This is a genomic window from Pseudescherichia vulneris NBRC 102420, from assembly GCF_000759795.1.
Classification (GTDB): Bacteria; Pseudomonadota; Gammaproteobacteria; order Enterobacterales; family Enterobacteriaceae; genus Pseudescherichia; species Pseudescherichia vulneris.
Genome location: NZ_BBMZ01000002.1, coordinates 1 through 57671, shown reverse-complemented (window position 1 = coordinate 57671; position 57671 = coordinate 1). Strand labels below are relative to the sequence as shown.

General features: G+C 53.0%; 52 protein-coding genes, 4 tRNA genes, 1 other RNA gene and 5 pseudogenes (1 of these 62 running past the window's edge). 28 read left to right on the top strand and 34 right to left on the bottom strand.

From position 1 onward, the window contains the following. Together norW and norV are read right to left on the bottom strand one after the other, a co-directional pair. On the bottom strand, positions 1–50 hold the 5' end (the start) of the coding sequence (gene norW / locus EV102420_RS00440; protein WP_042387658.1) for an NADH:flavorubredoxin reductase NorW. The gene continues 1111 nt to the left of window position 1, outside the view; the window shows 50 of its 1161 coding nt (coding positions 1–50); the start codon lies at positions 48–50; its stop codon lies beyond the left edge, outside the window. Further along, positions 47–1489: an anaerobic nitric oxide reductase flavorubredoxin gene (gene norV / locus EV102420_RS00435; protein WP_042387655.1), complete on the bottom strand. Its 1443-nt coding sequence runs from the start codon at positions 1487–1489 to the stop codon at positions 47–49. Before norV ends, norW begins: the two co-directional genes overlap by 4 nt. A 189-nt stretch (positions 1490–1678) precedes the next feature. Between norV and norR the strand changes: the two genes are divergently transcribed. The 16 genes from norR (at position 1679) to EV102420_RS00355 (ending at position 15109) form a co-directional block, all read left to right on the top strand. After that, the gene (norR, locus tag EV102420_RS00430; RefSeq protein WP_042387652.1) at positions 1679–3196 is read left to right on the top strand and encodes a nitric oxide reductase transcriptional regulator NorR; all 1518 of its coding nucleotides are present in this window, start codon (positions 1679–1681) and stop codon (positions 3194–3196) included. 164 nt (positions 3197–3360) lie between these two features. After that, positions 3361–4443 carry a lytic murein transglycosylase B gene (gene mltB, locus EV102420_RS00425; protein ID WP_042387649.1) on the top strand — a complete coding sequence of 361 codons (1083 nt, stop codon included), beginning with the start codon at positions 3361–3363 and terminating at the stop codon, positions 4441–4443. A gap of 135 nt (positions 4444–4578) precedes the next feature. Continuing rightward, on the top strand, positions 4579–5076 hold the full coding sequence (gene pncC / locus EV102420_RS00420) for a nicotinamide-nucleotide amidase (RefSeq protein ID WP_042387646.1): 498 nt from the start codon (positions 4579–4581) through the stop codon (positions 5074–5076). Positions 5077–5165: 89 nt separating this feature from the next. Next, positions 5166–6230, top strand: a complete 1065-nt coding sequence (recA, locus tag EV102420_RS00415; protein ID WP_042387642.1) for a recombinase RecA — start codon at positions 5166–5168, stop codon at positions 6228–6230. 70 nt (positions 6231–6300) lie between these two features. Then, the gene (gene recX / locus EV102420_RS00410; protein ID WP_042387641.1) at positions 6301–6786 is read left to right on the top strand and encodes a recombination regulator RecX; all 486 of its coding nucleotides are present in this window, start codon (positions 6301–6303) and stop codon (positions 6784–6786) included. Between the two features lie 145 nt (positions 6787–6931). Beyond that, positions 6932–9559 (top strand): alanine--tRNA ligase, encoded by a 2628-nt coding sequence (gene alaS / locus EV102420_RS00405; RefSeq protein WP_042387638.1) that lies wholly within the window; start codon positions 6932–6934, stop codon positions 9557–9559. A 242-nt stretch (positions 9560–9801) separates the two neighbouring features. Continuing rightward, positions 9802–9987, top strand: coding sequence for a carbon storage regulator CsrA (gene csrA / locus EV102420_RS00400; RefSeq protein ID WP_000906486.1), 186 nt, complete (start codon positions 9802–9804; stop codon positions 9985–9987). A gap of 314 nt (positions 9988–10301) precedes the next feature. Beyond that, positions 10302–10394 (top strand) — tRNA-Ser (locus EV102420_RS00395). 3 nt (positions 10395–10397) lie between these two features. Next, positions 10398–10474: transfer RNA gene (locus tag EV102420_RS00390), tRNA-Arg, on the top strand. Between the two features lie 193 nt (positions 10475–10667). Beyond that, a tRNA-Arg gene (locus tag EV102420_RS00385) sits at positions 10668–10744 on the top strand. 34 nt (positions 10745–10778) lie between these two features. Continuing rightward, a tRNA-Arg gene (locus EV102420_RS00380) sits at positions 10779–10855 on the top strand. A 147-nt stretch (positions 10856–11002) separates the two neighbouring features. Continuing rightward, positions 11003–11569, top strand: a complete 567-nt coding sequence (yqaB, locus tag EV102420_RS00375; protein ID WP_042388573.1) for a fructose-1-phosphate/6-phosphogluconate phosphatase — start codon at positions 11003–11005, stop codon at positions 11567–11569. Next, a complete protein-coding gene (locus EV102420_RS00370) occupies positions 11566–11994 on the top strand; it encodes a YqaA family protein (protein WP_042387636.1) in 429 nt (142 codons plus the stop codon). Before yqaB ends, EV102420_RS00370 begins: the two co-directional genes overlap by 4 nt. Positions 11995–12072: 78 nt before the next feature. Further along, the gene (gene gshA / locus EV102420_RS00365) at positions 12073–13617 is read left to right on the top strand and encodes a glutamate--cysteine ligase (protein ID WP_042387633.1); all 1545 of its coding nucleotides are present in this window, start codon (positions 12073–12075) and stop codon (positions 13615–13617) included. 159 nt (positions 13618–13776) lie between these two features. Continuing rightward, a complete protein-coding gene (gene luxS, locus EV102420_RS00360) occupies positions 13777–14292 on the top strand; it encodes an S-ribosylhomocysteine lyase (protein WP_042387630.1) in 516 nt (171 codons plus the stop codon). Positions 14293–14350: 58 nt separating this feature from the next. After that, complete coding sequence (locus EV102420_RS00355) at positions 14351–15109, top strand: AraC family transcriptional regulator (RefSeq protein WP_042387625.1); 759 nt, start codon at positions 14351–14353, stop codon at positions 15107–15109. Here the strand turns inward: EV102420_RS00355 and leuA are convergent. The 13 genes from leuA to EV102420_RS00290 form a co-directional block, all read right to left on the bottom strand. Then, positions 15106–16755, bottom strand: a complete 1650-nt coding sequence (leuA, locus tag EV102420_RS00350) for a 2-isopropylmalate synthase (RefSeq protein ID WP_042387623.1) — start codon at positions 16753–16755, stop codon at positions 15106–15108. The two genes, EV102420_RS00355 and leuA, sit on opposite strands and share 4 nt — an antisense overlap. A 102-nt stretch (positions 16756–16857) precedes the next feature. Further along, positions 16858–18405: a multidrug efflux MFS transporter permease subunit EmrB gene (gene emrB / locus EV102420_RS00345; RefSeq protein WP_042387621.1), complete on the bottom strand. Its 1548-nt coding sequence runs from the start codon at positions 18403–18405 to the stop codon at positions 16858–16860. Positions 18406–18410: 5 nt separating this feature from the next. Continuing rightward, positions 18411–19586, bottom strand: a complete 1176-nt coding sequence (emrA, locus tag EV102420_RS00340) for a multidrug efflux MFS transporter periplasmic adaptor subunit EmrA (protein ID WP_042387618.1) — start codon at positions 19584–19586, stop codon at positions 18411–18413. A 122-nt stretch (positions 19587–19708) separates the two neighbouring features. Then, positions 19709–20239, bottom strand: coding sequence for a transcriptional repressor MprA (gene mprA / locus EV102420_RS00335; RefSeq protein ID WP_042387615.1), 531 nt, complete (start codon positions 20237–20239; stop codon positions 19709–19711). A gap of 161 nt (positions 20240–20400) precedes the next feature. After that, the gene (locus tag EV102420_RS00330) at positions 20401–21585 is read right to left on the bottom strand and encodes an MFS transporter (protein WP_042387613.1); all 1185 of its coding nucleotides are present in this window, start codon (positions 21583–21585) and stop codon (positions 20401–20403) included. Positions 21586–21711: 126 nt separating this feature from the next. Beyond that, positions 21712–22707 (bottom strand): glycine betaine/L-proline ABC transporter substrate-binding protein ProX, encoded by a 996-nt coding sequence (gene proX / locus EV102420_RS00325; RefSeq protein WP_042387610.1) that lies wholly within the window; start codon positions 22705–22707, stop codon positions 21712–21714. A gap of 65 nt (positions 22708–22772) precedes the next feature. Further along, the gene (proW, locus tag EV102420_RS00320) at positions 22773–23846 is read right to left on the bottom strand and encodes a glycine betaine/L-proline ABC transporter permease ProW (RefSeq protein WP_042387609.1); all 1074 of its coding nucleotides are present in this window, start codon (positions 23844–23846) and stop codon (positions 22773–22775) included. Next, positions 23839–25041, bottom strand: a complete 1203-nt coding sequence (gene proV / locus EV102420_RS00315; protein ID WP_042387607.1) for a glycine betaine/L-proline ABC transporter ATP-binding protein ProV — start codon at positions 25039–25041, stop codon at positions 23839–23841. Before proV ends, proW begins: the two co-directional genes overlap by 8 nt. Positions 25042–25394: 353 nt before the next feature. Next, positions 25395–26357 carry a class 1b ribonucleoside-diphosphate reductase subunit beta gene (gene nrdF, locus EV102420_RS00310; RefSeq protein ID WP_042387606.1) on the bottom strand — a complete coding sequence of 321 codons (963 nt, stop codon included), beginning with the start codon at positions 26355–26357 and terminating at the stop codon, positions 25395–25397. Between the two features lie 10 nt (positions 26358–26367). After that, positions 26368–28512 (bottom strand): class 1b ribonucleoside-diphosphate reductase subunit alpha, encoded by a 2145-nt coding sequence (gene nrdE / locus EV102420_RS00305; RefSeq protein WP_042387604.1) that lies wholly within the window; start codon positions 28510–28512, stop codon positions 26368–26370. Continuing rightward, positions 28485–28895 carry a class Ib ribonucleoside-diphosphate reductase assembly flavoprotein NrdI gene (gene nrdI / locus EV102420_RS00300; RefSeq protein WP_042387603.1) on the bottom strand — a complete coding sequence of 137 codons (411 nt, stop codon included), beginning with the start codon at positions 28893–28895 and terminating at the stop codon, positions 28485–28487. Before nrdI ends, nrdE begins: the two co-directional genes overlap by 28 nt. Continuing rightward, a complete protein-coding gene (nrdH, locus tag EV102420_RS00295) occupies positions 28892–29137 on the bottom strand; it encodes a glutaredoxin-like protein NrdH (RefSeq protein ID WP_042387601.1) in 246 nt (81 codons plus the stop codon). The genes nrdI and nrdH overlap by 4 nt, the downstream gene beginning before the upstream one ends. Positions 29138–29318: 181 nt before the next feature. After that, positions 29319–29753: a carboxymuconolactone decarboxylase family protein gene (locus EV102420_RS00290; RefSeq protein ID WP_042387599.1), complete on the bottom strand. Its 435-nt coding sequence runs from the start codon at positions 29751–29753 to the stop codon at positions 29319–29321. 88 nt (positions 29754–29841) lie between these two features. Here EV102420_RS00290 and pdxR point away from each other — a divergent pair, with 88 nt between their 5' ends. Continuing rightward, positions 29842–31173 carry a MocR-like pyridoxine biosynthesis transcription factor PdxR gene (pdxR, locus tag EV102420_RS00285; protein ID WP_042387597.1) on the top strand — a complete coding sequence of 444 codons (1332 nt, stop codon included), beginning with the start codon at positions 29842–29844 and terminating at the stop codon, positions 31171–31173. A gap of 49 nt (positions 31174–31222) precedes the next feature. Here the strand turns inward: pdxR and EV102420_RS00280 are convergent, their stop codons facing one another. Beyond that, positions 31223–31549 (bottom strand): DUF883 family protein, encoded by a 327-nt coding sequence (locus EV102420_RS00280; RefSeq protein ID WP_042387595.1) that lies wholly within the window; start codon positions 31547–31549, stop codon positions 31223–31225. A 161-nt stretch (positions 31550–31710) separates the two neighbouring features. On the opposite strand from EV102420_RS00280, the gene EV102420_RS00275 reads away from it, so the two are divergent. Beyond that, on the top strand, positions 31711–32055 hold the full coding sequence (locus EV102420_RS00275; RefSeq protein WP_042387593.1) for a DUF2002 family protein: 345 nt from the start codon (positions 31711–31713) through the stop codon (positions 32053–32055). Between the two features lie 12 nt (positions 32056–32067). Here EV102420_RS00275 and alaE read toward each other — a convergent pair whose 3' ends face one another. After that, the gene (gene alaE, locus EV102420_RS00270) at positions 32068–32517 is read right to left on the bottom strand and encodes an L-alanine exporter AlaE (protein ID WP_042387592.1); all 450 of its coding nucleotides are present in this window, start codon (positions 32515–32517) and stop codon (positions 32068–32070) included. A 294-nt stretch (positions 32518–32811) separates the two neighbouring features. Further along, complete coding sequence (locus EV102420_RS00265) at positions 32812–32991, bottom strand: GDFGVC terminal motif YodC-like protein (RefSeq protein ID WP_042387590.1); 180 nt, start codon at positions 32989–32991, stop codon at positions 32812–32814. Positions 32992–33230: 239 nt separating this feature from the next. On the opposite strand from EV102420_RS00265, the gene EV102420_RS20970 reads away from it, so the two are divergent. After that, positions 33231–33389: a YqaE/Pmp3 family membrane protein gene (locus tag EV102420_RS20970; RefSeq protein WP_042387589.1), complete on the top strand. Its 159-nt coding sequence runs from the start codon at positions 33231–33233 to the stop codon at positions 33387–33389. A 42-nt stretch (positions 33390–33431) separates the two neighbouring features. Here EV102420_RS20970 and EV102420_RS00255 read toward each other — a convergent pair whose 3' ends face one another. The 4 genes from EV102420_RS00255 to EV102420_RS22650 all read right to left on the bottom strand — a co-directional run bounded on the left by EV102420_RS00255 (position 33432) and on the right by EV102420_RS22650 (position 37211). After that, complete coding sequence (locus EV102420_RS00255; protein ID WP_042387588.1) at positions 33432–34844, bottom strand: DNA cytosine methyltransferase; 1413 nt, start codon at positions 34842–34844, stop codon at positions 33432–33434. Between the two features lie 110 nt (positions 34845–34954). Beyond that, entirely contained in the window at positions 34955–35599 is a 645-nt protein-coding gene (locus tag EV102420_RS00250) for a helix-turn-helix domain-containing protein (protein WP_042387585.1), read from the bottom strand. 482 nt (positions 35600–36081) lie between these two features. Continuing rightward, complete coding sequence (locus tag EV102420_RS00245; RefSeq protein WP_042387582.1) at positions 36082–36846, bottom strand: SDR family NAD(P)-dependent oxidoreductase; 765 nt, start codon at positions 36844–36846, stop codon at positions 36082–36084. Positions 36847–36956: 110 nt separating this feature from the next. Next, positions 36957–37211, bottom strand: coding sequence for an alpha/beta hydrolase (locus EV102420_RS22650; RefSeq protein WP_042387580.1), 255 nt, complete (start codon positions 37209–37211; stop codon positions 36957–36959). Between the two features lie 227 nt (positions 37212–37438). On the opposite strand from EV102420_RS22650, the gene EV102420_RS00235 reads away from it, so the two are divergent. Together EV102420_RS00235 and EV102420_RS00230 are read left to right on the top strand one after the other, a co-directional pair. Further along, on the top strand, positions 37439–38341 hold the full coding sequence (locus tag EV102420_RS00235) for a LysR family transcriptional regulator (protein WP_042387577.1): 903 nt from the start codon (positions 37439–37441) through the stop codon (positions 38339–38341). 33 nt (positions 38342–38374) lie between these two features. Beyond that, positions 38375–39274, top strand: coding sequence for a LysR family transcriptional regulator (locus EV102420_RS00230; RefSeq protein ID WP_042387574.1), 900 nt, complete (start codon positions 38375–38377; stop codon positions 39272–39274). 47 nt (positions 39275–39321) lie between these two features. Here the strand turns inward: EV102420_RS00230 and EV102420_RS00225 are convergent, their stop codons facing one another. The 6 genes and pseudogenes from EV102420_RS00225 to EV102420_RS00205 all read right to left on the bottom strand — a co-directional run bounded on the left by EV102420_RS00225 (position 39322) and on the right by EV102420_RS00205 (position 43717). Next, on the bottom strand, positions 39322–39708 hold the full coding sequence (locus EV102420_RS00225; RefSeq protein WP_042387572.1) for a DUF7079 family protein: 387 nt from the start codon (positions 39706–39708) through the stop codon (positions 39322–39324). Next, positions 39708–40466: a hypothetical protein gene (locus tag EV102420_RS00220; protein ID WP_042387568.1), complete on the bottom strand. Its 759-nt coding sequence runs from the start codon at positions 40464–40466 to the stop codon at positions 39708–39710. The genes EV102420_RS00225 and EV102420_RS00220 overlap by 1 nt, the downstream gene beginning before the upstream one ends. A 377-nt stretch (positions 40467–40843) precedes the next feature. Beyond that, a pseudogene (locus tag EV102420_RS20965) lies at positions 40844–41030 on the bottom strand (helix-turn-helix domain-containing protein). 14 nt (positions 41031–41044) lie between these two features. Beyond that, positions 41045–42129: pseudogene (locus tag EV102420_RS22670) on the bottom strand (integrase domain-containing protein); the annotation flags it as partial. Then, a pseudogene (locus EV102420_RS00210) lies at positions 42104–42763 on the bottom strand (DUF932 domain-containing protein); the annotation flags it as partial. The pseudogenes EV102420_RS22670 and EV102420_RS00210, both read right to left, overlap by 26 nt. A gap of 92 nt (positions 42764–42855) precedes the next feature. Further along, positions 42856–43717, bottom strand: a pseudogene (locus EV102420_RS00205) (GTPase family protein). A 330-nt stretch (positions 43718–44047) separates the two neighbouring features. Between EV102420_RS00205 and EV102420_RS00200 the strand changes: the two are divergent. The 5 genes from EV102420_RS00200 to EV102420_RS00180 are packed head-to-tail and all read left to right on the top strand — an operon-like array spanning position 44048 to position 50921. Next, the gene (locus EV102420_RS00200) at positions 44048–45424 is read left to right on the top strand and encodes a metallophosphoesterase (RefSeq protein ID WP_042388569.1); all 1377 of its coding nucleotides are present in this window, start codon (positions 44048–44050) and stop codon (positions 45422–45424) included. Continuing rightward, on the top strand, positions 45424–46449 hold the full coding sequence (locus EV102420_RS00195; RefSeq protein WP_042387565.1) for a GTPase-associated system all-helical protein GASH: 1026 nt from the start codon (positions 45424–45426) through the stop codon (positions 46447–46449). The genes EV102420_RS00200 and EV102420_RS00195 overlap by 1 nt, the downstream gene beginning before the upstream one ends. Beyond that, positions 46446–47465: a TRAFAC clade GTPase domain-containing protein gene (locus tag EV102420_RS00190; protein WP_042387563.1), complete on the top strand. Its 1020-nt coding sequence runs from the start codon at positions 46446–46448 to the stop codon at positions 47463–47465. Before EV102420_RS00195 ends, EV102420_RS00190 begins: the two co-directional genes overlap by 4 nt. Continuing rightward, positions 47462–48304: a TRAFAC clade GTPase domain-containing protein gene (locus EV102420_RS00185; protein WP_042387560.1), complete on the top strand. Its 843-nt coding sequence runs from the start codon at positions 47462–47464 to the stop codon at positions 48302–48304. The genes EV102420_RS00190 and EV102420_RS00185 overlap by 4 nt, the downstream gene beginning before the upstream one ends. A gap of 1 nt (position 48305) precedes the next feature. Further along, a complete protein-coding gene (locus EV102420_RS00180) occupies positions 48306–50921 on the top strand; it encodes a GAP1-N1 domain-containing protein (RefSeq protein WP_042387557.1) in 2616 nt (871 codons plus the stop codon). 391 nt (positions 50922–51312) lie between these two features. Here EV102420_RS00180 and EV102420_RS22230 read toward each other — a convergent pair whose 3' ends face one another. The 3 genes from EV102420_RS22230 to EV102420_RS22225 all read right to left on the bottom strand — a co-directional run bounded on the left by EV102420_RS22230 (position 51313) and on the right by EV102420_RS22225 (position 52937). Then, complete coding sequence (locus EV102420_RS22230) at positions 51313–51621, bottom strand: hypothetical protein (protein ID WP_131405983.1); 309 nt, start codon at positions 51619–51621, stop codon at positions 51313–51315. 119 nt (positions 51622–51740) lie between these two features. Beyond that, a complete protein-coding gene (locus EV102420_RS00175) occupies positions 51741–52055 on the bottom strand; it encodes a hypothetical protein (protein ID WP_042387553.1) in 315 nt (104 codons plus the stop codon). Between the two features lie 531 nt (positions 52056–52586). Continuing rightward, positions 52587–52937, bottom strand: a complete 351-nt coding sequence (locus EV102420_RS22225; RefSeq protein ID WP_131405982.1) for a hypothetical protein — start codon at positions 52935–52937, stop codon at positions 52587–52589. A gap of 100 nt (positions 52938–53037) precedes the next feature. On the opposite strand from EV102420_RS22225, the gene EV102420_RS20960 reads away from it, so the two are divergent. Beyond that, a complete protein-coding gene (locus EV102420_RS20960) occupies positions 53038–53268 on the top strand; it encodes a helix-turn-helix transcriptional regulator (protein WP_072015160.1) in 231 nt (76 codons plus the stop codon). Between the two features lie 161 nt (positions 53269–53429). On the opposite strand, the pseudogene EV102420_RS00165 reads toward EV102420_RS20960, so the two are convergent. The 3 genes and pseudogenes from EV102420_RS00165 to EV102420_RS22665 form a co-directional block, all read right to left on the bottom strand. Continuing rightward, a pseudogene (locus tag EV102420_RS00165) lies at positions 53430–54020 on the bottom strand (integrase arm-type DNA-binding domain-containing protein); the annotation flags it as partial. Positions 54021–54222: 202 nt separating this feature from the next. After that, positions 54223–54585, bottom strand: a transfer-messenger RNA (tmRNA) gene (ssrA, locus tag EV102420_RS20955). Positions 54586–55028: 443 nt separating this feature from the next. Further along, entirely contained in the window at positions 55029–55157 is a 129-nt protein-coding gene (locus EV102420_RS22665) for a hypothetical protein (protein ID WP_255211639.1), read from the bottom strand. A 3-nt stretch (positions 55158–55160) separates the two neighbouring features. Between EV102420_RS22665 and EV102420_RS00160 the strand changes: the two genes are divergently transcribed. Further along, a partial coding sequence (locus EV102420_RS00160; RefSeq protein ID WP_131405981.1) for a BapA prefix-like domain-containing protein occupies positions 55161–57671 on the top strand: 2511 nt, incomplete at its 3' end.

Here is a 57671-nt window from a genome sequence, read left to right as displayed (position 1 = left end):
AGCTGGCGGGCGGCAAAGCCCGAGCCAATAATCACGATGCCGTGGTTCATTTTACCTCCGTAGCCAGTTCATCAAAGACGTCTTTACCCAGGGAACATTCCGGGCAGAGGAAGTTGTCCGGCACATCGCACCATGGCGTCCCAGGGGCGACCTCCTGCATCGGCTCACCTTTAGCGGGATCGTAGATCCACTGGCAAACGCTGCACTGCATGCTCGGCCCCAGATCGGCGGCAGTTGCACAGGGGCTGGCCTCTGGCGCTGTTGCGGCCGCAGGTGCAGCGACAGGTAACGGAGTAAGTGCCCACTGACGTGCGATATCACGGCCATGCTGGCGGCAAATTTCAAGGGCATCAATATCCGGACGCCATTTCGCCTTCAGGCTCAGGGACATCTCAAAACCGGCATCCTGAAGACGGGTAGAGAGGCGGTCTACCGCGCCGCCGCTCCAGCCGTGGGAGCCAAAGGCGCTGGCGCGTTTATTACGGAAGCGCAGGCCGGTCATCTCTTCTACCAGACCGGCAATTTTTGGCATCATCACGTTGTTCATGGTGGAGGTGCCCACCAGCACGCCTTTGGAGCGGAAGACGTTAGTTAATACCTCGTTCTTATCGCTGCGCGCCACGTTGAAGATTTTGACCGCTACGTTGGGATCTACTTCGTTGATCCCCTGGGCAATGGCGTCTGCCATCATGCGGGTATTATTGGACATGGTGTCGTAGAAGATAGTGATGCGATCTTCCTGATAGTCTGCCGCCCATTTCAGATACAGCTCAACGATTTGGGTCGGGTTTTCACGCCAGACCACGCCGTGAGAGGTCGCAATCATATCCACCGGCAGGTTGAAGCCGAGGATCTCGGTGATTTTTGGCGTCACCAGACGGCTGAACGGGGTCAGGATGTTGGCGTAGTAGCGCTGGCACTGCTCAAACAGCTCGCCCTGATCCACTTCATCATTGAACAGGCGTTCATCGCAGTAGTGCTGGCCGAAGGCGTCATTGCTGAACAGCACCGCGTCGCCGGTCATGTAGGTCATCATGCTGTCCGGCCAGTGCAGCATCGGCGTTTCGACAAAGATCAGCTGCTTGCCGTTGCCGATATCTAACGTATCACCGGTCTTCACGGTGTGGAAGTTCCACTCCGGATGGTGATGGTGACCGTTGATGGAGTCGATGGCGTTGGTGGTGCAGTAGATCGGCGTATTCGGGATGTGGGACATCAGCTCGGTCAGCGCACCCGCGTGGTCCTCTTCGGCATGGTTAATGATGATATAGTCGATGGCGTTAAGGTCGATCTCGCTGCGCAGGTTCTGTACGAACTCGCGGCTGAATTTATGATCGACGGTATCGATCAGCACGTTTTTGCCTTCGCGAATGAGATAGCTGTTATAGCTGCTGCCGCGCAGCGTTTTATATTCGGTGCCATGGAAATCGCGTACTTCCCAGTCACGTTGACCAACCCAATGAATGTTATTTTTAACCAGAATAGACATAGCAACCTCAATTTCAATTCAGCATGTTTGACTCAGATGCTTTGCTTATATCAAGTTGCGTGCCAACTTTTTAAGCTATTGAAATTAAACGTTTTTTAATTAATATCACTCAAGATGGGTAGTCATTTTGACTATCATTATTGTTGTCAATATGACACTATGAATTGTCAAAATGACAGCGAGGTAACGATGAGTTTTTCAGTTGAGGTATTAGCGGGGATCGCCATTGAGTTACAAAGTGGCATCGGCCATCAGGATCGCTTTCAGCGGCTGATTGCCACCCTGCGTCAGGTCTTAGGCTGCGACGCCTCGGCGCTGCTGCGCTACAGCGCGCGGGAGTTTATTCCCTTAGCCATCGACGGCCTCGCGCCGGACGTGCTGGGGCGACGCTTTACCCTGGAGGGACATCCCCGGTTGGAAGCTATCGCCAGGGCAGGGGACGTGGTGCGTTTCCCGGCCGATAGCGATCTGCCCGATCCCTATGACGGGCTCATTCCGGGCCAGGAGGCGCTGAAAGTGCACGCCTGCATCGGCCTGCCGCTATTTGCTGGGCAGCACCTGATTGGCGCCCTTACGCTCGACGGCATGTCGCCGGATCGCTTCGATAACTTCAGCGATGAGGAGCTGCGGCTGATTGCCGCTCTGGCGGCAGGGGCGCTCAATAACGCCCTGCTGATTGAGCAGCTGGAGAGCCAGAATATGCTCCCGGGCGCGCCCGCGATCTTCGAGCCGGTGACCGCTACCCGGATGATCGGCCTGTCGCCGGGCATGACGCAGCTGAAAAAGGAGATCGACATTGTTGCCGCCTCGGATTTGAACGTGCTGATTAGCGGCGAGACGGGCACCGGCAAAGAGCTGGTGGCGAAAGCCATTCATGAAGGCTCTCCGCGTGCAGACCAGCCGCTGGTCTATCTTAACTGCGCGGCGCTACCGGAGAGCGTGGCGGAGAGCGAGCTGTTTGGTCACGTCAAAGGGGCGTTTACCGGGGCAATCAGCAACCGCAGCGGCAAGTTTGAGATGGCCGATAACGGCACGCTGTTCCTTGATGAAATTGGCGAGCTGTCGCTGGCGCTGCAGGCTAAGCTACTGCGCGTATTGCAGTACGGGGACATTCAGCGCGTCGGGGACGATCGTAGCCTGCGGGTTGACGTCCGGGTGCTGGCGGCCACCAACCGCGATCTGCGGGAGGAGGTGCTGGCCGGACGCTTTCGCGCCGATCTGTTCCATCGCCTGAGCGTCTTTCCGCTGGCGGTGCCGCCGCTGCGCGAGCGTGGTGAGGATGTCGTACTGCTGGCAGGCTACTTCTGCGAGCAGTGTCGGCAGCGCTTTGGCCTCGCGCAGGTGCTATTAAGCAGCGGAGCGCGTTCGCAGCTGCTACAGTATGGCTGGCCGGGCAACGTGCGCGAGCTGGAGCACGCCATCCATCGTGCCGTGGTGCTGGCGCGTGCCGCACGGGCAGGGGATGAGGTCACGCTGGAGGCGCAGCACTTTGCCTTTGCCGACGCGCCTCTGCCGCAGATAGCGGACGCCGCGCCCTCCGTGCCGGGCAGGAACCTGCGCGAGGCGACGGAGGATTTTCAGCGCCAGACTATCCGCCAGACGCTGGCGCAGCATAACCAGAGCTGGGCCGCCTGTGCCAGGGCGCTGGAGATGGACGTCGCCAACCTGCACCGGCTGGCGAAGCGGCTGGGCTTGAAAGCGTCGTAGGCACGGTAAGCGGAGCGCCACCGGGCGTTACCGTGCTGATGCGACAACGCCGGGCGGCACTGCGTTTGCCCGGCCTACGGTTCTGGCGAAGCGGCTGGGCTTGAAAGGCCAGCCAGATGATTTACCATGATTCTCTCAGGTCGATTTTGTATTAGGGACAACCCATGTTTAAGCGTCGTTATATCACTCTTCTTCCCGCGCTTGTTTTGCTCTCTGCCTGCAGCAGCAAACCCAAAACGCCTGAAGCGCCTCCGGCTACCACCGGTACGCCATCCGGCGGTTTCCTGCTTCAGCCGCAGCATGATGTCATTATGTCAGGCGGTGACTTTGCCAATAACCCGGCGGCAGAGCAGTTCATTAATAAAATGGTCAGCAAGCATGGTTTCGATCCCCAGCAGCTGCGTGAAATTTTATCCCAGGCGAAGCGTCTTGATTACGTCCTGCGCCTGATGGATCGCCAGGCACCTACTGGCCCAGCCCCAGTCGGCCCGAACGGCGCATGGCTGCGCTACAAGAAGCAGTTTATTACTCCGGATAACGTGCAGAACGGTGTTGCGTTCTGGAACCAGTATGAAGACGCCCTCAACCGTGCATGGCAGGTCTACGGCGTGCCGCCGGAGATTATCGTGGGCATTATCGGGGTTGAGACCCGCTGGGGCCGCGTGATGGGGAAAACGCGCATTCTCGACGCGCTGGCGACCCTGTCGTTTAACTACCCGCGCCGCGCCGAATACTTCTCCAGCGAGCTGGAGACCTTCCTGCTGATGGCCCGTGACGAGCAGGACGATCCGCTGGAGCTGAAAGGCTCCTTTGCCGGGGCGATGGGCTACGGACAGTTTATGCCCTCATCCTATAAAAAACTGGCGGTCGATTTTAACGGCGACGGACACATTAACCTGTGGGATCCGGTTGACGCGATTGGCAGCGTGGCGAACTACTTTAAAGCCAATGGCTGGGTGAAGGGCGATCCGGTCGCCATTCCGGCTAATGGTCAGGCACCGGGTCTGGCAAACGGCTTTAAAACCAAATACAGCGTCTCGCAGCTGGCGGCCGCTGGCCTGACGCCTCAGCAGCCGGTGGGCAACCATCAGCAGGTAAGCCTGTTGCGTCTTGACGTCGGGACCGGGTACGAATACTGGTACGGTCTGCCGAACTTCTACACCATCACCCGGTACAATGCCAGCACGCACTATGCGATGGCGGTCTGGCAGCTGGGCCAGGCGGTGTCGCTGGCGCGCGTGCAGTAGCGCTTACCCGCGATCCAAGGCCAGCGCACGCTGGCCTTTTTTCTGAATCGGCCTCGTAAAATCCCGTCCTCGCCCCCATATTAAGGGAGAAAGTGCTATCTTATCTCTCTCATTTCAGCCGTTTACGGAGCGGTTATGACTGACAGTGAATTGATGCAGCTGAGCGAGCGCATCGGGCAGGCGTTAAAGGCGCGCGGCGCGACCGTGACCACGGCCGAGTCCTGTACCGGCGGCTGGGTGGCGAAAGCCATTACCGATATCGCCGGCAGCTCCGCCTGGTTTGAACGGGGGTTTGTCACCTATTCTAATGAAGCCAAGGCGCAGATGATCGGCGTTAAACCCGAGACGTTAGCCCAGCACGGCGCAGTGAGCGAGCCTGTGGTGGTGGAGATGGCGATCGGTGCCATTAAGGCCGCTCGTGCAACCTATGCCGTCTCCATTAGCGGCATCGCGGGGCCGGACGGCGGCAGCGAAAACAAGCCGGTTGGCACGGTGTGGTTTGGCTTTGCCAGCGCGGCGGGAGAGGGGATCACGCGGCGGGAATGCTTCGCCGGTGACCGTGAAAACGTGCGCCGCCAGGCCACCGCGTATGCCCTGCAAACCCTGTGGCAACATTTTCTACAAAGAGCTTGATACTGTATGCGTATACAGTATAATGAGCGCAACAAAACAGTAATCCCCGGCGAGCATCACCTGCTTTACCCGGCATGACAGGAGTAATAATGGCTATCGACGAAAACAAACAGAAAGCGTTGGCGGCAGCACTGGGCCAGATCGAAAAGCAATTCGGTAAAGGCTCCATCATGCGCCTGGGTGAAGACCGTACTATGGACGTAGAAACGATCTCCACGGGTTCGCTTTCGCTGGACATCGCCCTCGGTGCGGGCGGCCTGCCAATGGGCCGTATCGTAGAGATCTACGGGCCGGAGTCCTCGGGTAAAACGACGCTGACACTACAGGTTATCGCTGCTGCACAGCGTCAGGGTAAAACCTGTGCCTTTATCGATGCTGAGCACGCGCTTGACCCTGTGTACGCGCGCAAGCTGGGCGTTGATATCGACAACCTGCTTTGCTCCCAGCCGGACACCGGTGAGCAGGCGCTTGAGATCTGTGACGCGCTGGCGCGCTCCGGTGCGGTTGACGTGCTGGTCGTTGACTCCGTTGCGGCACTGACGCCGAAAGCCGAGATCGAAGGCGAGATCGGTGACTCTCACATGGGCCTCGCGGCACGTATGATGAGCCAGGCGATGCGTAAGCTGGCGGGTAACCTGAAGCAGTCCAACACCCTGCTGATCTTCATCAACCAGATCCGTATGAAGATTGGCGTGATGTTCGGTAACCCGGAAACCACCACCGGCGGTAACGCGCTGAAATTCTACGCCTCCGTGCGTCTCGACATCCGCCGTATCGGCGCGGTGAAAGAGGGCGATAACGTGGTAGGTAGCGAAACCCGCGTCAAAGTGGTGAAAAACAAGATCGCTGCGCCGTTCAAACAGGCTGAGTTCCAGATCCTCTACGGCGAAGGCATCAACTTCTACGGCGAGCTGGTTGACCTGGGCGTGAAAGAGAAGCTGATCGAAAAAGCGGGCGCATGGTATAGCTACAACGGTGAGAAGATCGGTCAGGGTAAAGCGAATGCGACTACCTGGCTGAAAGAGAACCCGGCTACCGCGAAAGAGATCGAAACGAAGATCCGTGAAATTCTGCTCACGAACCCGGACAGCAAACCGGACTTCACGGTTGACGACAACGACGTCAATGCGAAAGAGACCAACGAAGATTTTTAATAATCTGACGTAATGAACAAGGGCTGCCGATGCAGCCCTTTTTGCTATTTATCTATCCAGCAGGTGTGCCATGACAGATACCTCGCCCCGCCGCTCCGCCTATTCCCGTTTGCTCGATCGCGCCATGCGTATTCTTGGCATGCGTGACCACAGCGAACAGGAGTTCCGCCGCAAGCTCACCGCCCCGGTGATGACCAAAACCGGACCCGAGCCGGTAGACGCCACCGAAGACGATATCAATAACGTGGTGAACTGGTGCTATGAAAACCGCTACCTCGACGATGCCCGCTTTGCCCGCCAGTTTATCGCCAGCCGCAGCCGTAAAGGCTATGGCCCGGCGCGTATCCGCCAGGAGCTGACCCAGAAGGGAATTGATCGGGAAACGGCAGAGGAGGCGATGCGCGAAAGCGACATCGACTGGATTGAGATTGCCCGCGAGCAGGCCCAGCGCAAATATGGCGATCCGCTGCCAGCGGTCTTTGCTGAGAAGGTGAAAGTACAGCGTTTTTTACTCTATCGGGGATTCCTGATGGAGGATATTAAAGAACTTTGGTGAAATTTTACGGCCTGGCTGCATACGGGATTTTACTTCGCAGTCAAGAAAACTTATCTTATTCCCACTTTTTCCAGTAGCTGGTCGTCGCCTGTAACAGGGAGAAACGCCAGCTGCGACATTTCGTTAGCTTGATTTCAGGATAATTATGAGCAAGAGCACCGCTGAGATCCGTCAGGCGTTTCTCGATTTTTTCCATAGTAAAGGTCATCAGGTTGTTGCGAGCAGCTCCCTGGTACCCAACAACGATCCAACTCTGCTGTTTACCAACGCCGGGATGAACCAGTTCAAGGATGTTTTCCTTGGTCTCGACAAGCGTAATTATTCCCGCGCTACCACCGCGCAGCGCTGCGTGCGTGCGGGCGGTAAACACAACGATCTGGAAAACGTCGGTTACACCGCGCGCCATCACACCTTCTTTGAAATGCTGGGTAACTTCAGCTTTGGCGACTATTTCAAACACGATGCTATCCAGTACGCATGGGAACTGCTGACCGGTGAAAACTGGTTCAACCTGCCGAAAGATCGCCTGTGGGTAACCGTCTACGAAACCGACGACGAAGCTTACGAAATCTGGGAAAAAGAAGTTGGCATCCCGCGCGAACGTATCATCCGCATTGGTGATAACAAAGGCGGTGCCTACGCGTCTGATAACTTCTGGCAGATGGGCGATACCGGTCCGTGCGGTCCCTGTACCGAGATCTTCTTCGACCACGGCGCGCATATCGCCGGTGGTCCTCCGGGCAGCCCGGACGAAGACGGCGATCGCTACATTGAGATCTGGAACATCGTCTTTATGCAGTTCAACCGCCAGGCCGATGGCACCATGGAGCCGCTGCCGAAGCCGTCCGTGGACACCGGGATGGGCCTGGAGCGTATTGCGGCCGTGCTGCAGCACGTTAACTCGAACTACGAGATTGACCTGTTCCGCGATCTGATCGCCGCCGTGGCAAAAGTGACCGGCGCTACCGATCTGAACAACAAATCCCTACGCGTGATTGCCGACCACATCCGCTCCTGTGCGTTCCTGCTCGCCGATGGCGTGCTGCCGTCGAACGAGAGCCGTGGCTACGTGCTGCGCCGTATCATTCGTCGTGCGGTCCGTCATGGCAACATGCTCGGCGCGAAAGAGACCTTCTTCTACAAGCTGGTCGCCCCGCTGATTGACGTGATGGGTGCGGCAGGCGAAGAGCTGAAGAGCCAGCAGGCGCAGGTTGAGCAGATCCTGAAAACCGAAGAAGAGCAGTTTGCCCGCACGCTGGAGCGTGGCCTGGCGCTGCTCGACGAAGAGCTGGCGAAGCTGACTGGCGATACGCTGGACGGTGAGACTGTCTTCCGTCTGTATGACACCTACGGCTTCCCAATGGACCTCACCGCCGACGTCTGTCGCGAGCGCGATATCAAAGTCGACGAAGAGGGCTTCAACGTCGCGATGGAAGCGCAGCGCAACCGCGCCCGTGAATCCAGCGGCTTTGGCGCAGACTACAACGCGATGATCCGCGTTGACGGCGCATCCGAATTTAAGGGCTACGACAGCCTGGAGCTGACCAGCAAGGTGACCGCGCTGTTTGTTGAGGGGCAGTCCGTCGACACGATTGGCGCAGGGCAGGAGGCGGTAGTCATTCTTGACGCGACGCCGTTCTACGCTGAATCCGGCGGCCAGGTCGGCGACAAGGGCGAGCTGAAAGGCAACGGCTTCACCTTTACCGTGACCGATACCCAGAAGTATGGTCAGGCGATTGGTCACCAGGGCAAGCTGGCATCCGGCTCCCTGAAAGTGGGCGACGGCGTTAAGGCCGAGGTGGATGAAGCCCGCCGCGAACGTATCCGTCTGAACCACTCTGCCACCCACCTGATGCACGCCGCGCTGCGCGAAGTGCTGGGTACGCACGTGGCACAGAAAGGCTCGCTGGTGAACGACAAGGTGCTGCGCTTTGACTTCTCCCACTTTGAAGCAATGAAGCCTGCGGAGATCCGCGCGGTGGAAGATCTGGTTAACGCTCAGATCCGCCGTAACCTGCCGATCGAAACCCAGATTATGGATCTGGAAGATGCGCGCGCCAAAGGGGCGATGGCGCTGTTTGGCGAGAAGTATGACGAGCGCGTACGCGTGCTGAGCATGGGTGACTTCTCTACCGAGCTGTGTGGCGGCACCCACGCCTCCCGCACCGGTGATATCGGGCTGTTCCGCATCGTGTCTGAATCCGGCACTGCGGCAGGCGTTCGTCGTATCGAAGCCGTCACCGGTGAAAATGCGCTTGCCAGCCTCCATGCACAGAGTGAGCAGCTACATGACATTGCCCAGCTGCTGAAGGGTGACAGTCAGAACCTGAGCGACAAAGTGCGCACCGTTCTCGACAAAACCCGCCAGCTGGAGAAAGAGCTGCAGCAGCTGAAAGCGCAGCAGGCGGCGCAGGAGAGCGCAAACCTCTCTGATAAGGCTGAAGAGATTAACGGCGTGAAGCTGCTGGTGAGCGAGCTGGCGGGCGTCGAGCCGAAGATGCTGCGTACTATGGTTGACGATCTGAAGAACCAGCTGGGTTCCGCGGTAATCGTTCTTGCCACGGTAGCAGAGGGTAAGGTTTCTCTGATTGCGGGGGTCTCGAAAGAGGTGACCGACCGCGTGAAGGCAGGGGAGCTGATTGGTATGGTTGCCCAGCAGGTAGGTGGCAAAGGCGGTGGCCGTCCGGATATGGCGCAGGCTGGCGGTACCGACGCAGCCGCGCTCCCTGCGGCATTAGCCAGCGTCAAAGGCTGGGTAAGCGCAAAACTGTAAGAACAAACAAAGCGAATGCAGACGCCATAGCCCTTGGGTTATGGCGTACTTGCCACTACGCTATTGATAACGATAAAGTCAGGTTGAAGTTGCGTATATCGGCTAAACTTACATTTAACAGAATGTGATGCCGTGACTGCTTACACTTTATGTGTTTGTCATCGCTTACTTTTTGGCGTTATATGATGGATAATGCCGGGATACAAGAGACCCGACTCTTTTAATCTTTCAAGGAGCAAAGAATGCTGATTCTGACTCGTCGAGTTGGTGAGACCCTCATGATTGGGGACGAGGTCACCGTGACAGTTTTAGGGGTTAAGGGCAACCAGGTGAGAATTGGTGTGAACGCCCCTAAAGAAGTATCTGTTCATCGTGAAGAGATCTACCAGCGTATCCAGGCTGAAAAATCACAACAGTCCAGCTACTGATATCATCGCGTCTCGCTTTCTGGCGAGACGCGGCTCTTTCCAGCCCGCTTTTTTTCACTCTTTCTTCTTATTCTCCCCCTTTTGCATGACATTTTCATTTCTCGGCTCACTTTCTTTATGCTGCGTTACGTCAAGGATCCTGCTGATAAAATACTCTTTTTGATCCTTTTCAGTGCAAATTGTTTGCGAAGTGTGCAAACGAATCAGTGCTGGGAAAAATTGTTTGACTTATAAGTCCCAGAAAGTAATATGTGCGCCAACGCAGCGACGAAGAGCAGAAACAAGTTCTTCGAAGCACTCGCAAGAGGCGTGTTGGTGAGGTGGCCGAGAGGCTGAAGGCGCTCCCCTGCTAAGGGAGTATGCGGTCAAAAGCTGCATCCGGGGTTCGAATCCCCGCCTCACCGCCATTTGCATCCATAGCTCAGCTGGATAGAGTACTCGGCTACGAACCGAGCGGTCGGAGGTTCGAATCCTCCTGGATGCACCATTTTCTTCGAGATAACAGCTAAACTGTTGTTTCATGGTCTGCGAAGTTATCGCAAGCACCAAGGAGGATAACGTTGCTTTAGCAACGGCCCGTAGGGCGAGGCGCAGCCAAGTAATCCTCCTGGATGCACCATATTGTGCAGTGTTGCGGCAAGTTGAGCGACATTGAAAAAGTAGTAAAGCAGTACCCTGATGCATCCGTAGCTCAGCTGGATAGAGTACTCGGCTACGAACCGAGCGGTCGGAGGTTCGAATCCTCCCGGATGCACCATCTTCTAGAAAAAGCAGTAAAGCACCATCCTAATGCATCCATAGCTCAGCTGGATAGAGTACTCGGCTACGAACCGAGCGGTCGGAGGTTCGAATCCTCCTGGATGCACCATCTTCTCCTGATATTATCTTCTCTGTTTCATCCTCATAATTTCTCTATCAAATATCCTGTTTACCTGCTAACTCTCTATCGCCATCAGCGACAAAACGCCCTGTTTACGTTAAAGTAATGTTCTGTTATCCGCAGTGTGAGAACGCGATGTACGAACGTTATGACGGTCTGATTTTCGATATGGATGGCACCATCCTTGATACCGAACCTACTCATCGTAAAGCCTGGCACGACGTGCTGGCGCACTATGGCATGCGCTTTGATGAGCAGGCTATTGTCGCGCTTAACGGCTCGCCGACCTGGCGTATTGCGCAGGCGGTGATTGAATGGAACCACGGCGATCTCGATCCTTATGCCCTGGCGCGTGAAAAAACCGAGGCGGTGAAGGCGATGCTGTTGGACACCGTAGAGCCGCTGCCGCTGATTGAGGTGGTGAAAGCGTGGCACGGTCGTCGTCCCATGGCGGTAGGCACCGGCAGCGAGCGCGCCATTGCCGAAGCGCTGCTGACTCACCTTAACCTGCGCCAGTACTTTACCGCCGTGGTCGCTGCCGATGACGTCGAGCACCACAAGCCCGCGCCCGATACCTTCCTGCTCTGTGCCGAGCTGATGGGGGTCGATCCGACCAAATGCGTGGTGTTTGAAGACGCTGACTTTGGTCTAGAGGCGGCGCGGCGGGCAGGAATGGATGCGGTGGACGTGCGTACGCTGTGAGCGACGCGCTGTCACTCCTTTCCCTATTTACCAGCAGCTTTCTCAGCGCCACGCTTCTGCCGGGCAGTTCAGAAGTGCTGCTGGTTGCCCTGTTAATCTCTGGCGTCAGTCAGCCCTGGCTTCTTTTGTTAATAGCAACAATGGGTAATAGCCTTGGAGGGGTGACTAACGTTATCCTTGGACGTTTCTTTCCGCAGCGTAAAACATCACGCTGGCAGGAAAAAGCCCAACACTATTTGAAACGTTATGGCGCAGCCACGCTATTATTGAGCTGGATGCCTGTTATCGGTGATCTGCTGTGCCTGCTTGCGGGATGGATGCGCATTGCGTGGGGGCCGGTTATCTTTTTTTTATGCCTTGGCAAGGGGCTACGCTACGCCGTCCTGACGGCTGCAACCCTGCAAGGTATAACGTGGTGGCACTAATTGGTTGGTCATACGCTTTTATCGTCAACCATTACAATTATGCTTATTAGAAATGATTTCGACAGGCGGGAGGTCAACTTGATCCCGGACGTATCACAGGCGCTGTCCTGGCTGGAAAAAAATCCTCATGTCCTGAAAGGGATTATGCGAGGGCTGGAGCGCGAAACGCTGCGCGTTAACGCTGACGGCACGCTTGCAACAACCGGACATCCGGAGCAGCTTGGTGCAGCGCTGACACATAAATGGATCACCACTGATTTCGCTGAAGCGCTGCTGGAATTTATTACCCCGGTTGATGGCGATATCGATCATATGCTGACGGTGCTGCGCGACGTGCACCGTTACAGCGTGCGCAACCTGGGAGAGGAACGGCTGTGGCCGCTGAGTATGCCCTGCTACATCGAGAACGGGCAGGATATTGAGCTGGCGCAGTACGGCAAATCCAATATTGGTCGTCTCAAGACGCTCTACCGTGAGGGGTTAAAAAACCGCTACGGTGCGCTGATGCAGACCATCTCGGGCGTGCACTATAACTTTTCTCTGCCAATGGCCTTCTGGCAGGCAAAATGCGGCAGTACGGATAAAGAGGCGGTCTCTGACGGCTATTTCCGCCTGATCCGCAACTACTACCGCTTCGGCTGGGTGATCCCCTACCTGTTCGGCGCATCTCCGGCTATCTGCTCCTCGTTCCTGCAGGGTAAACCCACTACGCTGCCGTTTGAAAAGACGGAAGAGGGGATGTACTACCTGCCGTATGCTACCTCGCTGCGTCTGAGCGACCTCGGCTATACCAATAAATCGCAAAGCAATCTCGGTATTACGTTTAACGATTTAGACGGTTATGTGGCAGCATTGAAACGGGCGATCAAAACGCCGTCTGCTGACTACGAGAAGATGGGGCTGACGAAGGACGGCAAGCATCTGCAGATCAATACCAATATTCTGCAGATCGAAAATGAGCTCTATGCGCCGGTGCGCCCGAAACGGGTGACCCGCAGCGGTGAAGCGCCGTCGGATGCGCTCCTGCGCGGTGGCATTGAGTACATTGAAGTTCGCTCGCTAGATATTAACCCCTTCTCGGCGGTGGGCGTTGACGAGCAGCAGGTGCGTTTCCTCGATCTGTTTATGGTCTGGTGCGTGCTGGCGGATGCGCCAGAGATGAGTAGCGACGAGTTGCTCTGCACGCGGACCAACTGGAATCGTGTGATCCTGGAAGGGCGCAAGCCAGGCCTGACTCTGGGCATCGGCTGTGAAACCGCGCAGTTCCCGTTAAAAGACGTTGGCAAAGATCTGTTCCGTGACCTGAAGCGCGTTGCGCTGACGCTGGACAGCATTGACGGCGGCAGCGCCTATGCGGAAGTGTGCGATCAGCTGGTGGCGAGCTTTGACGATCCGGAGCTGACCTTCTCGGCGCGTATTCTGCACTCAATGCTTGAAAGCGGTATTGGCGGCACCGGCAAGGCGCTGGCGGCACAGTATCGTGATATGCTGCGGGAAGAGCCGCTGGAGGTTCTGCTGGACGAGGACTTCACCAAAGAGCGCGATGCATCCTGGGCGCGTCTGCGGGAGATTGAGGCGGCGGATAGCGAGTCGTTTGAAGATCTGTTGGCAAAACACGCCTGACAGAGCTGATAGAAAAGAAAAAGGCCACATTGCTGTGGCCAAAATTTCATCTCTGAAAACAGGGATGATGATAACAAATGCGCGTCTTTCATATATTCAGACTTGCATGCGTTCAAAGAGTTCACTTATTTTTAAAAAAATCACTCCGGAGGTGAAAAAATGCCGTTGTTGGATAGCTTCACTGTCGACCACACCCGTATGGAAGCCCCTGCTGTTCGCGTTGCGAAAACCATGAACACGCCGCACGGCGATGCCATCACCGTCTTCGACCTGCGTTTCTGCATCCCGAACAAAGAAGTGATGCCGGAGAAGGGCATCCATACGCTGGAGCACCTGTTCGCAGGTTTTATGCGCGACCACCTGAACGGCAACGGCGTGGAGATCATCGATATCTCGCCGATGGGCTGCCGTACCGGCTTCTACATGAGCCTGATTGGCACGCCTGACGAGCAGCGTGTTGCCGATGCCTGGAAAGCGGCGATGGCTGACGTGCTGAAGGTGAAAGAGCAGAACCAGATCCCTGAGCTGAACGTCTACCAGTGCGGCACCTATCAGATGCACTCTCTGGACGAGGCGCAGGAGATTGCGCGGCATATCCTGGAGCGCGACGTGCGCGTCAACAGCAACGACGAGCTGGCGCTGCCGAAAGATAAGTTGCAAGAGCTGCACATCTAGTGGACGTGCCCGGTGGCGCTCGCGCTTACCGGGCCTACGACAGGCACCGCGCCCGGCAATGACCACCACCACGACCTTCTCGTTTACCCATCGCCCGCTGATCCCCTTTGCCCATGATTACGCGCATGGCGACAGTGAGCCGTGGCATCAGCACGACTGCGCCCAGCTGCTGCATAGCCTGAGCGGCGTGGTCAGGGTTGAGACCGCAGCAGGCTGCTGGGTGGTGCCGCCTGGGCGGGGCGTCTGGCTCCCTGCCGCGACGCAGCACGCGTTACGTATTACCGGCAACGTTGCTGCCCGCACGCTGTTTATCGATCCGCTGGCCCGCGCTGACCTGCCTGCGGCCTGCCAAATCGTGCAAATTTCTCCTCTGCTGCGCGAGCTGATTGTTTCATCGTTCGATCTGGCTGAGCGCTACGCGCCCGGCAGCCGCGATGAGCGAATCTATGAGCTGATCCTTGATGAGATCCGGGTGATGCAGGCGCTGCCTTTCCATCTTCCTGAACCGCACAGCGACCTGCTGCGCACGCTGTGTCAGCGGATCGGCGAAGAGCCTGCCCGAGAGTGGACGCCCGCCCTGGCGGCGAGCGTGACCAACATGAGTGAGCGCACCCTGAACCGCCATTTTCAGCAGCAGACGGGTTTAAGCTTTGGCGAGTGGGTGCGCCGGGCTCGCCTGATGGCGGCTCTGCTGCGCCTGGCGCAGGGGCAGTCGGTGCTGCGTGTGGCGCTGGATACCGGCTACGGCAGCCATAGCGCCTTTACCGCCATGTTTCGCCGGGTGATGGGCGTTTCACCCAGCGACTACTTTCGTTAGGCCAGCGTATTCAACAGCGCCTGGAGTGACGCGCGAGCAACGTCGTTATCGATGCCTACGCCCCACCGGCTGCTGCCATCCTGAAACAGACAGTGAATATAGGCGACCGAACGGCTATCGCTGCGCTCGCCCAGGGTGTGCTCGTGATAATCTTTTATCACAAACGACTGCGCGACCCATGACGATAACCCGCTGGCTGCGGCAGAGAGCAGCCCATTGCCGCACCCTTCAAGCTGCCGCGTTTCACCGTCGTGCGAAATGGCAGCGGTTAACCGTAACAGTCCATCCTGCTGGCTTTCACTGCTGTAGCTGAGCAGATGAAAGCGTGGTGCTGGCACCAACCCATAGCGACTGCGGAAAAGCTGCCAGAGCGCATTTTGCGTCATCTCTTTGCCGCCCTCGTCGGCTTCCCGCTGCACGTGCTGGCTGAAGTCCTGCTGCAGGGCGCGGGGCAGCGTCAGGCCGTGATTCTGTTCGATAAGCCATGCGCTGCCGCTCTTGCCCGACTGGCTATTGACGCGGATCACCGCCTCATAGGTGCAGCCGATATCCTGCGGATCGATCGGCAGATAGGGCATCTCCCAGCGTTCGCCGGGCCTGCGCGCGTCGAAGCCTTTCTTAATTGCGTCCTGGTGTGAACCAGAGAAGGCGGTGTAGGCCAGCCGTCCGGCCCAGGGGTGACGCGGGTGCACCGGCAGCTGATTGCAGCTTTCAACCACCTCTACTACGCGCGTCATATCGCTGAAATCCAGCCCCGGCGTGACGCCCTGGCTGTAGAGATTCATCGCCAGCGTCACCAGGCAGACGTTGCCAGTGCGCTCGCCGTTGCCAAACAGACAGCCTTCAACGCGATCTGCGCCCGCCATCACTGCCAGCTCGGCGCTCGCCACGCCCGTGCCGCGATCGTTATGTGGATGGACGCTGATGCAGACCGCCTCGCGCTGGCTAAAATGGCGGCAGAACCACTCAATTTGATCGGCGTAGACGTTGGGCGTATTCACCTCCACGGTGGCGGGCAGGTTGATGATCATGGGGCGTTCGGCGCTGGGCTGCCAGATAGCCGCCACTGCTTCGCAGATCTCCAGGGCGAACTCTGGCTCGGTAAAGCAGAAGGTTTCCGGCGAATACTCATACTGCCAGTGCGTTTGCGGGTTCTCTTCGCACAGCTTACGAATCTGGCGCGTGCTGCGGGTTGCGAGCTCAATCACCTGCGCCTTCTCCATACCGAACACCAGACGGCGAAACAGCGGGGCAGTGGCATTGTAGAGATGCACCGTTGCGCGGCTGGCTCCGTGCAGCGCCTCAAAGGTTCGGGCAATGAGATCCTCGCGCGCCTGGGTTAACACCTGGATCGTCACGTCGTCGGGAATATGATGGTTTTCTATCAGCTGACGCACAAAGTTGAAATCGGTCTGCGAAGCGGAAGGGAAGGCCACTTCAATCTCCTTAAAGCCGCAGTCGAGCAGCAGATTCCAGAGCTGCATTTTACGCGCCACGTCCATGGGTTCGGCCAGGGCCTGGTTACCGTCACGCAGATCGGTAGAGAGCCAGCGCGGCGCGTGGGCGATCTGCTTTTCCGGCCACGTGCGATCGGGCAGGGAGAGAGGGGGGTAGGGCTGGTATTTCTGGGCGGGATCTTTCAGCATGATGTGCTCCTGTTGTCTTTTCACTATCGTGAAGCGATTTCAGGAGCACGGCTTTATCAGGACGGACAATCCCTGTCGCAGTCCGGTCAATTTACTCAGCGATCAGTGCGCGCCCCCGCCACCGCTGCCTGCGCCAAACGGCGGTTTGGCAAACCACACCAGCCCCAGCATGATCACGAAGATCCCTGCGGAGATCCAAAATATCTCGTTGGCCGAGATAATCAGGCCCTGGTTAGTGATCTGCTGGGCTATCCAGCCGGACGCCTGCTGCTGTGTCATCCCCATTCCCTGCAGCTGGTCATACATAAGCTGGGCGTTAGGGTTGTAGGGAGTCACCGACTCCGTGAACTGGGCGTGGTGAATCGACTCCCGGTTGGTCCACAGCGTGGTGGTTATGGACGTGCCGATGGAGCCTGCCAGCGTACGCGAAAAGTTCGACAGGCTGGAGGCGGCGGCAAGGCGCTCAGGCGGCAATCCAGAGAGGATAATGGTCGTCAGCGGCATAAAGAAGCAGGCGACGGCAAACCCCTGGATAAACTGCGGCAGCGCCGAGGCGGCAAAGTCCATGCCCGGCTCGAACGTGTAGGCACGCCAGTAGAAGCAGACCGCATACATGATAAAGCTGAAGGTCACCAGCCGACGCATATCCAGCTTATGGGCAAAGCGACCGATAATCGGCGACAGGATCACCGGGATGATCCCCACCGGCGCAGAGGCCAGCCCCGCCCAGGTGGCCGTGTAGCCGTAGACCTCCTGCAATAGCTGCGGCAGCAGCACAATCGCGCCGAAGTAGAGCATGTAGGCCATGCTGATACAGAGGCAGCCGATGGTGAAGTTGCGCGACTTAAACAGCGAGAGATCGACTATCGGGTGGTCGTCGGTCAGCTCCCAGACTATCAGGAAGCTGAGCGCCACCACTGCCACAATGGTTAGGATAATGATCTCCCTGGAGTTGAACCAGTCCAGCTCTTTACCCTGGTCGAGCATCACCTGCAGACAGCCAACACCGATCACCAGCAGCGCCAGGCCAACGGCGTCAATGCGCCGCTGCTCGGTGCGGGTTTCCCGTCCGCGCAGGCTCTGCATCGCCATCACCACCACCACGATACCGATGGGCACGTTGATAAAGAAGATCCAGCCCCAGTGATAATTATCGCTGATATAACCGCCCAGAATCGGGCCGCAGATCGGGGCGACGATCACCGTCATGGACCACAGCGACAGGGCGATTGAGCGCTTCGCCGGCGGATAGTTGCTGAGCAGCAGACTCTGCGAGAGCGGGATCAGCGGCCCGGCAACGATCCCCTGCAGAACGCGGAAGAAGATCAGCATGTTGAGGCTGGTCGACATTCCGCACGCCCAGGAGGCGATGGCAAAGGCAATGGTCGACCACAGGAACAGCTTTACCTCACCGACGCGCTTCGCCAGCCAGCCGGTGATCGGGATAGAGATGGCGTTTGCCACCCCAAAGGAGGTGATCACCCACGTCCCCTGGCTCAGTGACGCGCCAAGGTTACCGGCAATGGTGGGGATCGCCACGTTGGCGATGGTGGAGTCCAGTACCTGCATAAAGGTCGCCAGCGACAGCGCAATGGTCATAATGACCAGCTGCGCCCCCTCCAGCGGTTTTCTCGGTTGCGTAGCGCTCATCAGGGTTAGCCCGCGTTGGCCTTCACGATATCGTTAATCAGGATATTCACCGGTTCGAGGCCGATCTCCCGTGCGTTACTCTCATAGGCTGGCGTGGTGCGTGCCTGGCTGGCCAGCATCTGGCCGTCGCTGTTGCTGGTGTCTACCTTGACCAGCGTCGACAGGCCAATACGCAGCGGATGCTGGGAAAGCTGGTTGGCATCCAGCTCAATACGCACCGGCAGACGCTGAACCACTTTGATCCAGTTCCCGGTGGCGTTCTGCGCCGGAAGCAGCGAGAAGGCGCTGCCGGTACCCATATCGAGACCGACCACCTTACCGGTGTAGGTCACGTCGTCGCCGTAGATATCACTCACCACGGTTGCCGTCTGGCCGATACGCATGTGCGCCAGCTGGGTCTCTTTAAAGTTAGCATCTACCCACAGGCCGGAGGCCGGCACCACTGCCATCAGCGGAGTCGTGACGCCGATCTGCGCCCCAGGCTGAACCGCACGGCGGGAGACGTAGCCGGTCATGGGGCTGACGATTTTGGTCCGCTGCAGGGCGAGCCAGGCGTTGCGTACTTCAGCTGCGGCCTGCTGCACCGCAGGCTGATCTTCCAGGCGAGTGCCCAGAATCATCGCCTGGTTGGCGTTATACTGCTGAACCGCCACGTCGAGCTGGGCCTGGGCGCTGGCTACGGCGTCCCGGGCGTGCTGCAGCTCTTCACGGCCAATCAGGTTAGCGGTCCCCAGCGGCACGCGACGATTAAGATCGCTCTGCGCCTGGGCGAGGGCGGTCTTCTGCACCTCAATGTTGGCCTGATACTGTTTGCTGTTGATCATCATCTGGCGGGTCTGGCGCACGCTCGACGCCAGCGCGGTCTGTGCCTTCTCGAACGCCTGCTGCGCGTCAGTGGGATCCAGCGTGACCAGCACGTCACCCTTTTTCACAAAGTCGGTGTTATCGACCCAGACTTTCGTCACGCTGCCGGACACCTGCGCCATGATCTGAACCTGGTTCCCTGCCACGTAAGCGTCGTCAGTCTCTTCATGATGACGCAAAACTAAAAACCAATAGATCCCATATGCCACGGCAATAACGATAAAGAGCAAGGTCAGAATAAGCAGGATGCGCGTACGCTTACCTTTCTTATTGTTGACCGGTTGCTGCGGGGTTTGACTCTCCGCATTTGCGCTCATGTTTGTTCTCCACGATCTTATTATTTCACATCGGCTGAGCCGACCTGTTCACCAAAAGGCCAGCACGTTGTGCTGGCCTGGCAATTTCTTATGTAATCAGGATTGTCGTGCGGATCGTCGCGTTAGCGCAGCGCCTCAAGGATGACGTCTTGTTCATCCATCTCATCCAGGCGAGTAAGCAGCTTACGGGTGATCTGCTCAAGCTGCTCTTTCTCTTCAACGGTAAGCGAAGACCAGAGCTGGTGCAGGCAGTTATGCTGCGGGGGTAGCACCTGACGTAAAAACTCATGACCTTTATCGGTCAGTTGCAGATGCAGGCAGCGGCGATCGTTATCGCTCTCGCGACGTTCGATCCAGCCGCGCTTTTCCAGTTCATCGGCGATACGGGTCGCGTTAGTACGGGACGAACCCAGCGCACAGCTCAGCTCAGAGGGTTGAATGCTGTGGTTTTCCTGAGACTCCAGCGTAATTAACGCCATAAATAACGTCTCGTTAATCCCTTGAGCTTTCAGCATCTTATTGCGGTTATCCAGCAGCTTGCCCTGCATGTGCATGCACAGACGGGTAAGGAGGATCTCGTTGAACGGGAAATCCTCATAGCGACTGGCGCGAAATTTTAGCATTTGTTCAATGGGCGTAAACGAACTATCCATTTTTGGTATGACCTCATTAGTTACAGCCGATATAGTAACGATAGTGACAAATAAAGTAAATGTATTAATTATGGATATACATTTAGGGCCTGAAACCGTCACCAAGCGGGGATACCTTACCACCCCCGCCGTTACCTAAGTCAATAAAAGGTAAGGAGTGGTTACTCCGTAGCCGATTGCCGATGATAGCCGCGCCACCAGACCAGCAGGTTGATCAGGGCCATCACGCTGCCTGCCACGCAGACGCCGCGCCAGCCGTCGTGCTGCCAGGCGCTGGCGGAGATCAGCGACCCGGCTGCGCCACCGATAAAGTAGCTGGTCATGTAACCTGCGGTGAGGCGGTTACGCGCCTCCGGCTTAACGCGGTAGATCACCGTCTGGTTGGTGATGTGCACCCCCTGCACCGTGAGATCCAGCACGATAATACCGACGATCAGCGCCAGCGCCGAGGCGTGGCCGAACCAGATGGCAACCCACGACAGCAGGAGCAGCAGCAGACCCCAGGTGGTAGTCAGGTGTGATTTGCCCCGATCCGCCAGGCTGCCTGCGGGACGCGCACCGAGCGCACCCGCGGCCCCTGCCAGGCCAAACAGGCCGATGACGCCTTCAGAGTAGTTAAAGGGCGGGGCGGCCAGCAGGAAGGCCATAGAGGTCCAGAGAATGCTGAAGTTGGCAAAGGTAAAGCAGCCCAGCACGGCGCGGGTACGCAGCAGCCTGTCACGAGTAAAGAGAGAGAACACCGAGCCGAGCAGCTGGAAGTAGTTGAGGTGATTGTCCTGCTTAACCTTGGGCAGGCCGCGCCAGAGGGCAAACGCCATCACCACCATCAGGACGGTGGCTACCCAGTAGACCGTACGCCAGCCGCCGAGGTTCGCCAGCAGTCCGGCCACGGTGCGCGCCAGCAGGATCCCCAGCAGCAGGCCGCTCATGATCGTTCCGACGACCTTGCCACGCTTCGCCGGTGTGGCGAGGGTCGCGGCCAGCGGCACCAGTATTTGCGCGACCACGGAAAAGAGGCCGGTGAGGGCGGTGCCGAGGATCATCATGCCCAGCGACTGGCTGGTGGCGGTAATTAACATCCCGCCCGCCGCAAGCAGGGTCATCACTACGATCATTGTCCTGCGCTCGAACATATCGCCCAATGGCACCAGCAGCAGCAGGCCCGCCGCATAGCCGAGCTGGGCGGCGGTAACGATAAAACCGGCCTGGCTGGAGGAGAGCGAAAAGGCGCGCGCGATGGTATCGAGCAGGGGCTGGGCATAGTAGTTGCTGGCCACGGTAAGGCCGGTAGCCACGGACATAAGCACAATCAGCGCGGGGCTGAGCGGATGGGTTGATTTGGTCATGAGTAGGCGATATTCAGATAAATGATTATTTATCATAACGAATTCGCGGATAGCTGGGGAGGGTTCGTGTGTCGGTTCGTGCTGTTGAAAAAATGCTCCCCCACCTGCAGGTGAGGGAGAGAGTGCTTACTGCTGCGCGGCCAGCGCCTCTTTGATCCAGCCGTCAAACTGCTGCTGGTGAGCTTTGATCCAGCCGTCGACGTGGCCCTGGATATCCGCTTCCGAGGCTTTGCCCGCGTGCATCATGGCATTCTGGGCGTTGATGTCCGCCAGCGGCAGCTTCATTACGGAGAACAGCTTCGCCGCCGCCGGGTTTTTCTCGGCCCAGGCTTTGTTGGCCACGATATGCATGGTGTTTACCGGGAAGCCGTAGTTCATGCCGTTTGGCAGCTTGGTGTCGATATCCTTCTGCTCGCCCGGCAGAGAGGAGAACGGTACCTGCAGCCAGACCACGTCGCGGCCCGGCTTCATCACATCACTCACCCAGTATGGGGTCCAGGTGTAATAGATGATGGGCTTGCCCTCTTTGAAGCGGGCAATGGTGTCGGCCATCATTGCGGAGTAGTTACCGTGGCTGACCTCAACGGTTTTTTCCAGATCGAAGGCTTTGTTCTGGTGATTAATCACCGCTTCGCAGCCCCAGCCTGGCGAGCAGCCCATCATGTCGGCCTTGCCGTCACCGTTGGTATCAAACAGTTTAGCGATCTTGGGATCCTTCAGCTGTTCGATATTGGTGATGTGGTACTTCTCGGCGGTCTTCTTATCAACCAGGTAGCCCTGCGCCGCGCCGGAAACAAAGGTGCCTTCACGGTAGAACTTCTTATCGCCACCGGCGGCGGCGTACATGTCGTCATGCAGCGGCTGCCAGTTAACGGCGGTAAAGGTGGCATCGCCGGAGGCAATTGAGGTGTAGCCGACGTTGTAGTCCACTTCGCTGGTTTTATTCACGGTATAGCCGAGCTTCTCAAGGGCGCGGCTGACCAGCAGCGTCTGGAAGGATTCTTCAGAGATGGTGCTCTGGATCGGCTGGACGGTCATGCCTTTGCCCGGTAGATCGGCGGCGAAGGTGCTGGTTGAGACAAGGGTGGCAAACGCTGTGGCAATAAGTACGTTATGTCGCATCGTTGTTCCTTAATTATGGGAAGAGAGGGATCGGCCCGGCAAGCTGAGTGCCGCCGGGCAAGAACTTACTTAATGAAAGGACGAGTCACTAATCCGATAGGACCGGAGGTATACCAGCGGCGGTTGCCGCGGCTGCGGGAGTCGCGACCCACGGCCTGGGTCAGGCGGTCGAGAATGATCGCCAGGATCACGATCCCGACGCCGCCGACGGTGGCAAGGCCCATATCGAGGCGGCCGATACCGCGCAGCACCATCTGGCCGAGGCCGCCCACGGCGATCATCGAGGCGATCACCACCATCGAGAGGGCGAGCATCAGCGTCTGGTTCACACCGGCCATGATGGTCGGCATCGCCAGCGGCAGCTGCACTTTAAACAGCATCTGGCGCGGGCTGGCCCCGAACGAGCGTGAGGCTTCGATCAGATCCTCTGGCACCTGGTTGATACCGAGGATCGTCAGACGCACGATCGGCGGCAGGGCAAAGATAATAGTCACCACTACGCCCGGCACGTTACCGATACCGAACAGCATGACGATCGGCACCAGGTAGACAAACGCCGGGGTTGTCTGCATCGCATCCAGCAGCGGACGAATAATTTTCGCCGCCCGCGGGCTGCGTGCCAGCCAGATCCCCATCGGCAGGCCAATCACCACGCAGAAGAGCAGGGCGGTCAGCACCAGCGCCAGGGTGATCATCGCCTGCGACCAGGCACCGATCGCGCCGATCAGGATCAGCGATATCAGAGTGGCGATGCCCATGCCCGCGCTGCCAAACTGCCAGGCGATCAGGGCAAAGACCACGATGGCGACCGGGGCAGGCATGCCCAGCAGCAGCTGCTGGAAGCCGTTCAGGATATAGTCCACCGGCACGCGGATACCCTGGAACACCGGACGGAAGTGGGTAACCACCCAGTCGATGCCGGTAGTGACCCAGCTGTCCAGCGGGATCAGCGTCTTGTGGAACGGATCCATAATATTGAAGTGTTCCGGCGCAGGCGGGGCGCTGGTCAGCCAGTCTGCACTGCCGCCGTCGGTCGGTGCCGCAGCCGGAGTACCCCATGCGTCGGCGGACTGCGTTGCGGTAGATTGTGCGGCATCTGCCGCCTCGGTGGTTCCCCACGGATTAGATTGATCAGCCATTGTTTGCCCCCTCGCGATCTAAAGCCTGCAGCAGCATCCGTTTTGAGATGATGCCGACGTACTGTTGCTCCTCACCCACTACCGGCACGGCACAGGGTGCCTGGCCTACATGGGAGAGCAGTTCGCTAAGCGGCGTCTCTGCGTCGACCGGAGCCGGAGAGTCAATTAACGCCGCGTCGATACCCTGCTGCTGGCTCAGCGCCGCCTTCAGGGAGTCGATGGAGACCGTGCCGACAAACTTGTTGCCGCGCTCAATGACGTAGCCATATTCGCGGTCCTCGTCTTCCAGCAGCTTCAGCGCCGAGCGTGGGCCGAAGCCGGGGGCTTTACGCAGCAGGCCAACCGGGCTACGGCGGGCAATATCCTTGGCGCTAAACACCTGGCTGATGTCCACGCCGCGGAAGAAGGTGCGCACGTAGTCGTTGGCCGGGTTATTTAAGATCTCATCCGGCGTGCCGACCTGCACCACTTCGCCACCCTGCATAATGGCGATGCGGTCGCCGATGCGCATGGCTTCGTCGAGATCGTGAGAGATAAAGACAATGGTGCGCTGCTGGCGCGACTGAAGCTTCACCAGCTCGTCCTGCATCTCGGTCCGGATCAGCGGATCGAGAGCCGAGAACGCTTCGTCCATCAGCAGAATATCGGGGTTAATGGCCAGAGCGCGGGCAAGGCCTACACGCTGGCGCATGCCGCCGGAAAGCTCATCCGGATAGGCGTGGGCGTAGTTCTCCAGCCCGACCTGACGCAGCGCATCCAGCGCTTTTGTCTGGCGCTCGCCCGCAGGCACTCCCGCTAATTCCATACCAAACGCCGTATTGTCCAGTACGGTCATGTGTGGCATTAGCGCGAATGACTGGAAGACCATTGCAATCTTTTTCCTGCGCACCTCACGAAGCTCGGCGTCGGAGATTTTGGCGATATCGACGCCATCAATCAGTACCTGGCCGCGGGTGGGTTCAATCAGGCGATTGAGAAGGCGAACCATGGTCGATTTCCCCGATCCGGAGAGCCCCATGATGACGAATATCTCGCCTTCTTCAATGGCCAGACTGGCGTTGATAACGCCAAGCGATAGCCCTGTTTTTTCCAGAATTTGTGCTTTCGAAAGTCCCTTGTCGATATATTTGAACGCACGCTGTGGGTTATCGCCAAATATTTTATAGAGATTCTTTACTTCGAGTTTAATTGCCATGCAATAAAAAAGTTCCCGTATTTATTTATATCAATAACAATCCTGATGGAAATAATGAACGGGCTATACCCTAGCACAGTGAGAATCTGAGACAACCCTCAATCGCACTCTGGCATGGAATTTGCCGAACCGCGAACGGCGCGACTTCCAGTGATATAAGGGCCTGGCGGCGATATGCAGGGGCGCAATTTTTTTTGCCGCGGCAACGGAAATTCCTCCGAATTTGCAGCCTTCAGAGGAATAATTAGCAGAGGTTAACCATACGTTAGAAAGAAATAAATTTGTAATATGAATGGCTGTTTTGGGAAATATCCTGGCGGGCCCGTGGAGAATAGGGCCCACCAAAATAACAATTAAAAATCCCAGTCTGCGTCTTCAGTTTCCACCGCTTTGCCCATCACGTAGGAGGAGCCGGAGCCGGAGAAAAAGTCATGGTTTTCGTCGGCATTGGGTGACAGCGCCGCCAGAATCGCCGGATTGACGTCGGCCATCTCCGGCGGGAACAGCGCCTCATAGCCAAGGTTCATCAACGCCTTGTTAGCGTTGTAGCAGAGAAAGGCTTTCACCTCCTCTTCCCAGCCGGTTCCCGCGTAGAGCGCCTCGGTATAGGCCAGCTCGTTATCATAAAGATCCATCAGCAGATCGAGGGCGAAATTTTTCAGCGCCTCCCGCTCGCCAGCATCTACTTTTTCCAGCCCGCGCTGGTACTTATAGCCAATGTAGTAGCCGTGCACCGCCTCATCGCGAATGATCAGCCGGATAAGATCGGCGGTGTTGGTCAGCTTGCCCCGGCTGGACCAGTACATCGGCAGCCAGAAGCCGGAGTAAAACAGGAAAGACTCCAGAAAGACGCTGGCGATCTTCTTCTTCAGCGGCGCATCGGCGGCGTAGTGCGCCAGGATAATCTGCGCCTTACGCTGGAGCGGGACGTTCTCCTCGCTCCAGGCGTAGGCGGCATCCACGTCGCTAGTCTGGCAGAGGGTGGAGAATATCGAGCTGTAGGAGCGGGCGTGCACCGCCTCCATAAAACTGATGTTGGACATCACCGCCTCTTCGTGAGGCGTAATGGCGTCGGCCATCAGCGCCGGTGCGCCCACGCCGTTCTGAATGGTGTCCAGCAGCGTCAGGCCGGTGAAGACGCGGATCGTCAGCTGCTGTTCAGCGTGGCTTAGCGTTTGCCAGGCGGGAATGTCGTTCGACAGCGGCACCTTCTCCGGCAGCCAGAAGTTGCTGGTCAGCCGGTTCCAGACCTCCAGATCCTTATCGTCCTGAATAATGTTCCAGTTAACGGCGCTAACCCGTGATAAACGGCTCATCCTCTTCTCCTTATAGCGCGCATGACACGCAGCCTTCAATTTCAGTGCCTTCCAGCGCCAGCTGACGCAGGCGAATGTAGTACAGCGTCTTGATGCCCCGCTTCCAGGCATAGATCTGCGCCCGGTTAATATCGCGAGTGGTGGCGGTATCCGGGAAGAAGAGGGTGAGAGACAGGCCCTGATCCACATGGCGCGTCGCTGCCGCGTAGGTGTCGATGATCTTCTCGGGACCAATCTCATAGGCATCCTGATAGAGATGCAGGTTATCGTTGGTCATAAACGGGGCAGGGTAGTAGACGCGCCCGGTTTTACCCTCCTTGCGGATCTCAATCTTCGACACAATGGGATGGATGCTGGAGGTGGCATGGTTGATGTAGGAGATGGAGCCGGTGGGCGGCACGGCCTGCAAATTTTGGTTGTAGATGCCGTAGCGCATCACGTCCTCGCGCAGCTGGCACCACATCTCCCGCGTCGGCAGCACGATGCCCGCCTGAGCAAACAGCGCCCGCACGGTCTCGGTTTGCGGCTGCCAGCGCTCCTCAATGTACTGCGTAAAATATTCGCCGCTGGCGTAGCGCGACTGCTCAAAACCAGCAAAGCGCTGCCCGCGCTCGCGGGCCAGCATCATGGAGGTATTCAGCGCATGCCAGGTAACGGTGTAGAAGTAGAGGTTGGTAAAGTCGATCCCCTCTTCGCTGCCGTAGGCGATGCCTTCCCGTGCCAGGTAGCCGTGCAGGTTCATCTGCCCGAGACCAATGGCGTGCGACGCGGCGTTGCCGGCTTCAATCGAGGGCACGGAGCGAATGTGGCTCATATCCGACACCGCCGTCAGCCCGCGAATGGCGGTTTCCACGGTGCGGCCAAAGTTGGGCGAGTCCATGGTGTGGGCGATGTTCAGCGAGCCAAGGTTACAGGAGATGTCGTGTCCGGTTTGGGCGTAGTCGAGGTTCTCGTCATAGGTCGAGGCGCTGTTGACCTGCAAAATCTCCGAGCACAGGTTGCTCATATTGATCCGCCCGGCAATGGGATTAGCGCGGTTGACCGTATCCTCGAACATGATATACGGATAGCCTGACTCAAACTGGATCTCCGCCAGCCGCTGGAAGAAATCACGGGCGTTGATGGTGGTTTTGCGAATGCGATCGTCGGCGACCAGCGCCTCGTAGTGTTCGCTGATGGCGATATCGCCAAAGGGTTTGCCGTAGATGCGTTCCACGTCATAGGGGGAGAAGAGCGCCATCGGGGCGTTCTCCTTCGCCAGCCGGAAGGTCACGTCCGGGATCACCACCCCCAATGAGAGCGTTTTAATGCGGATCTTCTCATCGGCATTCTCCCGCTTGGTATCGAGAAAGCGCAAGATATCCGGGTGGTGAGCGTGCAGATAGACGGCCCCGGCACCCTGGCGTGCCCCCAACTGATTAGCGTAGGAGAAGGCATCCTCGAGCATCTTCATTACCGGGATCACGCCGGAGGACTGGTTTTCAATCCGCTTGATCGGCGCGCCCGCCTCGCGCAGGTTTGACAGCAGGAAGGCTACCCCACCGCCGCGCTTGGAGAGCTGGAGCGCCGAGTTTACCGCCCGGCCAATCGACTCCATATTGTCTTCGATACGCAGCAGGAAGCAGGAGACCAGCTCTCCGCGCTGCTGCTTGCCCGCGTTTAAAAAGGTAGGCGTCGCGGGCTGGAAGCGGCCGGAGAGCATCTCTTCGCTAAGCTGGCGAGCCAGCGCTTCGTCGCCCTGGGCCAGGGTCAGGGCCACCATCACTACCCGATCCTCAAAGTGCTCAAGATAGCGTTTGCCGTCGAAGGTTTTTAGCGTATAGCTGGTGTAGAACTTCCACGCGCCAAGAAAAGTGTGGAAACGAAAGCCGCGCCGGTGGGCGCAGGTAAAGAGATCGACGACAAACGCCTGACTATATCGCGCCAGCACGCTGCCGTCGTAGTAGCCCTCGCTCACCAGATAGTCCAGACGTTCCTGCTGGCTGGCAAAGGCCACGGTATTCGGCAGGACATGCGCGGTGTGAAACGCCTCCACCGCCTGACGATCTTTATCCAACTGAATGTGGCCCGATGAATCATAGAGATTCAGCATGGCATTCAGCGCATGGTAGTCCGGCGCGGTCTGCATCACACGCTCTGCGGTTGTCGTTGCCAAAATTCGCTCACTCCTTTTCGCACGTTGTCGAGATCCTGCTGCGTGCCCATCAGTTCAAAACGGTAGAGGTAAGGGACGCTGCACTTTTGGGAAATCACATCCCCGGCGCGGCCATAGGCATCACCGAAGTTACGGTTGCCAGCGGCAATGACGCCACGGATCAGCGCCCGGTTTTGTGGATCGTTCAGAAAGCGGATCACCTGGCGCGGCACCGCGCCCGCCGTGCCGCCACCGCCGTAGCTGGGAACGATCAGAATGTAGGGAACGTCCACCTGAATACGCTCGCGCTCGTTAAGCGGAATGCGCACCGCCGGCAGCCCGAGGCGCTCAATAAAGCGCTGCGTATTTTCCGAGCTGCTGGAGAAGTAGACGAGAGTGCTCATGCGCTGGCGACGCGGGAGGCGGGCAGCAGGCGGTTAATCATATCCGGACGGAAGCCCGACCAGCTGGTGTCGCCCGCAATCACTACCGGCAGCTGGCGAAAACCCTGCTCCCGCAGCGTATCGGCAGCTTCCGGAACGAGATCGATATTCACCATCTCAAACTCAACGCCCCGGCTCTCCATAGCCCGTTTTGTGGCGTGGCACTGGACACAGTCGTTTCGAGTGTAAATAGTTATGCGCATGATTCGTATTCCCATTTATAATGGTGGGCCGGCGCGGAAAACCGCACCGGGATATGTTGTTCTTGCTTACAGGAATACTAGATGTAGTTATAAAAATTATCAACCACGCTATATATAGGTTTTAGGGCAGGCTTATGCCCCGTCGACGATGGCGACGGGGGCGGGTGGCTTTTAGCCGAAATTACAGGCGCATGGCAACGGCGAGGCGGTTAAATGCATTCATCAGGCTGATAGCGCAGGTCAGATCGCTCACCTGCTCAGCGCTAAAATGGGCCAGCAGAGGCTGGTAAACGCTCTCTTCCGCGTGGCTGTCGGCAATATGGGTAACCGACTCGGCCCACGCCAGCGCCGCCTGCTCTTTATCACTGAAGTGGTGGCTGATCCGCCACCCTGCCAGCGCATCGAGTTTTGCCTGCTCAACGCCCGCTTTACGTAGCGCCCGGCTGTGCTTGTCGAGACAAAATGCACAGCCGTTGATCTGTGAAATACGCAGGTAGATAAGCTCAATAAACGTGTTATCAAGCGAGCATCGCTCCAGCGCCTGGCTGGCCTGAATCAGGCCGTTGTAGATGGCTGGGCTAAGTTCATAGAAAGGCTGGCGTAGTAGCTGGGTCATCACTCTTCTCCTCGTTAAGATGGCGAAAATGTAGCACTATGATGGTCTGCTCTGGAGAGCCATATTTTGATTAAAAAGGCAGACCATAATGGACGCACGCTATCAGCAAATTGCCCGGCAGCTTAAAGCCGCCATTACTTCTGGCGAGCTCAAAACCGGTAGTCGCCTGCCGTCGAGCCGGACATGGGCCCAGGAGAATGGCATTTCACGCACGACGGTTGAGCAGGCGTACGGGGAGTTGGTGGCACAGGGATGGCTGGAGCGGCGCGGACAGGCGGGCACCTTCGTGAGTCAGACTTCGCCTTCGGCGTTAGCAGAGGCACCCGCCGTGCCGCCCGGCGACGAGCATGAACCAAAGCCGTTTCAGATGGGCTTGCCCGCGCTGGATCTCTTTCCACGTGCGCTATGGGCGCGGCTGACCGGCCGACGCCTGCGTACCCAGTCGCGCTTCGATCTCACGCTTGGGGATCCAGCGGGTGAGGCTATTCTGCGTCAGGCTATCGCCGACTACCTGCGCTTCTCCCGCAGCATTGAATGCCAGCCGGAGCAGATATTTATTACCTCTGGCTATGCGCAGTCGATGAGCCTGATCCTGCAAACGCTGGCCCATCCTGGGGATAGCATGTGGGTGGAGGATCCCGGTTTCCCGTTGATCTATCCCGCCATTGATGGGGAAGGGATCCAGCGGCTTCCGGTGCCCGTGGATCACAATGGGATGGATATCGAGGCGGCGATAGCGCGCTGGCCCCAGGCACGGTTTGCGTTACTTACTCCGGCCCATCAAAGCCCGTTGGGTGTGGCGCTGTCGCTGCCCCGCCGCAGGCAGCTGCTGGCGCGGGCGGCCCAGCACGATATGTGGATTATTGAGGACGATTACGACAGCGAGTTCCGCTATCACGGCAGGCCGCTGCCGCCGTTAAAAAGCCTCGATGCACCGCAGCGGGTGATCTATACCGGCACCTTTAGCAAATCCCTGTTTCCGGCCATACGCACGGCATGGATCGTCGTGCCAGCCGCCGAAGCTGCGGCGTTCCGTCAGCGGATCAACAGCACCCCGTGCAGCGTTCCCACGCTGTGGCAGTGCGCGCTGGCGGATTTTATTCAGCAGGGACACTTCTGGCGTCATTTGAAAAAGATGCGGCTGCACTATGCGCAGCGGCGAGCCTGGCTGGAAGCGGCGCTCATCCATTACGGGTTTAACGTGGTGCCTCAGCACGGCGGCATTCAGCTGGTGGTCGATATCGACGGCGATGACAGAGCCATTGTGGCGCGGGCGCAGCAGAGAGGGCTGGCAGTACAGGCGTTAAGCGACTGGCATAGCACGCAACCGGGGCGCAGCGGGATCTTGATGAGTTTTACGAATATAACGTCCGCCGAAATGGCGATGCAGTGGGTAGGGCGGCTTTACGAAAAGGAGTGATACAGGAAATAAAAGAAACCCCGTGAGGGTTAGCTCACGGGGTTGGAGATTATCGACGGAGGCTTAGCAGCGCCCCGAGGAAGATCCCGGCGGCAGCGGCAGCACCTACGCTGCACCATGGCCTGTCTTTAACAAAGCTATCCGCGCAGCCTGCAACATCGGTCGCTGCTTGCGTAACGCGATTGCGGCCATGCAGCTTGGCTCGGGTCTGTTTCAGCAGCGCCTGTGCTTTACGACGTGCGCCGTCTGCATCATCTTTTGCATCGCTTCCCCAGGACTTCAATACCGCCTCCAGAGAGTCCGCTAGCTGGCTGACATCATTATTAATATCGTCTACGCCTGCATCTACGTCGCTACGGTTTGGTCTTCTAAGCATATGATCCTCCCTTGATTTCGATGTATTAACCAGTGTAGCGCATAATTTTAACCTCTGACGGCAATCACGACTTGATGGGGCGTTTATGGACTTTTCCGAAAGCGCTGCTAATGCTCAATACTGTAAGGTGGCGCTGCTGTAGACGATGACGAGGATAAAATATGTACTTACGACCCGATGAGGTGGCACGCGTTCTTGAGAAGGCGGGATTTACCATGGACGTCGCGACGCCAAAGGCCTATGGCTATCGTCGCGGAGATAACTATGTGTATGTGAACCGTGAGGCACGGATGGGGCGCACGGCGCTGATTATTCATCCTACGCTGAAAGAGCGCAGCCAGACGCTGGCTGAGCCGGCTTCCGATATGAAAACCAGCGATCACTATCAGCACTTTCCGCTCTACTTAGGCGGCGATGCGCAGGAGCACTACGGCATTCCGCACGGTTTTAGTTCACGTATGGCGCTGGAGCGTTATCTGACCGGGCTTTTTGGCGAGTCGGCCTGACTCGCCACGCCATCAGGCTTTGGCCTGATGATAGCTGCTGACCCGGAACAGGCGACGGCAGTAATCGAGGAAATAGCCGTAGGCGGCGCCCATCACCATTGAAACCACGATATTTGAACTGACGGCAGCAGCGATCTGATGCCAGTCAGCGCCCACCACTAACAGGATCGTCACGTAGACCGGCGACTGAAACGTCACGTATGCCAGCACGTCCGCCAGGTTTTTAACCCCGCCAGCAGGGGAGAACCCTCGGGCGAAGCGCATAAACGCATCGCGATAGAGGCCATAGGGCCATGCAATGAGGATATTTACCGGGATGGCGACCAGCCGCGAGGAGAGAGACTGCTCGAACGTCATTCCCGAAAGGAAAATTTCAATCAGCATATTCACGACAGAACAGTAGACGACCATCGCAAACGTGTCCGCCATGGCATGACGCAGGCGAGATTGCGGAGAGAACATGCTGATGCTCCTGCATAAAAGTAACTAAAAGGGAAAGGTTAGACAGCGTTTTGCGATGCTGCTTTGATTGCGCATAGAGTATATCTCTGCCTGTCAACGTACAACTAGCGTAAAATTTTTATTTATCACGCTTTTGTCGATAACATTCTCTGCCGCAGGCTGTTTTTCATCCGCTGCGTTATTTTTGGTGGGTTTTTAGGTTAAATTTTTATTAATCAATGAGTTATTAGAAAGAGAGGACCGGCGAGGGGAAGCGTTACGGTGAGCGAGCGCCCACCGTAGGAGAAGTATCTTTTAGCAGACGCCGAAGTTGCCTTCTTCTTTGTACAAAGTCACATCAGCAGCCTTAATGGTTACCTTTTCACCCTGCTCATTACTGGCGGGTACGGCAACAATCTGATCATCATTCACTTCTACAACTTTAAGCTTCTGGCCGCCGATGCGGGGCTGAACATAATCACCAACTGAAAACATAATGTCTCTCCTCTCTTTTGATGCAATCACTATAGGCCAGGCCAGCAGCCTGAGAAAATAAATAAGATCGATTATAACTATCGTTCAACACCTTAAGCGAGATTAAGCCAAAGTTTAAGGGTAAGTAAAAGAGGGTAAAAGCGCGGGGCGAAAGTGGCAGAGTGACTTAAAATAGCTACGCTTAAAGAGAAAATCTCTTTTTATACAGCCACCTGGATAAATTTTACACGGGAGTAATTATGGGTTTCTGGCGCATTGTACTGACGATTATTCTGCCCCCGCTGGGCGTCCTGCTTGGCAAGGGCTTTGGTATGGCGTTCATTCTGAACATCATCCTGACACTTCTGGGTTACATCCCGGGTCTGATCCACGCCTTCTGGGTACAGTCGCGTTCATAATGCCGCTTTCGGGCAGGAGACCTGCCCGTAGCCGTCACGCCGCTAGCGTCTTTTAACCGCGTCGAGAATGTAGGGTTCCAGCAGCTTCGCCACGGCAGCGAAAACCGGAACCACCACAGAGTTACCGAACTGGCGGTAAGCCTGGGTATCGGAGACCGGAATTCGAAACGGTGCCTGCCCAGGCTTTTCAAACCCCATCAGACGCGCGCACTCTCTTGGCGTTAAGCGCCGGGGCCGCCGCAGCTGGTTATCAGCGTTGCTGAAATCAGCTTCGCCGAGCGCCCGATCCCATCCCCTGTCGATTAAAATCTCCGAACCGTCTTTGTAGTAGCGGGCCGACAGCGTACGCGCCACGCTCTCTGCGCGGGTGGGATCCACCAGACCGAAGCCAAAGCCGTTACCTTTTGCCTGATGTTTTTTGGCGTAGTGCCACAGATAGTGCCAGAGCTTTTCTGACAGGATGTATTTGCTGTCCGCGTCCGGCTGCAGGAGCTCGCCAAAGGCAGGGCGGCGTTCGGGATAAAAACGAGATATGTCGCGCAGGGTAAAGCCATTATGAATGCCCAGATCGCGTCTGAACCCTACCAGCACGATGCGCTCCCGGTGCTGGGGCAGGAAGTGTCGACCATCGATAACCTTGGGATCGTCTTTGCCCACGGCGGCCGCATCGGCAACCTCATAGCCCAGCTCATCCAGCGTCGCCATAATGACGGCAAAGGTTTTACCTTTATCGTGGCTCTTCAGGTTCTTCACATTTTCCAGCACGAAGATAGCGGGCTTTTTCGCTTTGATAATTCGCGCCACGTCGAAAAAGAGGGTGCCCTGCGCTTCACACTCAAAGCCGTGCGCGCGGCCGAGGGCGTTTTTCTTGCTGACCCCTGCCAGGCTGAACGGCTGACAGGGGAAACCAGCAAGCAGCACATCGTGGTCGGGGATAGCGGCATCGATGTGCGCATAGGCCTCGGTTTCAGACACGTCTTTATCCGCGCTGAGGGTGACTTCGCGGATATCCTGGTTAAACCGATGTGATGCTTCGTCATTAAACCAGTTAGCCTGATAGGTACGAACCGCGTTTTTGTTCCACTCGCTGGTGAACACGCACTGTCCGCCGATGGCTTCAAAACCATGACGAATGCCGCCAATGCCGGCAAAAAGATCGATAAAGCGAAAGGCATAGTTGGGATGATGCGCCGGAGGCGAAGGGAGCATTTTTTGTAGCAGCTCAGCTTCTAATGCCGTCAGGGTTTTCGGTGCGCTCTTACCGTTCACCCAGCGGTTAAGCGTCTCCCGGCTCCACTCGCTCTTACCCAGCTTTCGCAGCTGCTCCGCGACATATTTTTGACCATAGATGGCCAGCACCTGATCCAGCAGCTTCCTGTCCTGAGACTGCTGCCGCTCCTCTTGCGTACGCGCGCGCTCAAGCAAATCCTGCGCTATCACATCAAATTCCGCCATGATCTCTCCTTGGGGTTAATGCGTGAAAATATATCACTCATTTGACCCAGCGGAACGAAGATTTTTTGTTAAATAGTGCCGGGTAACGGTTAAACGTCTCAGCGAGAACCTCAGAATCGATCGGGAAGATTTCGGTTAATACGAACCAGCCTGCCTTTTTCCATCTCAATAAAACCACCCGCTTTGAGTTCGGAAAGGATTTTCAAAATAATACTTCTCGATAATCTGGAGAAGGTTTGCATATATTTTACAACGGTATAGCGCTCTTTAATCGCACAGGCGTTTTCACTGTCCATATAGATAAGGTAGCTTCTAATAATCTCATAGGCGGACTGTAACCCGGACGTAGCGGTGCGTGCCGCTAACGAGTTGATAATGGTAACCATAACGTTAATAACGTCAGGCCAGAGATGTTGTTCTTCAATAACCTTTATAAAGTCATCAATATTAATTGAGTCAATCATACAGGGGGCAATAGCCTCATGCTGAGCAATAGTGCCGTCTGGAGCAAGTTGTCCAAGGCCAATAATTGATGGGCTCATCATAATGCCCAGGTTTTGTTTTTTTTCGTCTTTACCCACTGAGCTAATCAGTGCTCCATCAAGCAGAAAGTAAATTTTTCTCGAGGCTTTTTCATTTTTCACTTTTATAGGTAATGTCTGACCCGGCTCAAGCAGAGAGGGCTGTTTAACAGGAAAGTGAGATAAAATAGTGTTAATCGATTCAAGAGGCTTGTTTATTTTATGAAGTTCCATTCTTCTTCCTTATCCTTAATGGATATATTGAAGGTGGATATACTAACTTTTGAAACAAATGAAAGGAAAGGTTATGTGCAGTAATTAATGGGTTATATTGTATTAATAATGCTTTGATGATTTTTTAATATTTCTTAATCTGTAAGAAGAGTTTCCAGATCCCATTACATCTTAATAGCCTGAGCCAGGCCTGTAGGAATCGAGGGCTGGCGTGCCAGTCGGTGACCTTTAGAGGGAAAGAGTGTAAGGTGGGACAAGGATCAAAGCGTCTATTGATGTCGTTAAGAGCCATGATGGAAAGATATTTTGTGAAAGTGGTCACGTAAGAACAGTATGTTTTTGAACAAAAAAAGCTGTTTTTGCCTGCGTAGTTAAAGAAGGCGGGATTTTTACATGTACATATTTATATTGACCAATAAATAGTGGAAACATTATTTCTTGGGTGAATTAATACGTAAATAAATATCCCGCCATACGGTGGATTAACGCATGGTTAAGCCGCCATCGACAGAGATGGATTGACCGGTGACAAAGGATGAGGCGTCGCTGGATAACCAGAGCACCACATCGGCAATCTCTTCCGCCCGACCGTGACGCTGCATGGGGACGCTATTAACCATCGCATCCAGCGCCTCTTTCTGCCCGGAAGCGGCCATTTGTTCCGCCATTGGCGTCCAGATTAGCCCAGGGCATACGGCATTAATGCGAATATTCCGGGCGGCATATTCCAGCGCTGCGCTTTTGGTCAGGCCTAACACACCATGCTTGGCGGCATGATAGCTTGCACGTTCTGCGCCACCCACAATACCGCCTATAGAAGAGCAGTTAACAATCACGCCGCTTCCCTGTTTGCGCATCTGCTGAAGTTCATATTTCAGGCATCCCCATACGCCGCGCAGGTTCACGGCGTTGACACGGTCAAAGTCTTCAGCCGTAGCGTCAGCAATCTCAGCCAGGACATTCTGAATGCCGGCGTTATTAAAGGCGATATCCAGGCGACCAAAGGTGGCGACCGTTTCCTGAATCATGGCTTCCACTTCGTCCAAATTAGCTGCGTTACAGGTTACGGCTTTGACATTATATCCTTCGGCTATGAGATCATTCGCGGCAGCCTGTACCGCGTCAGTATTAAGATCCGCGAGGACGACCGAGGCACCTGCGGCGGCATAAGCCCGCGCGGTAGCCAGACCAATTCCAGATGCTGCGCCGGTAACCAATGCAACTTTTTTGTCTAATGAGTAGTTCATATCTATTTCTCCGGTTACTGCTGAATTTTAAAATTACGTTCCCTGCGCGATGCATAAAGGACATCACGAAAGAGTCTATTTGGTGATTTTTTAAAGCCGCCTTGAAGTAATTACAGGTTCTTACCAAAGAACGCGGTGAGTTTGTCTACTGCCGGGTTAACAAACTGCGGCTTATCGTATAAATCGAAATGTGATGCGCCGGGGATAATCATCAGCTCCTTCGGTTGTTTAGCATTATTATATGCCTGCTGGCGCGCAATGGTATTAATGCCCTTTGCGACAGTGGTAGGTTGGTTTTGCACAGCAATGGCCGCGTTAGCCATAAGTAATGACGTGTACAATAGTGTAGCCTTTAATAATGACATAATCCCCTCCGGGTAGGCGTATTTAACAGGCAATTAAATATTAATAGCCATGCTATGGCTTTATCTATTCTGGAATACGGCTGATTATCGTCTGCCAGTTAATTTACTGGAGAGATAAGCGATAAGCCATACCGCCCAGTTTCTTGCATTCATAAATAAAATTCATTAATCTGATTTTGGTAGAACAATGACTAACTTGAATGCGCTGTGGGCGAGTAAGGGTAAAGATGGCACGGGAAGGTTTCGGGGATTTAATCGCGCTGATAGCCGTGGCGCAAACGGGAAGCTTCACCCGAGCAGCGGCACAGCTGGGCGTTACGCAGCCTGCGCTGAGCGTCAGCATTCGCGGCCTTGAAGAGCGTCTTGGCGTTCGTCTTCTATTACGCAGTACCCGCAGCGTAACCTTAACGATGGCCGGGCAGCATCTCGTGGATCGCCTCGTGCCTGAGTTTGCGCAGATCGATAATGAGCTCAATTCATTGAACGATCTTCGGGACAAGCCAACGGGCACCCTGCGTATAACCGCGATTGATTACGCCATCCGATCGGTTTTATGGCCCAGACTCTCCCCCTTCCTCAAACAGTATCCCGATATCACCATTGAGCTTGTCAGCGAGTATGCCAGCGTGGATATCGCCGCCAGAGGCTATGATGCCGGGGTACGCTTTGGTATGGAACTGGCGCAGGATATGATCTCCGTGCGGATTGGCCCCGATGTTAAAAATACCGTGGTCGGTTCAGCAGACTATTTTGCCCGGCATGCCGCTCCCCAGACGCCGGACGAACTTAGTCAGCACCAGTGCATCAGGTTGCGGACATCAACCTATGGCGGCCTCTACGACTGGGAGTTTACTGACGGCCAGCGAACCTTCGACGTCAGGATTAACGGCCCGGTGATCTGTAATAACGCCTATGACATTTTTGAAGCGGCGAAGGAAGGTTTTGGCCTTGCCTATCTGCCTCTGGATATGGTTCAGCCCTGGCTTGATTCTGGTGAGCTGGTGTCAGTACTTCAGACGTGGTGCCCGGTTTGGCCTGGCTTTCATCTCTATTATCCCAACCGACGTCAGCATTCCCGGGCGATGACGCTGCTGGTCGACGCCTTACGCTATCAGGAAAAACAGGCGTGATGCTTTATTCACACCGTAAGAGGGGAGCAGAGCATGGCTGATGAAATATACCGAGATATTGTGGCGTTCATTACCGTTGCCAGAGCGCGCAGTTTTACCCGAGCGGCTGCGGAGCTAGGAGTGTCACAGTCGGCGCTGAGCCACACCATTCGCAACCTTGAGGAGCGTCTGGGACTGCGCCTGCTAATCAGGACTACCCGCAGCGTTTCACCTACCGAGGCGGGGGAGCGATTACTCGAACGCGTGTCGCCACGGTTTGCGACTATCGCTGATGAGCTGGCCTCGCTGCGAGAGCTGGGCAGCAAGATTGCTGGCAGCGTCAGGATAACGGCGTCAGATTTTGCGTTTAATACGTTCATATGGCCCCGCCTTTCAGATGCGCTGCTGAAATACCCCGAGGTAAAGCTGGAGGTAGTTAACGATCCTGCGCTGACTGATATCGTTGCCGAACGCTTTGACGCGGGCGTCAGGCCGGGCGACCGGATCGGGAAAAACATGGCGTCAGTGCCTATCTCTCCCGATCTGCAAACCGTTATCGTTGCTTCGCCTTCCTATCTTCAGGACCGGGTTATCCCTCAGACGCCTGATGATTTAGCAATACACGCCTGTATCAATACGCGGTTTTCCCTTAAGGAGGGGATTAACGCCTGGGAGCTTAAGAGGGGCGATGTTGCTCTGCAATGCCGTGTCGACGGGCCGCTGATCTTTAATTCGGTCTATGCCGCGATGGATGCCGCTCTGGCAGGATATGGGCTGGCCTATGTTCCTGAGATCCTCGCTCGCCCCTGGCTGGAGAGCGGGCGTCTGCAAAAGGTGCTTCAGGATTGGTGCCCCATGCAGCAGGGGTATCACATCTTCTACTCTAGCGAGCAACAGCTTCTGCCAGCGCTGGCGCTGATTATTGATACGCTGCGCTATGACCCGCAGGAGTAACGGGGGATTGAGCAGTGAGGGAGCAGATTATCGGGATTTCTTCGGATCTATGTACTTTTATCCATCTCAGCAGCGAGCCTGTTTATTTCGTTAAGAATGTATTTCCGGCGCTGTTTCAGCAGCAAGCTTGCAGGGATGAAGCGCTCTATTATAGTTGGCTTCTTATTTACGTACTCAGTTACGAGCCGTTTAATATCATTTTTTGTCCAACCCTCCATCACCGGCGTAGGGTTGCATAGAAGGTTAGTTTGTAGGGCAGGGGCAACCTCCTGATCCAGGATGGCAAAGATCTCTTCCCGATTCAGCCCTGAATCCTTAAGTTCCTGCGCTATCCATCTGTAGTCATAGTCCTGTAGCTCCCGCCCGGTGAAAAGCTCAGATAACGCGTACCAGACAGTGACGCGGATAGCTAATTCGGTTTCGTTAAAGTGCATTAGTTTCTCTCCTGCGGTAAAACATACATGGTTCCAAACAGGAGGTCTGTTCCGGCCGAGGCCAAGATGCCACCTACAATTGCAGCCACACCAATACAAAGTGGTGCTGTTGCTGCACAAACGCCAGTTGCTACTACCGCAGCACCGGCTCCCCATCCTCCTGCAATACCGGCAGTAGCTATAGCGCCCTGATGCAGGGTTTCGGTAGTTTTATCTTCTGCCTGATAAATTTCATATGCAGCGATAGCCAAAGACACAAAAAGAACGCGCTTACCTGCAACACCTAGTGTTTTTGCAATACCTGATACTGCGCCCCTGTCACGACCAGCCGACTGGATCATTTCCTTAAATACTGTGGCTTGTTGCCTTTCAGAAAGGGACTCAAAAGATTGTTGAAACATTCTTGTGGAGTAATGTTCGGTTAAATCAGCCATGGTGCGTCCAGACGGCTTTAGTTTTTTCGCGTAGGCCCTACCGACAGGGCTGTTTCTTAATCGTGAAAGATCCAGTATTTCGTTACGCATTTGAGAGGCTAAAGAGGCTGCTTCTCGAGGCGTCATCTTCCCGCTTTCAACTGCATGGACAAACTCAGCAGACATCTTTTGAATATCACGTAAATATTGCTCTCTGACGCGGGAGTCTTGGATACAATGCGTGGCAAAGTTTGAGGCCGTCCCTTGCAATGAGGCAAGAGCCGCAGAAAAGGCTCTTTGATCATTTTTCATTGCGCCTGCGATGGCAGGGTATGTGAATCCCATTCAGCACCTCACTATGATAAACATGCATTTTCTTAAGAATATAGAAATTTGGTTTATTGGTTAACCAAACTCTATGCGATTTGTGAAACGTAGCCAACTATTCAGAATTTCTTTAAGCATTATAACAATGCCATTGTTACCGCTTATGCTTATCTCATGTTAGCTATTTTTCTATATTATTGTCACTTTTTCGGCAGCCATTCACCGCTCCATTAGTTTTAGAGCCTGCTATGCTGCTACTTACTAATCGGCGTAAGTTTGAAATTTTATGCCCATACTCATCTTAGGCTGAGTAGCGAATAGGTACACAGCATGGTTCGTTATGTATCAGAGCTGCCATTTGTTGATATAGGATGAAGCGGTTTTTTTGGTTCGCATTAATTTCCAGTGTTGAGATATTGGCTCGGCAGGTTTCTGACAGATGGATCTCCATGGCGATGGCAATCAACCGTTTGCCTTTAGGCCACGGGCGCGTCAGGGCATTTGCCAAGGTTGACGAAGCCAGTCCCGCTTCCTCGAGAGTTTCACTAGACTAGTGCTGTGATTGTGTAAGGCGACGATGATGTCGACAGGATGCCAATCTCATTCTTATCCACATGGGCTAACGCCGCTTCAATAACATTAGGCGGAAAACCTTGCTCGTTGAGAGCTGTACTGGCAATAGATCGCAAACCGTGTGAAACGAGCACCCCACCAAAACCTGCGCGTTTCAGCGATGCGTTAACGGTTTGACTGTTCATCGGCTGGTTTTGCTTGATGCGGCTGGGAAAGATAAATTCTTGATTTCCACTTAATGGCTTCATCATCTCCAGTATCGCAATTGCTTCATCTGACAATGGAACAGTATGGTCGCGGTTCATTTTCATGCGTGCTGCAGGAATCTTCCACTCTCGCGCTTCTATGTCTACCTCTTCCCAGCGAGCTTCAGCCGCTTCGGCAGGGCGGGTAATAGTAAGAAGTTGCCACATGAACAGGCAGCGTGTGGAAAGGCAAATGCTGGCTGTTCGCATTGTCTGCATCAGTTGAGGTAGCTGATCCAGTCGAATGCTGGGCATGTTCTTTTTCTGAGGCTTCTCGAAGGCTTTACAGATATTAACGCTGGGAACAGCATCAATCAGCCCTGTGTTTTAGGCATAGATCATGACCTAATAAATGCGTTGGCACAGGCGACGAACGGTTTCCGGTGCTCCTCTGGCCTGAATCGGTTGCACGGCCTGAACCAGTGTGTGAGCTTTAATATCTGTAACGCTAACGTCGCCAATTGCAGGAAAGATATCTCTTTCAAGAGAGCGCCAGATATAGTCGGCATAGCCCTCTGTCACGCTGGCTTTCTTCACATTCCACCACGTTCAGCTACGAATTGGAAAGTATTGGTTTTAGCTTCCAGCGAACTGCGAAGTTGTTCTTGCTAATGTTTCTGAGGGTCGATTTGTTTCGCCAGAAGAGAACGAGACTCTGCGCGATAGTTTCTGGCATCGGCAAGCGTAACTGACGGGTAGGGGCCTATGCTCTTCTTCGCACGTTTCTTGGTGACAGGGCGAATGTAGCGAAACTGCCAGATTTTACTCCCGCTGGATTTGATGAGTAGCTCAAGGCCATCACCATCATAGAGAACGTAGTCCGCTTCTTTGGGTTTATGTGGTCCACAGATCATTGCTCTCATCCTGCCAGTGGCGTGGGGAAAGTATCTGAGGTGCTGTCAACGGCTGGTGGTCCTCTCCGAAACGGTACGTCAGTACAGCCTGTGCCAGCGCCTGTTGTGCAGGTGGCGACAGCATCAGCGACTGCATGGCATCCCGTTTCTCTTCCCCACGGTCAAAAATCCCCAGCACTTCATGCGCCCCCTCAACGACCTGACTCACGACATCACCTTTGTGCGGCACCCGCACCTCACCAAACGACTCACCGCAGACGAGGCCGTTCTGGCACACTGCACGGAATAATCCCGGCAACATCTGATACGAGCTGGTGCCATCATGGGAATTGAGCAAAATGATTTCCGGCACTTGTTTGCCTGTAATTTGCCCCTCCCGACGCAGACGTAACATATGCTTTGTATGCTCGCGACGCTCAGGGTCACGAACACTGGTCTGGCAGGCAAAGAACGGCTGGAAGCCTTCCCGCTGTAAGCTGTCGAGAAGTGAGATGGTGGGTATATATGTATATCGTTCGCTGCGGGATTCATGTTTGTCTTCGCTAAAAACACTGGGTACCACGCGAAATAGCTCCTCACGAGTTAACGGACGGTCACGACGAATAAGGTTTGCTGCGCCAAAGCGCGAAGCCAGACGGGTCATAAGCAGACTTCTCATTATGGAAGAATAAAAACAAAAAGCCCTGTCGCATAATCGCGACAGGGCTGAGGAAACAATGGGTTAGAAGGAGCGATTCAGAAGAAGACATTCCAGACAGCACGAGCGACCGATACCACGATGTCGCGTACAGACTGGATGGCTGTCCGAATTGGGGACGGTATCAGGGGCATGGGACATACTGTGTCCAACACCGAGCCGACCGTTTCACCAAAATCGTCACAGGCTTTTTTATTAACGGCATTGGTACGAAGCGACGTAATGAGCTGTACCACAACGGGACTACTGGCCTCACGCGGCAGGCAGCGAATCATACGCTCTGCCATCACCCGTAGTCCCCACTGCAGACGGACTGACACTGCACAGACAGGGTTTATCGGCTGAAACAGCTCATGCAGCAGACAGATTTGCGACTGATATTTTGTTTCTGCTCTTAGATAGCTTTTCACCACCACTGGTGGGTTCGACCTTATCCGATTGGCAGATAACAAACAGCACTTTATGTCGATACGTCTCACCAATCACCTGATGATAAAAATGTTCATCCATCGCCAGTGCCCGGTCATCGGCCTTAATCAGCCACAATACCAAATCGAGCCGGGGAAGTTGTTCACGTTACAGCGTGGCATATTCCTCATCCCGCATTTCTGACTCCCCAACACTAGGCAGGTCCATAATTGTCATAAAGCGTTTGCCGAGCTGTAGGCGAAACAGCAGCGGTTTTCGAGTACAGGCTGCCATATCACTGACCGGTGATTTATCACCGGTAAACAGGGCGTTGCACAGATTGCCCTTTCCCGCACCGGTCTTACCCATAATTCCGATCAATGGCTCGTAGGTGGTTAACTGGCTTACTTGGTGCAGAATGCTTTCAGACACCCATTGAGGCAACCTGGAAAGTGACTTCTGCAGCGACTGCAGGCCTTCAGAATTGCTCATCACTACTCCTTTGAAAAATCATACAAAATGGCAGAACTGTTAGGTTCTACCATTAATAGGGGGGCAGTTGAATGATATATATTTGAAGATTTTTACAATGCTATCCTCTGGACCGAACAGTGGTATAGGGCCGGATCGTCTCCTTGTGTGGTGTCAGTCCAAGTTGTGAGAACAGTCCATATTTGATTAAGGGACAAAGATTCGAAGTCATTGTATAATCTCGTGAATATCGGTGGGATTAACTAATACAAAGTGGTATTTTGTTTGTTAGGCGATTGATACTTTTATGGATTTTTTGTGTATCTAAAATGAGAAATGTTGGGGGTAAGAATGCCAGCAGTATTTGTTCATGTATCAGATATCCACTTTGGTCAAGAAAAAGGTGATGACCGCGTCCACATACATGATGATGTCAAGCAGCAACTAATTTCTGATGCACGACATGTAGTTTCAAATTTAGCCAATGGAGTAGCACATGGGATCTTGGTTACAGGTGACATTGCTCATTCGGGGACAAAGGCTGAATACGATTCTGCAGGGGAATGGTTGGATGAACTTGCTTCCAGCATAGGGGCAGAAATCCATTGTGTTCAAATGGTACCGGGTAACCATGACCTTGATCGTTCTAAGCTGTCGTTATCCGGAAAAGCTATTCTTGACCATATCCGTAAAGGTGGTCCCCAAGAATATGAACGAATTATGAACAATGCAGTGGATCGCGCCGCTCTTTTTGCTCGATTCGAAGACTATGGCAACTTCAGCTTTGGCTACAATTGCCCACTCAATGATGAGGGAGTATTTGCCTCTGAGCTGGAAGTTAATTTAGCTCCAGGTCGCTCTATTCGTTTTATAAGGCTCAATTCATCTTTACTTTGCCATGGTGAAGAACGCGATGAAGATCCGGAATTGATGATAGGAGCGCGGCAATTCACTATTCCACGCGATGATGGTGTTGAAAATGTAATTCTTGTTCATCACCCCTTAAGTTGGTACAAAGATCAGGAACAAGTTCGTCAATACATACGTAGTCGTGCTCGTGTATTCATTTCTGGACATGAGCATGATCCCAAAGTGTCTGTGGATAGTGTTGAGCAAGGTTGTGATGTTTTAATGCTCGCAGCTGGCGCAACAGTTCCTTATCATTCCGATGACGTCTACACCTTTACTTATAACATCATTGAGTTTGATTGGGATGAAGAAATCGATGGGCTATCGGTAACCATACATCCTAGAGCCTGGAATCCGCATCGTACTTGTTTTGAAAGTGATGATAAGCGCTTAGGTGGAAGGGACCCTAATTATCGTCTTAACTCACCGAATTTTCGTGTTGCTCCACGCCCACAGTTATCTTTGCCCTCTTCACCAATACAACCAAAACTAACAGAAGACGAGAATACGACTCCTTTAGCCACTGGGATAGAAAAAACACCGGCAGAGTCTTCAAAAGAGGGCAAAAAATGTATGCCTTCTGTATCTGCTTCAGATAGCTATGAAATTGCCAGGCTTCGTTTCTTCCGCGATCTTTTTGAAGGCGAGCGTTTACGAATTCTTGTTGAACTTGGGGCTCTCTCAGAGAATTTTAATGAACGGATGAATCAAGGAATTGAGCGAAAATTGTTGGATTTACTCGTTCGGGAAGGAAAACTGGAAGGAATTGAGAACATGATTGATCAATTAATTAGTGACCGTAAGGAAGAGGCGAAATAATGGACAGTTTAGCTCGTCATATGCGAATCAGCGGTGTTGCTGTTAGTGATAATGATGTTGAATCACGAAAGGCTGCCGTTAAAAGTTTAGCAACCCTTTGGGGTAAACAGAATAAAGTAGCAAGTATAGTCTCCCTTGCCGCTGATATAGCTGGAGCACTTGGTGGTAACGGAGACCCTTCACAGGAGTTGGGTGAGCAAGTCCAAGCCAGCATTCAGAAAAAGGCTCCTGCTTTCCTCTATGATGAACGACCTCTTGATGTTGGTGTCTGTTGTGGTATGGCGATGATTTCGATTCTAAGTGGTGCCGTAGGTAATAATGGATGGACTATACCAGCCATTTATGCTGCTTCTTTATGGTCTGCTTTATCTTATCAGCCAGCATTACCAGATGAGCGTCGAGAAATTTTGCGTTTAGAGATTTTAGATAAAGCCGCAAATTATTACGCGGTTTCAGCTGAAAAGGCAAGAGAGCGAATTCATGTACCTGAACCAACGGAAGTGGATATAACCGTTGAGGACGATATTGTTACGAATAATTTTCCTGAAGCAATCAAAGATACCATAGAGGCATTACGTCGCAACGCTGTCTTGGATAGAGAGGAACTCGATTTTTTGTGGTGGGTACAATTGGGTCATAGCCGTTTACTTAAAAAGCAGCTATCAAAGATTGACGAACCAGTGCGAATTGTAACGGCAGGTATTGAAGCTGCCAAGATTCTTCGGCGTTTGCCTTGTGAGGTGCATCGTGAGATTGTTCTTCGTACATTGGAGCAGAATCCAGAACTTGATCTAGAAGAACTACTCTCTGTAATTGGCGATGAACGAACGACACTCAGTGCAGCATTGACCGCGGAACATATACTTGCCCATCCAACTGTTTTCCCTCTCCTTCATGCGTTAACTACAGGTGAGATAGATCAAATAAATTCGTCTATAAAACGTTCAGTTTCTGAATGGGGGGAAAGAGCTCTGCTAGAAGCAACATTTGCAAAAATGATGTCACAAGGAGCTGGAACAATATGAGTGGCTCATGTAGGCATGAAGGCTGTACCTTCGATGAAACAGGAATCTGTACTCTCGGAAATGTCCCTACATCTTGTTCAAACCGACTTCCACTGGAAGATGATGAAGGAACACCGCTTGAGGCTTCAGATTATAATGACTTAATCGAGCAGCTCGGTGTCCCAGTCCTATCAGAACCAACCCAATCCCACACATTTGGTTCAAAACAATCTCTTGGACTGGATGATATCAATGCTTTAATGAGCAAAAGGTATGTAAATGTCGTAGGTATTCTCGGAGATCCAGAATCGGGGAAAACAGCCTGCTTAGCAAGCCTTTATCTTCTTCTATCACATGCCAAACTTGATGGTTGGTCCTTTGCTGATAGTCGAAGCCTAACGGCTTTTGAAGAGATTGCACGAGGAGCTCGGGAATGGAATAACGGTCAGGTTCCGGAGCAGATGACGGTTCACACGGAGTTGACAGATGAACGCAGTCCGGGTTTTTTACATCTTAAACTAAAAAGATTATCCGATGGACGTAAGGTAGATTTTGCCCTTCCCGACATACCTGGTGAGTGGACACAAGCCCTTATTTTTAATTCACAATATGAACGGCTAGATTTTCTAAAGTCAGCGGAAACTATCTGGATTGTTATCGATGGCCGTGCTCTCAAAGATCCAGAGAAGCGCCATGGCACAATTGCTCGTTTAGGACAACTTGCTGGTCGACTGCATACAATGTTCGGCGGCAATATTCCCCGGCTCTTAATCGTAGTTACCCATCGTGATTCATACACTGTTGATGAAAACATCTCCTCTCGTATGCAACACGAGTTAAATCGGCGTGGAGCGAATGCCGAGATAGTTGAGGTTGCTCCATTCTCAGATCAGTTAGAAACGGTTCCCGCAGGGTTTGGTATTGCAGAATTGATTAACATTACTGTTACTACTCCTCCTCGGCCGTTGATATTTTGGAAATCATCTGAGCAGGGGACTAGTAAACGTGAATATCTGAACTATCGGAGAAGCATATGAGCCGATCAATAGTATTGCTTGGTGGTCCAGACTCGGGGAAGACCAATTATATCGGGCCCCTGTGGCTTGCATTGGATCATGGGAAGGGAGCATTACATGCTGCAGAACAACCTCCAGATATTGCTTTTGTGCTATCTGTCGCTGACCACATCTTCCAGGGAAGTTTCGCACCACGTACTGAACTAAGCGACATACGACGTAACTTTGAAGTTGTCGTTGCCGCAACTAAAGATGGACCTAGATCAAAGGTCATTGTGCCTGATATTTCTGGAGAACTTTGGCGCAATGCTGTTATTGAGAACGAAATTTCTTCAGACTGGATGGATGAACTAAAACAAGCAGACGCTGCGTTGCTTTTTGTCAGAGTGGATTCTGATCAAGACGTTCGACCATTAGATTGGGTGACAGCTAGGAACATGCTTGAAAGGGTGGGGAATGAGGAAGACCAAGGGCTCCCTACACAAGTTATGTTGTGCGAGTTAATCCATTTTCTTGAAGACTCTCTAGCTAGGCGCGAAGATGGCGGGCGCCCACGTCTTTCAGTTGTTGTTGCTGCTTGGGATCGTGTCGATCCTGACAAGTTCGAACAAGGGCCTATAGCCTATCTTGAAAAGGAATATCCTTTAGTTGCGGGAAGAATAGCAGACCTGACCGAACTTGATGTTAAAGTTTTTGGTTTGAGCTCTATCGGTGGCGATTTAAAAAATGATCCTGAATACCGAATTAAATTTTTGGATGAAGGTCCAAATGATCAGGGGTGGACTGCAGTATATGATGGACAGAAATGGCAGAAAATATTTGATATTACGATACCAATAGAATGGGCAGTGGGGCTTTAAAATGGTTACCACCATTAATATACAGATACACGGATACCGTAAAGGTCATCAACTTCTGGCATCTTCTACATTGCTTTCTAAAGAAGATCAGGCAACGGTGGATCGTCTCTCCGATGTAGCTGGCCCCCTACGTCCAAAAGAACAATTCGTACCTTATCTAACGGCTTATCCGCTACCCAGCGGAACCTATTATGTAATTGCAAGAACTTGGCAGGATCATAGTGTTCCTAGAGCTGGTTGTGTTAGAACTAAAAGTTTACTAGTTGATGCCAATGTATGGGCTAATACACCTCCGCTCAGTGCTATTCTTGAGCTGCTTAATTCTTCAGAATTACCATCTGAAATAGAAGCGGTTCTTGTCCAGTGTAAGGAAAAGGAACTAGTAACGGAAACACTTCCACCCATTACGGGTTTCAATGCATCCGAGTTGCTTGAGGCTCTTTTTCTTGAAGAGCCTAAGCCGGTAGTCATATTTGATGCACCAAAGCCTGAACTAATCGCATTACATTTACTTGTCGCACTGTGGCCAAATATCAGACAAAAATTCACCTTTTCAACGTTTGCGTTATCTCCCAGAAAGATAATGGGGCGTGATTTAGATCTTGTTTTTTCGCCTTCTAACGCAAAAGCTCGCTTTTCCGACTGGCCAGGGCGTCGTGTAGACGGGCGTTTATTACCTGCAGCACGGCATCGATGGACAAAAGTTATCGTCCGTCGTGTTTTTGAGGAGTCAACACCGAGACTATTGTCAAAAAATGCTTTTAAACTTATAAATAACAATGAAGCTGAAAATGTTTCTGTACTCCGTATAGCTCTTCTCTGGGATGAACTCTTTGATAAGCTGGAACAAACACCGACAGCATTTTTAGGTCTGCTTGATATCGCTAATTCTGGAATGGTAAACGGTGAACATGCTATGGCATTGTTAACACCGCGCTTACTTGATGTTATTAATACGGTCGAAAATAATCTACCTGAAAAGGATGCTTGGGAATTTGCAGGCGCATTGACCAGAAAAACTATAGGGCGTGACATGGCTGGTTGTATAATTGCTGTTAATAACCTAGCCATGTATTTATCTGAAAAAGACCCAGAGGGTATAATTAACCTGATAAACCAAACTAATTCTGATGATATCATTAATAATTTGGTGCCAGGGATCGCATCTGGGCTTGGTAAAAGCCCAAGTTCAATGGTTAAAAAAGTACTTTTAAGCGTACCTGCAAATATATTTGCCAACTTAGTTTTGTTAGGCGATGGACTTGCAGGTAAAATTACTAGTGATGATGAATTAATTCATTTCACTGGACTTGTATTATCAGAGCTAGATAAATCACTTTCATTTAAAGTTGGGGTAATTTTGCTTCCTTTGCTGATTGAAGATCGTCATCTTCCAGTCGCTCTCCCCATCATTAGTAGCCTTGATATAAGTGGGATTTCAGATGAACTTGTTTGGTTGAAAAATACCAATGATTTTCAGTCTAAAAAAATTAGTATGGCGCTAATTAACCGTGCTCGAGATATTGGGGGAATTTCAGAGGTCCGTAAGATATTAATTTCAAAAAACAGTTCTACACGGGCTCAGGCATTGCTAGCTCAGACGATTAACCCTACTGTAGATGATGTGCTTTGGCTGCTTGACGAAACAAGTTTATCTGAAAAAACGTCATCAATTATTTTAGCGAATGTCATCCGTCGTGCGGATGAGCAACAATTTGTTAAGCTATTATCCAATATCAAGATTAGTGAAAGTGTAGCCGAACGTCTGACGAAAAATGATCTAGACATACTTGAAAGAGCTGTATTACAAGACATCGTTCCTATAAATATATATGTCAGGATTGTTATGGTTGTGATTTCAGAAGTCAATAACGACCAAAAGCTTTTGATAGCAAAATATGCATTAGGTAGATGTCTACGTAATCGTTTTGAGAATGATGTAGAGATTTTGTCCATGCTGCTAAATATTATTGGTCATGATCTTGATCCAAAATGGGTTATTTATAACGCATTAGAGAGAGAGATTAATTCTGAACTGGCCAGTAGAAATGTAATTGTACTAGAAAAATCTCAAGCATTGATTCGTCAAAAAATATTATATGTGGTTAACGAAATAGCGAATATGCTGCGTATGAGGCAAGTCAGTTATTTAAATGAGGATGCTAATAATGCTTGCGCCAAACTTATGTCTGATGCTAAAGAGGTTTCCTATTCAGCACTAATTGATGCGGCGACCACCCTCATCCCATCATTGCTTAATGCTCGACATAAACCTGTTTCATTGATGATATCCGCATTATTCCCCGTTATTTATAAAGAATTATCAACAGCCAATGATTTCTCGGAGCGTTTTAATATCTTCTCATTCTTCGATTGGGATCGTTGTAAGACTGCTCGAAATGAACTTGTTGATGCTTTTATGTCTTCATCCTGGAACCCGGGAGATCTGGCTCTAACCGCGTGTTTATGTGATGAAGAATTTAAAATACTTAAGCGAGTGGCGCAATCTTACGGAGGGGAAAAATATTTATATAAAATGGAGAGTGACCTTGAACGACTTGATGCTGATAGGAAAATTCATGTGAAACGTATTATTGCTGAGTTTCTTCATGAGTAGAAAATAATATATAAAATATATGTGCTTACTAAAAGGAGAAAAATTGCTTCTTAATTAGAAAATGAAATTTTACTTGTTCTTGGTCTGACATATGATCGACTCATTATTTGAAATAAATAATTTACTCATCTATCTCTGACCCCTGCTACAGCTGCTACACGTAGCAGCTGTAGCAGCGAAATCATAAAGTGTAATTTGCTTTTCCGCAGTGTGTCAGCACTTTTTATTAACGTTTGGTCGTTTTTCCCTTCTCCTTAAGCTCCCCGCTCTTCGTTTTTATTAACCAATCCTCAAAGCCTCATATATCTTTTCACGAAGACGTCTTGGTTTTTCTGTTACTCCGGAAAATATTCTGATGTGTCCTAGTTCTTCTCCAGAGCACCTCAGATAATTAATAAAAAACATTAATGCTACTCAGGAAATTATAAAGTGTGCATTTATCAAGTACGCCAACTAAGTTTTCATTCAATTCATGAGCTGTTAGTATTCTATTTTTCACTATAAGCCCTGCCAGTTCATTACTATCAATGTTATCATGTGTTTTGCAGAAAAGAATATTTAGCTTACCCAGTGCACATTCTATTTCATCAAGCAAGCCGAATATGGCTTGTGGACAGATATCAGATGATGAATCTTCAGATGGATAGCCTACCTTTCTTATAATGTGGTTGTACACTTTTATTGCACGCATGATCGTCATGTTATCTGCGCATAATACAACATTACTATCGGTTTCTCCCTGAGTTATAGCAATAAGTTCGGTAATAGTACTTTGATTACCTAAGGTACTGTTTATCGTAGACAGTAATGTTTTATTTCTTATTTTTTTCTTTCCAGTTTCACTTTTAATGCCAGCTTGATAACTGAAAAGGCTGAGGGAAGGTAACCAATCGGTAAGGTGCCTAATGGGACGTTGTTTACAAGTCGGAATGCTTCATCTGTTTTATTCTTACTGAGAAAAATGATGATTTGTAAAAGTTGGGAGTAGGGTATTAGGACTTCCGAATTAACTGCAGTATCGAAACAAGATGCCATTTCGGCTAAATCCCATTTGGAGTATTTTGTGTTTTTTCTGGTGTTAAAAATAAGCCATTTTAATTCGTGAGCATAGCGATACGGTTTCTCCTCTATCATTACCGAAACCGGTCGGACTGCCTCGTTATACAAGGCGAGTGTAATATAGGGTAACAATTGTTCATCGTATCCTCTGGAATAGAGATATCGACATAGAATGCCATAACTACTTTTGCAATTAATGCCATTTCTCATAGTATTTCGGTAATGCATTGATATCGCGGTGACAGCAGAGGTCTTGCGTTCAAATGCAAGCAGTACGTTAAGCGAGAGATAAGCATTTTCAATTTTATTTAAATTCAGTAAATTGAGTTTTATATCCTTTTCAGGAATGTAGCTTGCATCATACTCTGTACGGCAATCTTTTATTACTCTTTCTATAGTGGCTCCCTTCTACCCACTCTTTTCTTTAATGCCGTTAATGAAATCAATAAGTGAAGCCAGATGATCAGTGTAGTGAAACTCAAGCGTGCGAATATATACCCGTAAATATTCTTTCACTCCAGCATAAATCTTTCTTGTATCAACGCTTTCGTGTGGATAATGTGTGCTGATTAAAAAAAATGAAGATGGTAATAGAAATGCATTTCATCATTGGGGGGAAGGGAATCGTAAATGTCTAATGCCACTATGGGGGGGCAATGCGAGCTGAAGATATCGTTTTGCGATTTGGTGATTGTCCAGATAAGAAAAAACAGGAATATGCATTATCGCGTTAAATAGTTGCTCGTATTTGTAAAAAACTTCTCGCCTTTCTTCGAGGCAGAAGACTTCATTGATGTCAATTATTCTTATTATATCGTTATAGCCTTGATCAAAAAAATTCTGATGAAAGGAAAAAATGCTGTTTCCACGCACTTCACGCCGTTCGTCATCCTTTTCAAACAGGCCAAAGCACTGGTAAAGACGATACATCATATCAGCAAAAGCATGAGTCCCCACGTTCCCTCCGGTTGGTTTCCGTTTTTTGACGCGGACAGTATCTCAGATGATATGAGAGTGTTTGAGCGCTGACGAAGACTTGCGATAAGGGGAACTAAAAATGTTAAAACCATGTGAACAAACAAACCATTCTAACCAGCCTTTGCGCATTCTGCGTATGGCTGAGTTAACGACGCTCCTGGGTATATCCCGATCCAGTATCTACGAAAAATTGAACCTAAAATCCCGGTATTACGATGCTGATTTTCCTAAACCTATCCGGCTTGGGGCTGTATTTGTAGGCTGGCGCTCTACCTCAGTAGACGAGTGGATCGCTTCCCGGACAGTTTAATTTTTTTGCAAAAAAACAAAGGATAATGCCATGAAGAAAATGAGTAAAAACAAAATTAATCAAGAGCTTAATCTGAGATTTTATCGATTACCTCGCCACATCAAGCGATGGGTTTTGTACCTACACTATAGCACAGGCGTGGCTGTTGAGATTATCGTCTTTACGCTGGGAACAGCATCAATCAGGCCTGTGTTCTGCGCATAAATCATGACTTCGTTAATACGCTGACAAAGGCGGCGAACAGTCTCTAATGCACCTCTGGCCTGAACCGGCTGTACTGCTTTAACCAGAGTATGAGCCTTAATCTCAGTGACACTGATATCACCGATTGCTGGAAAAATATCTCTCTCAAGTGAGCGCCAGATATCGTCGGCATAATCCACCGTCACGCTGGCTTTCTTCACATTCCACCATCGTTCGGCTACTAACAGAAAAGTGTTGGTTTTGGCTTCTTGAGAATTTCTAACCTGCTCTTTCTGATGTTCCTAAGGATCAATGTCTTTCGCCAACAAAACTCGAGATTCAGCTCTGAGTTTACGCGCATCAGAAAGTGAGACGGCAGGGTAGGCACCGAAGCTCTGCTTGGTTCGCTGCTTTGTCAGAGGTCGATAATAACGGAACTGCCAGAGCTTACTACCACTGGACTTGATTAACAGAGTAAGCCCGTCACCCTCATACAGCTGGTAATCGGCATCTTTAGGTTTGGCGGCTTTGATTTCCGTATCGGTTAACGGCTTGGTTTTTCTTGCCATGGGGAGTCTCCATGCGTTTAGGCCCAACGAAAACAATAGAGCTTTTCGTTGGGCCTCTCAGTAGGCCTAAAAGGTTTTGATTTATTTAGTTGGCTTCGGACTTCGCGGGACAAATTGAGGGCACAAAAAAGCCCGCCAGGCTCACGCCTTACGGGCTTTCAGGACTTCGTCTCAGGCTCTGGTGACCATCGACAAAGAATTTTGGTGGAGCTGGCGGGAGTTGAACCCGCGTCCGAAATTCCTACATCCTCGGCACTACATGCTTAGTCAGTCTTTACATTCGCTTGCCAGCTGCGGACAGACACGCCACTAACAAACTAGCCTGATTAGTTTTAACGCTTCAACCCCAGGCAGGGCATCCGCGCGATCTCTTTTGGGTTTGACCTCTCTTGATCCCCGTCCTAAGAGCGGAGGCTAGGGAGAGAGGGCTCGAAGCAGGTTATTAAGCTGCTAAAGCGTAGTTTTCGTCGTTTGCGACTATTTTTTTGAGGCTTTTAACGAGGCAAACCTCCCCTCGGCATGCACCTTGGGTTTCGCAAATCCCGTCGAATCCAGAATCAGCCCCAATGTGTTGACTACAGTATAACAGGTTTTGCCACCAACGCACCAGTCCATATCACTACAACATCCGTATGACCTTCAGTTGGTTAAAGTATGAACAGGCCCTATTCCTCAGGCCTGAGATGCTCCGTTGTCAGCGTTAAGCCGCTTTTATTCAGAATATAAAGCCTGAGAGAATATATTCAATATTTCTCATATATGATATATCGCAATATCGCCGCTTCGCTTAATGTTAATAATTAAAAAATCATCTATTCACTATACGCACTATTTAAGCGTCGCTTAAATATTAACGAATTTGTTAACAATATATTCTGTATTTAAAAAAATGTGAAAATTTGTGACTTGGGAGTTTGCCTAATTTCAGACTATTGATTATATATTTTAATGAGATCAATTCTGCGTCGAAGTTATGCAAGAGGTATCAATTCATTGAAAAACAATAACTTATAGATCTACGGCCCAGTTATTACCAAGATGATTCATTTCTGCCATTTTATTTCGGTAGCGCTCTTCCTCTGCCAAAAATAAGTCTGGCACATGCACAAAAAAGCGTTCTAAATAGCGAGAGGACATTATATGGCTCCCCAAATTAGCCCTGCTGGGTCAGTGGATATTATAAATCAAAGAACTGGTGATGTCGTTAATCAATATGGCCAGAGTGCTGACCGCGTGGTTAATCTGATGCAGACCAGCATCGTTCGTATTAATGCCTCCCCGGAGTCCGTTAATTACTATCAGCGTGAAGGCAATGACCTGATCGTCCATATGAACGACGGTACGACGGTGCGCTACCAGCGCTTTTTTGTGCTTGATGAGAATGGCTTACATAGCGAACTGATTTTTGAAGACGACCTGGGCACCCACCACGCCGTCTTCCCCTTTGCCGAGTCCGCTGCGCCCGCTACCGCGGAAGCAATCGTACCGGCACTCTCTGAAGCCTCTGTCGATTCTCTTGTTGGCGCAGGTGGGATCTCTGCATTAGCCGTATTGGGCGGGATAGCCGCAGTCGGGGGTATTGTTGGTATTGCAGCCGCAGCGGGCGGCGGCGGTAGCGGCAGCAGTCGCCAGGAGGCCGAGGATAATGGCGTCCTGCCACCTATTGATGGAACGCCGCCGGATAATGGTGGAACCACGCCACCAGACGAGGGTGGAAGCACGCCGCCGGATGAGGGTGGAAGCACGCCGCCGGATGAGGGTGGAAGCACGCCGCCGGATGAGGGCGGAACCACTCCGCCGGATGAGGGCGGAACCACGCCGCCGGAAGATGGCGGGACTACGCCACCGGATGATGGCGGGACTACACCGCCAGACGATGGAGGAACGACGCCGCCTGACGATGGTGGAACGACACCGCCGGACGATGGCGGTGAGACTACACCACCGGTTTCTACGCTCTCGGTTGCCCCGCTTACGGGCGATAATATACTGAACCTGCAAGAGGTCAGCGCTACCCAAGTATTAAGCGGCAGCACAGAAGCCGTTAACGCTGGCAGCCCGATTGTCGTTACTGTCGAACAATATACCTGGACCACCCAGGTCAATAGCGACGGCACATGGAACATTGATATGCCGGCTGACATTCTTCAGTCACTGCCGCAGGGGCTGCGCCTGCTGAGAGTCGTGCTGACGGACAGTGAAGGGCGTACCGTAACTACCTCGATGGAGCTCATGGTGGATACCGTCCCGCCCGTGCTCCAGATGACCCCCTTCGTACCAAACAATACGCTTGATGTCTCTCAACTGAATTCAGACAAGATCGTTCGCGGCTTCTCCAGCAGCGAAGATCAGGGCAGCACAGTCACGGTAACGCTAAACGGTAAAAGCTACACCACTGCGGTAGATAGCCTTGGCCGCTGGCAACTAAGCATCCCCCAGGCCGATATCCAGCAGCTGCAGGATGGCCAGCCCTATACCGTGGAGTATCAGATCGTCGACCTGGCGGGCAACGTGACGACCGGGCAGGCTGACTTCACTACTAACTTCACCAGTCCACAGGTGATTGTCGATCCAGTAACGGGAGATAACGTCCTCAATACCGCCGAGCTGCAATTGAACCAGACGCTCTCCGGCCAAACCGTGAATATCCCGGCGGGGCAGGTAGTGACGATTACGCTGGGAACCAAAACCTACTATGCGCAGGTGATGGGCGACGGCAGCTGGAAAACCACCCTGCCAGCAGGCGATCTCGCCTCCCTGGCGCAGGGCGATAATTCCCTTACCGTCTCGGTAAACGATGCTAACGGCACGCCGGTAGTGCGTACCGAAACCATTAACGTCGATGGTAGCCAGAACGGCATCGCCATCGCTATTCTCTCAACCGATGACTACCTGAATGCCAACGAGGCGCAGAGTCCGCTGGAGGTGCGTGGCGTAACCACGGTGACCGGGCCGGACGTCAGTATCGTTGTTTTCTTTAACGGCAAAGAGTATGCCGTTACCGCTATCGATGCCGCAGGGAACTGGAGCGTACAGATCCCTTCTGCCGATCTGCTGCTGCTGCCGGACGGTCCAAACATCGTAGAAGCGGTTGTTACTCAGGGAGCCCAGGCCGCAGGCGACACCCACACGCTGAATGTGCAGATCCACTATCTGCCTATTCCGACCATCGATGCACCGTTTGGTGATGGCTACCTTAACAGCGTGGAAAAAGGGCTGGATCAGGTGTTGAGCGGTAACACCGGCGTCTCCGGCAGCGGGCAGAGCGTAAGCGTGCAGCTGGCAGGGAAAACCTATCAGGCGCTGGTAGACGGCGACGGCAACTGGCGCGCGATCGTTCCCGCCAGCGATATGCAGACCATCCCGGACGGGCTGCTGACCATCAACGTCAATGCGATTGATGCCGCAGGCAACAGCGCGCCGCTCACCAGCACCGCGCAGGTAGATACCACTCTGCCCGCGCTCAGCCTGCTGCCGCTGACGGCGGACGGCAAACTCAACGGCCAGGAGCTGGGCCAGGAGCAGATTCTGAGCGGCATCAGCTCGGTCGCTGAACGCGGCCAGCCGGTGACGGTCACTCTGAACGGCAAAACCTACACCGCTATTGTCGGGACGGATGGTAACTGGCAGCTGTCGCTTCCGGCAGCCGAT

Bases quoted from the DNA above. Each gene is read 5' to 3' on its own strand.
- norV (WP_042387655.1), bottom strand. From the start codon at position 1,489: ATGTCTATTCTGGTTAAAAATAACATTCATTGGGTTGGTCAACGTGAC.
- norR (WP_042387652.1), top strand. From the start codon at position 1,679: ATGAGTTTTTCAGTTGAGGTATTAGCGGGGATCGCCATTGAGTTACAA.
- mltB (WP_042387649.1), top strand. From the start codon at position 3,361: ATGTTTAAGCGTCGTTATATCACTCTTCTTCCCGCGCTTGTTTTGCTC.
- pncC (WP_042387646.1), top strand. From the start codon at position 4,579: ATGACTGACAGTGAATTGATGCAGCTGAGCGAGCGCATCGGGCAGGCG.
- recA (WP_042387642.1), top strand. From the start codon at position 5,166: ATGGCTATCGACGAAAACAAACAGAAAGCGTTGGCGGCAGCACTGGGC.
- recX (WP_042387641.1), top strand. From the start codon at position 6,301: ATGACAGATACCTCGCCCCGCCGCTCCGCCTATTCCCGTTTGCTCGAT.
- alaS (WP_042387638.1), top strand. From the start codon at position 6,932: ATGAGCAAGAGCACCGCTGAGATCCGTCAGGCGTTTCTCGATTTTTTC.
- csrA (WP_000906486.1), top strand. From the start codon at position 9,802: ATGCTGATTCTGACTCGTCGAGTTGGTGAGACCCTCATGATTGGGGAC.
- yqaB (WP_042388573.1), top strand. From the start codon at position 11,003: ATGTACGAACGTTATGACGGTCTGATTTTCGATATGGATGGCACCATC.
- luxS (WP_042387630.1), top strand. From the start codon at position 13,777: ATGCCGTTGTTGGATAGCTTCACTGTCGACCACACCCGTATGGAAGCC.
- EV102420_RS00355 (WP_042387625.1), top strand. From the start codon at position 14,351: ATGACCACCACCACGACCTTCTCGTTTACCCATCGCCCGCTGATCCCC.
- leuA (WP_042387623.1), bottom strand. From the start codon at position 16,755: ATGCTGAAAGATCCCGCCCAGAAATACCAGCCCTACCCCCCTCTCTCC.
- emrB (WP_042387621.1), bottom strand. From the start codon at position 18,405: ATGAGCGCTACGCAACCGAGAAAACCGCTGGAGGGGGCGCAGCTGGTC.
- emrA (WP_042387618.1), bottom strand. From the start codon at position 19,586: ATGAGCGCAAATGCGGAGAGTCAAACCCCGCAGCAACCGGTCAACAAT.
- mprA (WP_042387615.1), bottom strand. From the start codon at position 20,239: ATGGATAGTTCGTTTACGCCCATTGAACAAATGCTAAAATTTCGCGCC.
- EV102420_RS00330 (WP_042387613.1), bottom strand. From the start codon at position 21,585: ATGACCAAATCAACCCATCCGCTCAGCCCCGCGCTGATTGTGCTTATG.
- proX (WP_042387610.1), bottom strand. From the start codon at position 22,707: ATGCGACATAACGTACTTATTGCCACAGCGTTTGCCACCCTTGTCTCA.
- proW (WP_042387609.1), bottom strand. From the start codon at position 23,846: ATGGCTGATCAATCTAATCCGTGGGGAACCACCGAGGCGGCAGATGCC.
- proV (WP_042387607.1), bottom strand. From the start codon at position 25,041: ATGGCAATTAAACTCGAAGTAAAGAATCTCTATAAAATATTTGGCGAT.
- nrdF (WP_042387606.1), bottom strand. From the start codon at position 26,357: ATGAGCCGTTTATCACGGGTTAGCGCCGTTAACTGGAACATTATTCAG.
- nrdI (WP_042387603.1), bottom strand. From the start codon at position 28,895: ATGAGCACTCTCGTCTACTTCTCCAGCAGCTCGGAAAATACGCAGCGC.
- nrdH (WP_042387601.1), bottom strand. From the start codon at position 29,137: ATGCGCATAACTATTTACACTCGAAACGACTGTGTCCAGTGCCACGCC.
- EV102420_RS00290 (WP_042387599.1), bottom strand. From the start codon at position 29,753: ATGACCCAGCTACTACGCCAGCCTTTCTATGAACTTAGCCCAGCCATC.
- pdxR (WP_042387597.1), top strand. From the start codon at position 29,842: ATGGACGCACGCTATCAGCAAATTGCCCGGCAGCTTAAAGCCGCCATT.
- EV102420_RS00280 (WP_042387595.1), bottom strand. From the start codon at position 31,549: ATGCTTAGAAGACCAAACCGTAGCGACGTAGATGCAGGCGTAGACGAT.
- EV102420_RS00275 (WP_042387593.1), top strand. From the start codon at position 31,711: ATGTACTTACGACCCGATGAGGTGGCACGCGTTCTTGAGAAGGCGGGA.
- alaE (WP_042387592.1), bottom strand. From the start codon at position 32,517: ATGTTCTCTCCGCAATCTCGCCTGCGTCATGCCATGGCGGACACGTTT.
- EV102420_RS00265 (WP_042387590.1), bottom strand. From the start codon at position 32,991: ATGTTTTCAGTTGGTGATTATGTTCAGCCCCGCATCGGCGGCCAGAAG.
- EV102420_RS20970 (WP_042387589.1), top strand. From the start codon at position 33,231: ATGGGTTTCTGGCGCATTGTACTGACGATTATTCTGCCCCCGCTGGGC.
- EV102420_RS00255 (WP_042387588.1), bottom strand. From the start codon at position 34,844: ATGGCGGAATTTGATGTGATAGCGCAGGATTTGCTTGAGCGCGCGCGT.
- EV102420_RS00250 (WP_042387585.1), bottom strand. From the start codon at position 35,599: ATGGAACTTCATAAAATAAACAAGCCTCTTGAATCGATTAACACTATT.
- EV102420_RS00245 (WP_042387582.1), bottom strand. From the start codon at position 36,846: ATGAACTACTCATTAGACAAAAAAGTTGCATTGGTTACCGGCGCAGCA.
- EV102420_RS22650 (WP_042387580.1), bottom strand. From the start codon at position 37,211: ATGTCATTATTAAAGGCTACACTATTGTACACGTCATTACTTATGGCT.
- EV102420_RS00235 (WP_042387577.1), top strand. From the start codon at position 37,439: ATGGCACGGGAAGGTTTCGGGGATTTAATCGCGCTGATAGCCGTGGCG.
- EV102420_RS00230 (WP_042387574.1), top strand. From the start codon at position 38,375: ATGGCTGATGAAATATACCGAGATATTGTGGCGTTCATTACCGTTGCC.
- EV102420_RS00225 (WP_042387572.1), bottom strand. From the start codon at position 39,708: ATGCACTTTAACGAAACCGAATTAGCTATCCGCGTCACTGTCTGGTAC.
- EV102420_RS00220 (WP_042387568.1), bottom strand. From the start codon at position 40,466: ATGGGATTCACATACCCTGCCATCGCAGGCGCAATGAAAAATGATCAA.
- EV102420_RS00200 (WP_042388569.1), top strand. From the start codon at position 44,048: ATGCCAGCAGTATTTGTTCATGTATCAGATATCCACTTTGGTCAAGAA.
- EV102420_RS00195 (WP_042387565.1), top strand. From the start codon at position 45,424: ATGGACAGTTTAGCTCGTCATATGCGAATCAGCGGTGTTGCTGTTAGT.
- EV102420_RS00190 (WP_042387563.1), top strand. From the start codon at position 46,446: ATGAGTGGCTCATGTAGGCATGAAGGCTGTACCTTCGATGAAACAGGA.
- EV102420_RS00185 (WP_042387560.1), top strand. From the start codon at position 47,462: ATGAGCCGATCAATAGTATTGCTTGGTGGTCCAGACTCGGGGAAGACC.
- EV102420_RS00180 (WP_042387557.1), top strand. From the start codon at position 48,306: ATGGTTACCACCATTAATATACAGATACACGGATACCGTAAAGGTCAT.
- EV102420_RS22230 (WP_131405983.1), bottom strand. From the start codon at position 51,621: ATGACGATCATGCGTGCAATAAAAGTGTACAACCACATTATAAGAAAG.
- EV102420_RS00175 (WP_042387553.1), bottom strand. From the start codon at position 52,055: ATGATAGAGGAGAAACCGTATCGCTATGCTCACGAATTAAAATGGCTT.
- EV102420_RS20960 (WP_072015160.1), top strand. From the start codon at position 53,038: ATGTTAAAACCATGTGAACAAACAAACCATTCTAACCAGCCTTTGCGC.
- EV102420_RS22665 (WP_255211639.1), bottom strand. From the start codon at position 55,157: ATGTCCTCTCGCTATTTAGAACGCTTTTTTGTGCATGTGCCAGACTTA.